60 protein-coding genes and 10 tRNA genes (2 of these 70 running past the window's edge) are annotated in these 57,671 nt (G+C 30.0%); 48 read left to right on the top strand and 22 right to left on the bottom strand.

All coding sequences use genetic code 11. The annotated features are described in order from the left end of the window. Window positions 1–1,455, top strand: the 3' portion of a protein-coding gene (locus CQA42_RS05940) for a 6-hydroxymethylpterin diphosphokinase MptE-like protein (protein ID WP_115583755.1). 447 nt of this gene lie to the left of the window's left edge; 1,455 of the gene's 1,902 nt are visible here — the last part of the coding sequence; its start codon lies beyond the left edge, outside the window; its stop codon occupies window positions 1,453–1,455. Between the two features lie 67 nt (window positions 1,456–1,522). On the opposite strand, the gene hsrA is transcribed toward CQA42_RS05940, so the two are convergent. From hsrA to CQA42_RS05905, 7 genes are all read right to left on the bottom strand, one after another. Then, window positions 1,523–2,200 carry a homeostatic response regulator transcription factor HsrA gene (gene hsrA / locus CQA42_RS05935; RefSeq protein ID WP_115583754.1) on the bottom strand — a complete coding sequence of 226 codons (678 nt, stop codon included), beginning with the start codon at window positions 2,198–2,200 and terminating at the stop codon, window positions 1,523–1,525. A 104-nt stretch (window positions 2,201–2,304) separates the two neighbouring features. Next, on the bottom strand, window positions 2,305–3,126 hold the full coding sequence (purU, locus tag CQA42_RS05930) for a formyltetrahydrofolate deformylase (RefSeq protein WP_115583922.1): 822 nt from the start codon (window positions 3,124–3,126) through the stop codon (window positions 2,305–2,307). Next, complete coding sequence (gene sppA / locus CQA42_RS05925) at window positions 3,123–3,992, bottom strand: signal peptide peptidase SppA (protein ID WP_115583753.1); 870 nt, start codon at window positions 3,990–3,992, stop codon at window positions 3,123–3,125. Before sppA ends, purU begins: the two co-directional genes overlap by 4 nt. Continuing rightward, window positions 3,976–5,214, bottom strand: coding sequence for an aminofutalosine deaminase family hydrolase (locus tag CQA42_RS05920; protein ID WP_181881508.1), 1,239 nt, complete (start codon window positions 5,212–5,214; stop codon window positions 3,976–3,978). Before CQA42_RS05920 ends, sppA begins: the two co-directional genes overlap by 17 nt. Next, entirely contained in the window at window positions 5,211–6,089 is an 879-nt protein-coding gene (locus tag CQA42_RS05915) for a mechanosensitive ion channel family protein (protein ID WP_115583751.1), read from the bottom strand. Before CQA42_RS05915 ends, CQA42_RS05920 begins: the two co-directional genes overlap by 4 nt. Window positions 6,090–6,098: 9 nt before the next feature. Beyond that, window positions 6,099–7,274: an amidohydrolase family protein gene (locus CQA42_RS05910; RefSeq protein WP_115583750.1), complete on the bottom strand. Its 1,176-nt coding sequence runs from the start codon at window positions 7,272–7,274 to the stop codon at window positions 6,099–6,101. 10 nt (window positions 7,275–7,284) lie between these two features. Continuing rightward, on the bottom strand, window positions 7,285–8,010 hold the full coding sequence (locus tag CQA42_RS05905) for a cytochrome c biogenesis CcdA family protein (protein ID WP_115583749.1): 726 nt from the start codon (window positions 8,008–8,010) through the stop codon (window positions 7,285–7,287). 153 nt (window positions 8,011–8,163) lie between these two features. On the opposite strand from CQA42_RS05905, the gene CQA42_RS05900 reads away from it, so the two are divergent. From CQA42_RS05900 to CQA42_RS05845, 12 genes are all read left to right on the top strand, one after another. Then, entirely contained in the window at window positions 8,164–9,528 is a 1,365-nt protein-coding gene (locus CQA42_RS05900; RefSeq protein ID WP_115583748.1) for a DEAD/DEAH box helicase, read from the top strand. Between the two features lie 5 nt (window positions 9,529–9,533). Next, window positions 9,534–10,649: a succinyldiaminopimelate transaminase gene (locus CQA42_RS05895; RefSeq protein WP_115583921.1), complete on the top strand. Its 1,116-nt coding sequence runs from the start codon at window positions 9,534–9,536 to the stop codon at window positions 10,647–10,649. Further along, window positions 10,640–11,965, top strand: a complete 1,326-nt coding sequence (gene murC / locus CQA42_RS05890; protein ID WP_115583747.1) for a UDP-N-acetylmuramate--L-alanine ligase — start codon at window positions 10,640–10,642, stop codon at window positions 11,963–11,965. The genes CQA42_RS05895 and murC overlap by 10 nt, the downstream gene beginning before the upstream one ends. Window positions 11,966–11,972: 7 nt before the next feature. Further along, window positions 11,973–12,308, top strand: coding sequence for a hypothetical protein (locus tag CQA42_RS05885; RefSeq protein WP_115583746.1), 336 nt, complete (start codon window positions 11,973–11,975; stop codon window positions 12,306–12,308). A gap of 7 nt (window positions 12,309–12,315) precedes the next feature. Next, complete coding sequence (locus CQA42_RS05880; protein ID WP_115583745.1) at window positions 12,316–14,535, top strand: endonuclease MutS2; 2,220 nt, start codon at window positions 12,316–12,318, stop codon at window positions 14,533–14,535. Between the two features lie 202 nt (window positions 14,536–14,737). Beyond that, window positions 14,738–16,474: a hypothetical protein gene (locus tag CQA42_RS05875; RefSeq protein ID WP_115583744.1), complete on the top strand. Its 1,737-nt coding sequence runs from the start codon at window positions 14,738–14,740 to the stop codon at window positions 16,472–16,474. Next, the gene (locus tag CQA42_RS05870) at window positions 16,471–17,112 is read left to right on the top strand and encodes a hypothetical protein (protein WP_115583743.1); all 642 of its coding nucleotides are present in this window, start codon (window positions 16,471–16,473) and stop codon (window positions 17,110–17,112) included. Before CQA42_RS05875 ends, CQA42_RS05870 begins: the two co-directional genes overlap by 4 nt. Continuing rightward, the gene (locus tag CQA42_RS05865; protein ID WP_115583742.1) at window positions 17,112–17,633 is read left to right on the top strand and encodes a hypothetical protein; all 522 of its coding nucleotides are present in this window, start codon (window positions 17,112–17,114) and stop codon (window positions 17,631–17,633) included. The genes CQA42_RS05870 and CQA42_RS05865 overlap by 1 nt, the downstream gene beginning before the upstream one ends. A gap of 17 nt (window positions 17,634–17,650) precedes the next feature. Then, window positions 17,651–19,369: a pilus (MSHA type) biogenesis protein MshL gene (gene mshL, locus CQA42_RS05860; RefSeq protein WP_115583741.1), complete on the top strand. Its 1,719-nt coding sequence runs from the start codon at window positions 17,651–17,653 to the stop codon at window positions 19,367–19,369. A 30-nt stretch (window positions 19,370–19,399) separates the two neighbouring features. Then, complete coding sequence (locus CQA42_RS05855; RefSeq protein ID WP_115583740.1) at window positions 19,400–20,431, top strand: tol-pal system YbgF family protein; 1,032 nt, start codon at window positions 19,400–19,402, stop codon at window positions 20,429–20,431. After that, window positions 20,431–22,194 carry a GspE/PulE family protein gene (locus CQA42_RS05850; protein WP_115583739.1) on the top strand — a complete coding sequence of 588 codons (1,764 nt, stop codon included), beginning with the start codon at window positions 20,431–20,433 and terminating at the stop codon, window positions 22,192–22,194. Before CQA42_RS05855 ends, CQA42_RS05850 begins: the two co-directional genes overlap by 1 nt. Continuing rightward, on the top strand, window positions 22,191–23,420 hold the full coding sequence (locus CQA42_RS05845; RefSeq protein WP_115583738.1) for a type II secretion system F family protein: 1,230 nt from the start codon (window positions 22,191–22,193) through the stop codon (window positions 23,418–23,420). The genes CQA42_RS05850 and CQA42_RS05845 overlap by 4 nt, the downstream gene beginning before the upstream one ends. Before the next feature lie 134 nt (window positions 23,421–23,554). On the opposite strand, the gene CQA42_RS05840 is transcribed toward CQA42_RS05845, so the two are convergent. After that, window positions 23,555–23,968, bottom strand: coding sequence for a Fur family transcriptional regulator (locus CQA42_RS05840; RefSeq protein ID WP_181881507.1), 414 nt, complete (start codon window positions 23,966–23,968; stop codon window positions 23,555–23,557). A 177-nt stretch (window positions 23,969–24,145) separates the two neighbouring features. On the opposite strand from CQA42_RS05840, the gene ffh reads away from it, so the two are divergent. The 6 genes from ffh to rplS are packed head-to-tail and all read left to right on the top strand — an operon-like array spanning window position 24,146 to window position 27,591. Continuing rightward, window positions 24,146–25,477, top strand: a complete 1,332-nt coding sequence (gene ffh / locus CQA42_RS05835; protein WP_115583736.1) for a signal recognition particle protein — start codon at window positions 24,146–24,148, stop codon at window positions 25,475–25,477. A 38-nt stretch (window positions 25,478–25,515) separates the two neighbouring features. Beyond that, the gene (rpsP, locus tag CQA42_RS05830; RefSeq protein ID WP_115583735.1) at window positions 25,516–25,740 is read left to right on the top strand and encodes a 30S ribosomal protein S16; all 225 of its coding nucleotides are present in this window, start codon (window positions 25,516–25,518) and stop codon (window positions 25,738–25,740) included. 10 nt (window positions 25,741–25,750) lie between these two features. After that, window positions 25,751–25,993: a KH domain-containing protein gene (locus tag CQA42_RS05825; protein WP_115583920.1), complete on the top strand. Its 243-nt coding sequence runs from the start codon at window positions 25,751–25,753 to the stop codon at window positions 25,991–25,993. Continuing rightward, on the top strand, window positions 25,993–26,511 hold the full coding sequence (gene rimM, locus CQA42_RS05820; RefSeq protein ID WP_115583734.1) for a ribosome maturation factor RimM: 519 nt from the start codon (window positions 25,993–25,995) through the stop codon (window positions 26,509–26,511). The genes CQA42_RS05825 and rimM overlap by 1 nt, the downstream gene beginning before the upstream one ends. Window positions 26,512–26,513: 2 nt before the next feature. Next, on the top strand, window positions 26,514–27,203 hold the full coding sequence (gene trmD, locus CQA42_RS05815) for a tRNA (guanosine(37)-N1)-methyltransferase TrmD (protein WP_115583733.1): 690 nt from the start codon (window positions 26,514–26,516) through the stop codon (window positions 27,201–27,203). Between the two features lie 16 nt (window positions 27,204–27,219). Continuing rightward, window positions 27,220–27,591 (top strand): 50S ribosomal protein L19, encoded by a 372-nt coding sequence (gene rplS, locus CQA42_RS05810; protein WP_115583732.1) that lies wholly within the window; start codon window positions 27,220–27,222, stop codon window positions 27,589–27,591. A gap of 327 nt (window positions 27,592–27,918) precedes the next feature. Here rplS and CQA42_RS05805 read toward each other — a convergent pair whose 3' ends face one another. Next, complete coding sequence (locus tag CQA42_RS05805; RefSeq protein ID WP_181881515.1) at window positions 27,919–29,235, bottom strand: hemolysin family protein; 1,317 nt, start codon at window positions 29,233–29,235, stop codon at window positions 27,919–27,921. 184 nt (window positions 29,236–29,419) lie between these two features. Between CQA42_RS05805 and CQA42_RS05800 the strand changes: the two genes are divergently transcribed. The 6 genes from CQA42_RS05800 (at window position 29,420) to recR (ending at window position 35,574) form a co-directional block, all read left to right on the top strand. Further along, window positions 29,420–29,956 carry a ferric reductase-like transmembrane domain-containing protein gene (locus CQA42_RS05800; RefSeq protein ID WP_115583731.1) on the top strand — a complete coding sequence of 179 codons (537 nt, stop codon included), beginning with the start codon at window positions 29,420–29,422 and terminating at the stop codon, window positions 29,954–29,956. Window positions 29,957–29,967: 11 nt separating this feature from the next. After that, window positions 29,968–30,690: a 3-deoxy-manno-octulosonate cytidylyltransferase gene (gene kdsB, locus CQA42_RS05795; protein ID WP_115583730.1), complete on the top strand. Its 723-nt coding sequence runs from the start codon at window positions 29,968–29,970 to the stop codon at window positions 30,688–30,690. Further along, window positions 30,691–31,857 (top strand): glutathionylspermidine synthase family protein, encoded by a 1,167-nt coding sequence (locus tag CQA42_RS05790; RefSeq protein ID WP_115583729.1) that lies wholly within the window; start codon window positions 30,691–30,693, stop codon window positions 31,855–31,857. It abuts the gene before it with no gap. Between the two features lie 109 nt (window positions 31,858–31,966). Continuing rightward, window positions 31,967–34,204, top strand: a complete 2,238-nt coding sequence (pflB, locus tag CQA42_RS05785; RefSeq protein ID WP_115583728.1) for a formate C-acetyltransferase — start codon at window positions 31,967–31,969, stop codon at window positions 34,202–34,204. Window positions 34,205–34,217: 13 nt separating this feature from the next. Continuing rightward, window positions 34,218–34,979: a pyruvate formate-lyase-activating protein gene (gene pflA, locus CQA42_RS05780; RefSeq protein ID WP_115583727.1), complete on the top strand. Its 762-nt coding sequence runs from the start codon at window positions 34,218–34,220 to the stop codon at window positions 34,977–34,979. 25 nt (window positions 34,980–35,004) lie between these two features. Continuing rightward, on the top strand, window positions 35,005–35,574 hold the full coding sequence (recR, locus tag CQA42_RS05775) for a recombination mediator RecR (RefSeq protein WP_115583726.1): 570 nt from the start codon (window positions 35,005–35,007) through the stop codon (window positions 35,572–35,574). Between the two features lie 70 nt (window positions 35,575–35,644). Here the strand turns inward: recR and ppk2 are convergent, their stop codons facing one another. Continuing rightward, on the bottom strand, window positions 35,645–36,517 hold the full coding sequence (gene ppk2, locus CQA42_RS05770; protein WP_115583725.1) for a polyphosphate kinase 2: 873 nt from the start codon (window positions 36,515–36,517) through the stop codon (window positions 35,645–35,647). Window positions 36,518–36,578: 61 nt separating this feature from the next. Between ppk2 and CQA42_RS05765 the strand changes: the two genes are divergently transcribed. The 7 genes from CQA42_RS05765 (at window position 36,579) to CQA42_RS05735 (ending at window position 37,880) form a co-directional block, all read left to right on the top strand. Then, entirely contained in the window at window positions 36,579–37,061 is a 483-nt protein-coding gene (locus CQA42_RS05765) for a CinA family protein (RefSeq protein WP_115583724.1), read from the top strand. 57 nt (window positions 37,062–37,118) lie between these two features. Continuing rightward, a tRNA-Lys gene (locus CQA42_RS05760) sits at window positions 37,119–37,194 on the top strand. A gap of 13 nt (window positions 37,195–37,207) precedes the next feature. After that, window positions 37,208–37,282 (top strand) — tRNA-Glu (locus tag CQA42_RS05755). A gap of 3 nt (window positions 37,283–37,285) precedes the next feature. Further along, window positions 37,286–37,361: transfer RNA gene (locus CQA42_RS05750), tRNA-Val, on the top strand. A 1-nt stretch (window position 37,362) separates the two neighbouring features. After that, a tRNA-Asp gene (locus tag CQA42_RS05745) sits at window positions 37,363–37,439 on the top strand. A gap of 8 nt (window positions 37,440–37,447) precedes the next feature. Next, window positions 37,448–37,523 (top strand) — tRNA-Glu (locus CQA42_RS05740). 60 nt (window positions 37,524–37,583) lie between these two features. Then, the gene (locus CQA42_RS05735; RefSeq protein ID WP_115583723.1) at window positions 37,584–37,880 is read left to right on the top strand and encodes a hypothetical protein; all 297 of its coding nucleotides are present in this window, start codon (window positions 37,584–37,586) and stop codon (window positions 37,878–37,880) included. Between the two features lie 7 nt (window positions 37,881–37,887). On the opposite strand, the gene flgG is transcribed toward CQA42_RS05735, so the two are convergent. Together flgG and CQA42_RS05725 are read right to left on the bottom strand one after the other, a co-directional pair. Then, window positions 37,888–38,679 carry a flagellar basal-body rod protein FlgG gene (flgG, locus tag CQA42_RS05730; RefSeq protein ID WP_115583722.1) on the bottom strand — a complete coding sequence of 264 codons (792 nt, stop codon included), beginning with the start codon at window positions 38,677–38,679 and terminating at the stop codon, window positions 37,888–37,890. A 3-nt stretch (window positions 38,680–38,682) separates the two neighbouring features. Continuing rightward, entirely contained in the window at window positions 38,683–39,519 is an 837-nt protein-coding gene (locus tag CQA42_RS05725; protein ID WP_115583918.1) for a flagellar hook-basal body protein, read from the bottom strand. Window positions 39,520–39,677: 158 nt separating this feature from the next. Between CQA42_RS05725 and CQA42_RS05720 the strand changes: the two genes are divergently transcribed. After that, window positions 39,678–40,262, top strand: a complete 585-nt coding sequence (locus CQA42_RS05720) for a DedA family protein (protein ID WP_258865580.1) — start codon at window positions 39,678–39,680, stop codon at window positions 40,260–40,262. A 7-nt stretch (window positions 40,263–40,269) separates the two neighbouring features. Here CQA42_RS05720 and fdhD read toward each other — a convergent pair whose 3' ends face one another. The 10 genes from fdhD to fliQ all read right to left on the bottom strand — a co-directional run bounded on the left by fdhD (window position 40,270) and on the right by fliQ (window position 49,714). Next, window positions 40,270–41,073: a formate dehydrogenase accessory sulfurtransferase FdhD gene (gene fdhD, locus CQA42_RS05715; RefSeq protein ID WP_115583721.1), complete on the bottom strand. Its 804-nt coding sequence runs from the start codon at window positions 41,071–41,073 to the stop codon at window positions 40,270–40,272. A gap of 1 nt (window position 41,074) precedes the next feature. Then, a complete protein-coding gene (locus CQA42_RS05710) occupies window positions 41,075–42,082 on the bottom strand; it encodes a formate dehydrogenase subunit gamma (RefSeq protein WP_258865579.1) in 1,008 nt (335 codons plus the stop codon). Window positions 42,083–42,091: 9 nt separating this feature from the next. Next, window positions 42,092–42,724, bottom strand: coding sequence for a formate dehydrogenase FDH3 subunit beta (gene fdh3B, locus CQA42_RS05705; RefSeq protein WP_115583720.1), 633 nt, complete (start codon window positions 42,722–42,724; stop codon window positions 42,092–42,094). A gap of 12 nt (window positions 42,725–42,736) precedes the next feature. Then, window positions 42,737–45,553: a molybdopterin-dependent oxidoreductase gene (locus CQA42_RS05700; protein WP_258865578.1), complete on the bottom strand. Its 2,817-nt coding sequence runs from the start codon at window positions 45,551–45,553 to the stop codon at window positions 42,737–42,739. A 28-nt stretch (window positions 45,554–45,581) separates the two neighbouring features. Further along, window positions 45,582–45,779, bottom strand: coding sequence for a twin-arginine translocation signal domain-containing protein (locus CQA42_RS05690; RefSeq protein ID WP_115583717.1), 198 nt, complete (start codon window positions 45,777–45,779; stop codon window positions 45,582–45,584). 69 nt (window positions 45,780–45,848) lie between these two features. Further along, the gene (locus tag CQA42_RS05685; RefSeq protein WP_115583716.1) at window positions 45,849–46,538 is read right to left on the bottom strand and encodes a molecular chaperone TorD family protein; all 690 of its coding nucleotides are present in this window, start codon (window positions 46,536–46,538) and stop codon (window positions 45,849–45,851) included. Window positions 46,539–46,549: 11 nt separating this feature from the next. Next, window positions 46,550–48,061: a 4Fe-4S dicluster domain-containing protein gene (locus tag CQA42_RS05680; RefSeq protein ID WP_115583715.1), complete on the bottom strand. Its 1,512-nt coding sequence runs from the start codon at window positions 48,059–48,061 to the stop codon at window positions 46,550–46,552. Between the two features lie 117 nt (window positions 48,062–48,178). Beyond that, the gene (locus CQA42_RS05675) at window positions 48,179–48,631 is read right to left on the bottom strand and encodes a low molecular weight protein-tyrosine-phosphatase (protein ID WP_115583714.1); all 453 of its coding nucleotides are present in this window, start codon (window positions 48,629–48,631) and stop codon (window positions 48,179–48,181) included. A gap of 3 nt (window positions 48,632–48,634) precedes the next feature. Beyond that, window positions 48,635–49,429 carry a UDP-N-acetylmuramate dehydrogenase gene (locus CQA42_RS05670; RefSeq protein WP_115583713.1) on the bottom strand — a complete coding sequence of 265 codons (795 nt, stop codon included), beginning with the start codon at window positions 49,427–49,429 and terminating at the stop codon, window positions 48,635–48,637. 18 nt (window positions 49,430–49,447) lie between these two features. Then, window positions 49,448–49,714, bottom strand: a complete 267-nt coding sequence (gene fliQ, locus CQA42_RS05665; protein ID WP_115583712.1) for a flagellar biosynthesis protein FliQ — start codon at window positions 49,712–49,714, stop codon at window positions 49,448–49,450. Between the two features lie 169 nt (window positions 49,715–49,883). Here fliQ and CQA42_RS05660 point away from each other — a divergent pair, with 169 nt between their 5' ends. The 15 genes from CQA42_RS05660 to CQA42_RS05590 form a co-directional block, all read left to right on the top strand. After that, a complete protein-coding gene (locus CQA42_RS05660; protein ID WP_115583915.1) occupies window positions 49,884–50,891 on the top strand; it encodes a cytochrome-c peroxidase in 1,008 nt (335 codons plus the stop codon). Between the two features lie 316 nt (window positions 50,892–51,207). Then, window positions 51,208–51,283, top strand: a tRNA-Thr gene (locus tag CQA42_RS05655). Window positions 51,284–51,333: 50 nt separating this feature from the next. Next, a tRNA-Tyr gene (locus CQA42_RS05650) sits at window positions 51,334–51,419 on the top strand. A 19-nt stretch (window positions 51,420–51,438) separates the two neighbouring features. After that, window positions 51,439–51,515 (top strand) — tRNA-Gly (locus tag CQA42_RS05645). Window positions 51,516–51,598: 83 nt separating this feature from the next. Further along, window positions 51,599–51,673 (top strand) — tRNA-Thr (locus CQA42_RS05640). A gap of 33 nt (window positions 51,674–51,706) precedes the next feature. Beyond that, a complete protein-coding gene (tuf, locus tag CQA42_RS05635; protein WP_115583711.1) occupies window positions 51,707–52,906 on the top strand; it encodes an elongation factor Tu in 1,200 nt (399 codons plus the stop codon). 12 nt (window positions 52,907–52,918) lie between these two features. Further along, window positions 52,919–53,077: a 50S ribosomal protein L33 gene (gene rpmG, locus CQA42_RS05630; protein ID WP_115583710.1), complete on the top strand. Its 159-nt coding sequence runs from the start codon at window positions 52,919–52,921 to the stop codon at window positions 53,075–53,077. A 33-nt stretch (window positions 53,078–53,110) separates the two neighbouring features. Then, window positions 53,111–53,186, top strand: a tRNA-Trp gene (locus CQA42_RS05625). Between the two features lie 76 nt (window positions 53,187–53,262). Next, window positions 53,263–53,442, top strand: coding sequence for a preprotein translocase subunit SecE (secE, locus tag CQA42_RS05620; protein WP_115583709.1), 180 nt, complete (start codon window positions 53,263–53,265; stop codon window positions 53,440–53,442). Window positions 53,443–53,454: 12 nt separating this feature from the next. Continuing rightward, a complete protein-coding gene (nusG, locus tag CQA42_RS05615) occupies window positions 53,455–53,985 on the top strand; it encodes a transcription termination/antitermination protein NusG (RefSeq protein ID WP_115583708.1) in 531 nt (176 codons plus the stop codon). Between the two features lie 11 nt (window positions 53,986–53,996). Next, on the top strand, window positions 53,997–54,422 hold the full coding sequence (rplK, locus tag CQA42_RS05610) for a 50S ribosomal protein L11 (protein ID WP_115583707.1): 426 nt from the start codon (window positions 53,997–53,999) through the stop codon (window positions 54,420–54,422). Window positions 54,423–54,436: 14 nt separating this feature from the next. Further along, window positions 54,437–55,141, top strand: a complete 705-nt coding sequence (rplA, locus tag CQA42_RS05605) for a 50S ribosomal protein L1 (RefSeq protein WP_115583914.1) — start codon at window positions 54,437–54,439, stop codon at window positions 55,139–55,141. 96 nt (window positions 55,142–55,237) lie between these two features. After that, window positions 55,238–55,714, top strand: coding sequence for a 50S ribosomal protein L10 (gene rplJ / locus CQA42_RS05600; RefSeq protein ID WP_115583706.1), 477 nt, complete (start codon window positions 55,238–55,240; stop codon window positions 55,712–55,714). 31 nt (window positions 55,715–55,745) lie between these two features. Then, window positions 55,746–56,123 carry a 50S ribosomal protein L7/L12 gene (rplL, locus tag CQA42_RS05595; protein ID WP_115583705.1) on the top strand — a complete coding sequence of 126 codons (378 nt, stop codon included), beginning with the start codon at window positions 55,746–55,748 and terminating at the stop codon, window positions 56,121–56,123. 151 nt (window positions 56,124–56,274) lie between these two features. Continuing rightward, window positions 56,275–57,671 carry the 5' end (the start) of a DNA-directed RNA polymerase subunit beta/beta' gene (locus tag CQA42_RS05590; RefSeq protein ID WP_115583704.1) on the top strand. It continues 7,264 nt past the right edge of the window, so 1,397 of the gene's 8,661 nt are visible here — the first part of the coding sequence; the start codon lies at window positions 56,275–56,277; its stop codon lies beyond the right edge, outside the window.

The following is a 57,671-nucleotide window of genomic DNA, read 5'->3' as shown; positions in this document are numbered from 1 at the left end:
ATGGGCGGAATCTTTTTGCAGATTCTCTTAGAGAGTGGATATAGGTTTCATTCATTGCTTATTTTTGAGGAAGATATAGAATTATTTAGTATTGCTTGTTATTTTGTCGATTTTAGGGCGTTATTTGATTTAGTAAATGATAAATCTTGCTATATTTTTATTGAAAATATCAAGACAAAATCATTTCTTAGCCATTATTTTTACAATAAAAGAGTCACAAATAATTTACTTCGTTTGGAATTAAGTGCTTTTATCTCTCCAAAAATTACCAAAATAAAAGAAATGGTGCTTGAATCTTACAAGGCAAATGCTAGAGGTTGGGGTAGTTTTGAAGATGAAATGATTGGTGTAAAAAATACAATAAAAAATATCAAGCAAAGTAAAATGCTAGATTCTCCAAAAAAGCTAAATATCCCAATTTGTGTTGTTGGTAGTGGTCCAAGCCTAGAATCTAATATTTCATTTTTACGCACTAATTGTAATAATATGATAATTTTTAGCTGTGGCACGGCACTTAAAGTCTTAAGAGCACATAATATTAAAGTCGATTTTCAAATAGAAATTGAAAGAATAGATTATTTAGCAGATGTGCTTTATGATGCACCACTTGGTGATACGCCACTTATTTGTGCTAGTGTGGTGGATAATAAAGTCATAAATCTTGCAAAAGAGAGCTATATTTTTAATCGTGGTGGAAGTGCTAGCTCATATATGATAAAAGATTTAAAGGCACTTGAATTTTGTTCGCCATTTGTGGGTAATGCGGGTTTTGTTTTAGCTTGTAAATTTAGTGATGAGATTATTCTTTGTGGTATTGATTGTGGATTTATAAAAGGTAAGAGTAAGCATTCTAGTGGTTCATTTTATGGTGCTGAATCTTCTACTTTGCCAAGTGATACATTTAAAGTAAGGGGAAATTTTGATGATGAAGTATATAGCAATTCTATATTTTCTTTGAGCAAGGAGATTTTAGAGCTTGCTATTACATATTATAAACCACATAAGGTTTATAATATCAATAATGGTGCATATATTAGCGGTGCATGTCCAATAAAGAATATAGAGCTAAAAAATATAAGCAATAAAAATATTGCAATAGAATCTATAAAAGATAGTTTTACGCATAATGCAGAAATAAAGGATAATTTAAGAGGTGATATTAAGGATTATATAAATAATTTAAAAAGCAAAATTTTAGATTCAAAGGTGACTACCAAGCAAGAATTATTCTGTTTTATTGATGATATTTCTAAATTTTTATTTCAAGAAAGTAGTAAAAATGGGGAGATTGGAATCTTATTTGAAGGCTCTATGCTGCATTTATTGCAGAATCTTTTACTTTGTTTGCTTTATGAAAAAACAAACGATATATCAAGTTCGTATAAAGATTTATCAAATATCATAGCAGAATGTCTAGAATCTTTTTTAATAGAATCTAAGTCTTTATTTATCTAAAAATTGTATTTATTAGAAGTTATTTTGAAGCTTCTTTATAGCGCGATATTGCACTATAAAAATTTATTTATTGATTATTTTCTTTTGGATAGCAAAATCTATATCCTCGTCTTCTTACGGTTTCAATTGTAGATATGCCAAGAGGTTTATCCATCTTTTGTCGAATTTGATTGATTGCTACTTCTATTACATTTGGTGTTACAAGCTCTGGTTCTTCCCATATCGCATCTAAAAGTTGTTCTTTTGAAACTATTTGATCTCTATATTTTGCTAAATGTGTTAGGACTTCAAAAGGTTTCCCTTTTACTTCTATTTCTTGTCCTTTGTAGATGATTTTTTCTTCATCAGGACTGATTGCTAAATCTCCTATTTCTATTAGATTTGAGCCCCAAGATCTAAGCCTTGCTTCGATTCTTGCTATAAATACTTCATTTTTGCAAGGTTGTTTTATAAAATCATCAGCCCCACTATTTAGAGCTTTTACTTCTATATCAGTAGAATCTTGTGATGAAATAATAATAATTGGAACTTTTGGAGATTTTTCTTTTATTACATTGATAATGTCAGCACCAGTTGTATCATTTAGCTCCCAATTTGCAACTACCAAATCATAATTTCTAATGCTTACAAAATATTTTCCATCTTTTAGATTCTCTGCTATATCAGTTTGATATTTTTTTACATTCAACGCATCACTTAGCTTTTTATTTAAAACTTCATTATTTTCTATAATTAAAACACGCATTAAATTGTCCTTTTAGTAACTTAACTTTACCTTAAATAAGTTTATGTAGATTATAGCATAAATTTATATTACTTTAAGTATTTTTAAATTTGATTTTAAGTCTTTTAAAAAATAATTGTTTTATTTTGGTGAATAAAGATTCTATTTTCAAATGCCAATTCCATAGCTTTTGAAAGAACAACTCTCTCTATAGTTTTTCCTACTTTTTTCATATCTTTCCAAGTGTATGTGTGATTTACTTGTATTATGTCTTGACATATAATAGGACCACAATCAAGCTCATTATTTACAAAATGTGCGGTTGCACCAATCATCTTTACACCTCTATCAAATGCTTGTTTGTATGGATTTGCACCAATAAATGCTGGTAAAAATGAATGATGAATATTTATGATTTGATTTTCAAATTCCATCACAAATTCATTTGGCAGAATCTGCATATATTTTGCAAGAATGATAAATGATGGATTTAGAATCTTGCATTGCTTTAATGTTAATTCTCTCCAGTTAGATTCTGTATGCGAAATATAAAAATACGGAATATTAAATTTTTGCGCTAGGTATTCTAAATTTGTATGATTTGAGATGATTCCTTTTATCTCTACATCAATTTCTTTTGTATCATATTTCATCAAAATATCACCAAGACAATGAGCCTCTTTGCTGCATAATATCACGATTGATTTTTTATGATTATCAAAGATTCTGATATTGCTATTTTCTGGCAATATTCCTTTTAGATTTGTATATATTTCATCTTTTGATATATTTTTATTTGCTTCTATTTGTGTTCGCATAAAAAAATGATTATTTTCTCTATCTACAAATTCATCATTTTTTTCTATATTACAATCCATTTTTAATATCACTGAAGAGATTTGATAAATCAAACCTTCTTTATCATGTGTATCAATTAGTATAGTCATTGGATTCTGCTTAAATTTAAAAATACTTGATTTATTGCTTTTGATGTAAGTTTTTCTAAATAAGATTCTAATAATCCATTTTTTACCCATACTATTTCATTTACACCACTTAGCTCTTTTAATATATTTATTGCATTTACTTGCGAGCCTACAATATCAATCAAGCCAAGATTTAGAGCATTATTTGCACTAAATATTTTTCCCTCTGCAAAATCTTTATAATTATTTGGATTTAGATTCCTTGCTTTTGCTACATCCATTATAAACATTCTATATTGTTCTTTTAAAAGCTGTTCTAAATATTCTTTTTCTTTTTTACTCCATTCTCTTGTAAATGTCCCTGCTTCTTTAAATTCACCTGCTGCTAAGCTTTGTGATTGCACCCCAATTTTATTTAGTAAATCTTTTATATTGTATCCATTAAAAATCACTCCAATAGAGCCAATCATAGATCCTCTATTTGCTACTATCGTATTTGCATACATTCCTGCATAATAGCTTCCACTTGCCATGCTCCCTTGCACATATGCAATCACTGGCATGCTTTCATTTAATTCTTTTATAATATCTGCTATTTCAACTGAAGCTGATAGCGTGCCACCTGGAGAATCTATAATAAGCAATATTCCTTTTAGATTTGGATAGTTTTTTAGATTCTCAATTTGTGATAAAAATGTCTCACTCTCAAATATTGGTCCTTTTAGGTATATCTTTGCAAGATTTGCATTCATATCTTTAGTCGATGTGCTTGAGCTAAAAATAACGATAACTATTAGTAAAAATATAAATGTTTTAAAATATTTTTGTATAAAATCAAATGGTTTGATTATAAAAATGTTAAAAATTTTTTTAATTGTTTTCAATATCTATCCTTTTTCCATTTATATATAAATCCTGCACTTCATTTGCGTGCAAAATAACATTTAATTCAATTTGTGTTGTCATCTCAATATCTTTTATATAAAAAACTGCAAAATCGCTAGCTTTGTTAGATTCTAAGATTCCATTATTAAATCCTAATACTTTTGCAGGATTTTTTGTCATCGCAAGTATGATTTCTTTTGCAAGATTATTTATTTCATAGTCTTTATATGCAAATAACGCACATCTTGCTTCATCTAGCATATTTAATGAATTATTTGAGCTTCTTCCATCTGTTGCAATGATAAAAGGAAAATTATATTCATTTGCTTTTGTTAAATCGAAATATTTATTATTTAGCAATCTATTCGAACGCGGAGCACTCACGATGCTAGCATTTAGTTTGGATATTTTATCCCAAGTATTATTATCCAGATGCAGACAATGAACAAATAGAGATTGGCATTCTTTAAATAATTCTAAAAAACTCTCTTTTGAATAGCAGGGCTTTGCATTTTGGTTTTTGAAGAAATATTTGAAAAAATCCCTAAAATAGCCATTGTTATTTTCTAACCAAGTTAATTCTTCTTTAGATTCTAGAAAATGGGTAGAAACCAACATTTTATAATCTTTTGCCAAATCTATTGCATATTTTGCAAGTTCTATATCAAGAGAATATGGCGAATGAAGCGCAATTGCAGCTCTAAATCTAGAATCTTCTAAGAGTTTTGATTTTTCCAATCTTGCTTTAAAATTATCTTTTACTATATTGAAAAAATCTTTATTTGTCCCCATAATCTCATTAAACAACACCACTTTTAATGTAGACTTGCTTAAAAAATCTATATCTAATCCATTGCTACTTATCGCACCAACACATCCTACGCCAGATTTTAAAGTCTCTTTTATTGCAGTTTTAATATAAATTTCGGCATCTTGCATGAGCATATCTCTATTTTGCATAATAGAATCTAGCCATTTGCCAAAGTTTCCATAATGTAGTGTTGAATAATTTTTGCTAAATTCAAAATGAATATGAGAGTTGATCAAAGCAGGCATGATAACGCAAGATTGGTAGAATCTAACTTCTTGCAAATCATCTTGTTTTAATTCATCAAATTTTCCAACCTTTATGATATTTTTATCACAAAATAAAACACCACCATCTTTGATGATTTTAAAGTTTTCATCACAGGTGATTATGATGCTAGCACCAATTAATTTCACTTTAATATCTTTACATCTAGTTTATTATATGGAATCTCAATATTTGCCGCATCTAGTGCTTTTTTCACATTTTCTATCATATCGCATTTAGTTTTAAAAAATTCATCATTATTAATCACCCAAGCCCTTACTGCAAACTCTATTGCGCTTGCTTGTAATTCATTTAAACCAACAAATGCAGCTTTTTGTGGGTCATTTTTACCATCATTTATATTTTGTGTCGATAAAACAGCATTTCTAATAATCTCTTTTGTTTTGTCAATATCACTATCATAGCTAACACCAATTAGCCAATCAATCCTTCTAACTACTTCTGCTGAATCTAATATATCTTGCATTTTTTTTGAACCAGCTTTTTTTGCAGTGTAGTTTATAACCTGACTATTTGCGATATTTGTATTTGGTATAACTACAAGTTTTCCATCAGGTGTTTTCATATATGTATGAAACAAAGAAATATCTTCTACAATTCCAACGCTATTTTCTACCTCTATCGTATCATTTTTTGTAAATGGTCTAAATACAACAAGCATAATGCCGCTTGCAAGGTTTGATAGAGAATCTTTAAGTGCAAGTGCGATAGCAAGTCCAGCAGCACCAAGTGCAGCGATGATTGAAGTAGTTTGCACGCCCATTGTGCCGAGCACTGCGACAACGACAAGTATAACTACTGCAACAAAAATGACTTTTGATAAAAAGCCAGATAGCATTTCATCTTTCAATGCTTTTTGTAGAATCTTTCTTGCTTTTTTACTTACAAAATATGCAAACCATATCCCAATGACTAGGATAAGCAATGCTTTTGAGCCAATGATTGTTGCATTTATTATATCATGCCATAGTAAATCTAATATTGTTGATATTTTTTCTTCCATTTAATTCCTTTAAATAAATTGTAAAACTCTACCAAATAAATTCTTATTATATGGAGTATCCTCTATTGTATTATTTGAATTTATATCTACAACCATTAGCTTAGCTTCTTTGCCTACTTTTATCTCGCCATAATCAAGATTTAATACTTTAGCTGGGTTTTTAGAACAGATTCTAGATATATTTTGTAAATCTGTGATATTGGTTTTTATTAGATATGAATAAATAAGTGAAAAATAGCCATTAATCGCATCAATCCCATATTCTGCTTGTTCAAATACCTGCTCTTTTAGCGATTTGTAACAAGCACATTGCATTGAAGTAAGTAAATCAATTTTATTATTTTTAAAAAATTCTATTAGATTGTCCTGTGTTGTTTTATCTTTTAGCGGAGGATTGATTTTGGCTAGAGTATTGTAATTATCACAAGCTGTATCATTTAATAATAAATGATGGATTGAAACCTCACAAAAGATATTTGGATTTATTTTTTTTGCTTGATTTATTAAATCAATACTTCTTATTTCTGTGATTGCTTGAAAAACTACTTTTATATTATAAAAGATAGCGACTTCTAGAATCTTTGCAACTTCTTTTATTTCGCTTAGTGGATTCCTTGCAGGAAGCCCAAGCTTTGCACTCATTTCTCCATAGTTTATAACTCCGCCTAAATTATCATCAGCATTTACAAACACAGGAATATCAAGCATTTTTGCATATTTTGCGATTTTATCTATTATGTTTGGAGATAAATTACTTTGCAAATTTACTCCAATGCCACACATCGAATGAAGTATAGATATATCTACAAGTTTATTTTCATTATTTATTGATGATATTAGCGGATGGATAACTACTTCTAGCTCTTTATTTATACTTTTTATAAATTCTAAAATCATTTCATTATCTATTTTTGGGTTTGTATTGCTATTTAGGGTAAGTATCCCAACTCCACCAGCTTTTGCTTTTTTTGCTAGAGATTCTAGATTTTTTCTTGAGAGAGATTTATTTTTTGGAAAAACATTTAAATCAATAAATTGAGGCATGATGATTTTATCTTTACAATCAATTATTTCATCATTATCATTAATATTAGAATCTATTTTTACTATTATATTGTCTTTAATTTGTATATCAGTTGTTTGTAATTTGCTTTCATCGCATATCATTGCATTTTTAAAAATCATTTATTCACCTCTAGCTTATTAATTCATTTAGCCTATCTAATCCGCCAAATGCTATTATAATACCTATTGCAATTAGTAAAATCCCGCTAAGTATTTCTATCATCCTTGAGTATTTTTTGATTTTATTAAATAGCCTAAAAAATTTTTCTATTGCAAGTGCTGTTAATAAAAATGGCACAGCAAGCCCACTTGCATAAACTATCATAAAGCTTAATCCCCCAGCTTTATTTGTGCTACTTAATACCATAATGCTACTTAATATCGGTCCAACACAAGGACTCCAGCCTAGTGCAAATACAACACCAAGTATAAATGGTGAAATATATTTTAGGAATCTAATATTTTCTAGTTTGCTAGAATCTAGCTTTTTGGTTTTGTATAAAAAACCAAATTTTATAATCCCAAGAAAATGGATTCCAAATAATACAATAATCCCGCCAGCAATATAATTTATTATATTGTTTCCTAAGATTCTGCCAAGCAATGTATTAAATGACATTCCAATTAGAATAAAAATAATAGAGAATCCAAAAACAAATAATAATGCTTTTTGAAATATCACAATCTTATTTTTTAATGATTTATTTTGCAATTCTTGGATTGAGATTCCACTTATATATGACATATATGGCGGTATAAGCGGTAGCACACATGGACTTAAAAAAGTCAAGATTCCAGCTAGAAATGAAATAGAATATGGTAGTTTTTCAAAAAGGTTAAATAATAATAATTCCAAAAATATTCCTTAAATAATTCCAAGAAGTGTAAATTTAAGAAATATAAATTATAGCTAAACTAATTAACATTTGGTTATAATCCACAGACTTAAATATTACTATCAAATAGGATTTATAAGCATAATCATTTTAAACTTTAAGGTAAATAATTTATGAAACATAATCGTAATGGCTTTTTAGAATTTGAATTAAAAGACAAGATTTTAAAAGGTATCGTTGAACTAGGATTTAATAATCCAAGCCCCGTGCAAAAGGATTCTATTCCACTTATTTTAAATGGACATGATTTGATAGCACAAGCTCAAACTGGGACAGGAAAAACTGCTGCATTTTCAATTCCGATTTTGAATATGTTAAAAAATAATAGTGAAATTGAGGCATTAATCATTACACCGACAAGAGAACTTGCAATTCAAATTAGTGATGAGATTTTTAAACTTGGTAAATTTTTGCACACAAAAACTATATGTGTTTATGGTGGTCAATCAATAAAAAGACAAATTGAGTTATTGAATAAAAAACCTCAAGTTATGGTTGCAACACCAGGCAGATTGCTAGATCACTTAAAAAATAATAGGATAAAAAGATTTAATCCAAAAATCGTAGTTTTAGATGAAAGCGATGAAATGCTTGATATGGGATTTTTAGATAGCATTGAAGAGATTTTTAGATTTATTCCACGCGATAGGCAGACCTTGTTATTTTCAGCTACGATGCCTTCTCCAATCAAGAATCTTGCAAATAAGATTCTAAATAATCCAAAAAGTGTAAAGATTGCAGCTACAAGTGTTGCAAACGCAGATATAGAACAAAAATACTATATCATTAATGAAAGTGAAAGAGATAGTGCCATTACTCGTTTGATAGATGTGATAGCACCGCAAAAAAGTATCATTTTTACAAGAATGAAAAAAGAAGCTGATAAATTATCAAGCTTTCTTATAAGCAAAGGCTATAAGTCTGTTTGTTTGCATGGAGATATGGAACAAAGAGAAAGACAAGTTGCAATAAAATCTTTTAGGGAAAATAAAGCAAATATATTAGTAGCCACTGATGTAGCAAGTAGAGGGCTAGATATAAGCAATGTTAGTCATGTATTTAATTATCATATGCCATTAAATCCAGAAAGTTATGTCCATAGAATCGGCAGGACAGGTAGAGCAGGAAAAAAAGGCATGGCAATTACACTTGTAACTCCGCTTGAATTTAGAGATTTAAAAAGGATAAAAGAGCGGATAAATACGACATTAGAATTATTTGAATTGCCAAATAATTATAATACAGATGATTTTATATCAAAGATTCTAGATTACAAAATATCATCAGATTCTCTTGATTTGTATCCAGTTTTAAGCTCTAAAATAGATAATGCACAACTTGTTTGTAAGCTTTTATCATATTTGTGTGATAGTCTAAGTGGAATCTCAAAAAATAAAATAAAAGAATTACAAGATAGCCTAGATGAAGCACCACAAGTAAAGCAAAAAACAAGAACTAGAAGGGCAAGAAGAAAATAGTTATGATAGATTTTGCACCATATCCTTTTACGCGACTAAATGAACTAATAAAAGATATAAAACCTAAAAAAGATACAATAAAGCTAACAATAGGCGAACCACAATTTGATACACCAAAAAATATTCAAGATGAATTAGTAAATAATGTAAATTTATTAAATAAATATCCATCTAGTAGCGGAGAATCTTATCTTATAGATTCACAGATTGGTTTTATGAAAAGGCGATTTAATGTTAGTCTAACAAAAGAACAAATTATTCCTACATTTGGCACTAGAGAGTGTTTGTTTAATTTTCCTTCTTTTGTTTTTGGGACTTTAAAAGACAAAGAAAATAAAACCATGGCTTTTCCAAATCCATTTTATCAAATATATGAGGGAAGTGCTATTGCAAGCGGTGCAAATATCATTTATATGAATATAGATTCTGCTTATAAACCATATTTAGATGAAAAAGATTTAAAAAAAGTTGATTTAGTTATTTTGAATTCACCAAATAACCCAACAGGTAAAACATTGGGTAAAAGTGATTTAGAATCTTGGGTAAAACTTGCATTGCAATATGATTTTATTTTATTAAATGATGAATGTTATAGCGAAGTTTATGAAGATTCTAAGCCACATTCAATACTAGAGGCTTGCATTAGTGTGGATAATATTGCTTTTAAAAATGTTTTGTGTGTAAATTCCATATCCAAACGTTCTAGTGCCCCTGGATTGCGAAGTGGTTTTATTGCAGGAGATTTAGAGATATTGCGTCCATATAGGTTGTATCGCACTTATATTGGGGCTGCTTGTCCTATTCCATTGCAAAAGGCTGCAGCTATTGCTTGGATTGATGATGAAAGTCCTGAAATTTTTAGAAAAAAATATGCTAAGAATCTAGCTCATGCAAGGGAGATTCTAGGAGTTGATGTAAGTCCATATACATTTTATGTATGGTTAAAAGTAGATGATGATTTAGAATTTACTAAAAAATTATATGAAAATGAGGGAATCTTAGTGCTTCCAGGTAGATTTCTAGGTAGAAATGGTGTAGGAAGTGGTTATGTAAGACTTGCTCTTGTATATGAAGAAAATATCATTATTGATGCATTAAAAAGGCTTAAAAAGTGGATATAAAATATATACATTTTGTTGGCATTGGTGGTATTGGGATTTCGGGTTTAGCACGATATATACAAGCACAAGGTGTGAAAATAAGTGGCTCTGATGTTGCTTGTAGTTGTTCTACAAAATATTTACAATCTCTTGGAGTAAATATAAACATTCCGCATAATAAGGCTTTTATAACAAATCCTTCTTTGGTTATACACTCTGCAATTATTAAAAAAGATAATGAAGAATTAGAATATGCAAGAAGTAAAGGTATAAGTGTGCTTTCACGCGCAGAGGCACTTAAGATTATATTATCTAAAAAGAGGGTATTTTCTGTATGTGGCGCACATGGCAAAAGCACTACAACCGCTATGCTTAGTGCTATTTTGAATAAATATGGAGCAATTATTGGGGCGCAATCAAAAGAATATGATTCAAATGTCCGTGCTGCAAAAAGTGATAGTGTTGTATTTGAAGCTGATGAAAGCGATGGCAGTTTTTTAAATTCTAATCCATATTGTGCCATCGTAACAAATGCAGAGCCTGAACATATGGAATATTATGATTATGATTTAAATCGTTTTTATAAAGCTTATAGTGATTTTTTAGATTTAGCAAAAATTCGTGTGATTAATGCGGAGGATAAATTTTTATCTACTCTAAATATTGATGCAATTAGGCTTTATCCAAGCAAAGATATTAGAAATCTTAGATTCTTTTTAAAAGATGATGAGCCATATAGTTCTTTTAGTTTGTTTAATGATAATAAATTTATTGGAGATTTTGAGGTTTGGGGATTTGGAGAGCATACAGCATTGAATGCTTCTCTTGCAATTCTTGCATCTTTAAATGAGCTTAGCATAGATTTAATAAAAGAAAATCTCAAAAATTATATAGGTATTAAAAAAAGATTTGATATTTTATGCAATGATAATTGTGTGATTATAGATGATTATGGACATCACCCAACAGAGATAAAAAGCACTCTAGATTCTATAAAACAATATGCAAAGCTAAAAAATATCGATACTATTACTGCGATTTGGCAACCACATAAATATTCTAGGACTATTCATAATATTGATGGATTTATAAACTGCTTTGAAAATATAGACAAGCTTGTGATTTTGCCTGTTTGGCGTGCATATGAAGAGCCAGTTGATATTAATTTTAGAGATTATTTTGCTAGGTATAATCCAATTTTTGCCGATGAAATAAAAAGAAATGGCTCAAGTATCGAGCTAATAAAGGATAATAGAATCTTAGAAGTGCTAGATTCTGGGATTATTGTAGGATTTGGTGCAGGCGATATTACATATCAAATAAGAGGAAGTATATAGGTATAAAATGAAAATCTTTATATATTTTTTAGTTGCAATTATCATTGGTGTGGCATTGTATTTTATTATAAAAGATAATTTTACAAAACGAAATAAAGTTATTGTTAGCATTTTGATAGTAATTTTGCTAATTACAATAGGCATATACACCACTATCCAAGATAATAATAATAAAAAAGATATTGAGCTAATTAGTGCATTTATGCGTGGTGAGACAATAAAATGTGGTGATATTGATATAAATAGTGATAAATTCAATTTCACTAATCCTACTTTAAGTTTTATTGGCAAAAAAGATACTGAGTTTTATGGAAAAATTATCTTTATAAAACAATGTTATTAAAAAATCAATGTTACAAAAAGATATAGAAGGGCTATGCAATAAACTTGATTTAGCCGAGTTTGTTAATAAATTTAGTGATTTTTTTGCTCGTATTACTCCATTTTATATTGCAGGTGATATTACTATTTTAAAGCAATTTATCGATGAGCTTGAAGTAGTGCAATTTATACCCCCAAAGCAAGTATCAAATCTAGATTCTGCATTGGTTCATATAAAAAAACTTGGAATCTTAAAACTGGATTCTATATTTGAATTTATTAAAATTATCAAATATTTTTTGTATTTAAAAAGAATAAATTTTTCTCACTCAAAGCATATATCAAGCTGGTTATCAAATATCAATATTCCAAATGATATTATAAATATCACAAAGAGTTTTGATGATGATGGAAAAATAAATAATGGCATATATCCCAAGCTAGATTCTCTAAATTCAAATATCACTTCACTAAAAGCCGAGATAAAAAAATCTATCAATAAAATATTGCAAAAAGATAGAATCTTGCCATATTTAGTCGATAAACAGACTCATTTGATAGATTCTAAAGAATGTCTTTTGCTTAAAGCTGGATTTAATAAATATTTAGATGGCAGAATCTTAGAACGTTCAAATGCTGGGTATTTTTATGTATTTCCTGCTACGCTTCAAAGTCTATATGATAGGCTCGATAAGCTTTATGTAGAAATTGAGATTCTAATTTATGAAATTGAAACTAATATTTCTAAAGTATTTTTAAAAAACCATGCATTTTTAAAATACATAAATGGAGAGTTTGATAAGTTTGATAGTATTCAAGCCAGGGTTATGTTTGCAAAAGCATTTGATTATAGTTTTATATTGCCAAACAATAAAGGTGATATTGTATTGTGTGATTTTGCACATCCTGCACTAACAAATCCAATATTTAGCAATATTGATTTTTCAAAGCAAATATTGATTATCACAGGTGTAAATGCAGGTGGTAAAACAATGCTACTAAAATCTATACTTAGTGCTGTATTGCTTGCAAAATATCTCATTCCATTTAAAATAAATGCGCTCAAGTCAAAAATTGCAAATTTTAAAAATATATATGCAGTTATAAATGATCCACAAAATTCTAAAAATGATATATCAACATTTGCAGGTAGAATGATAGAATTTAAAAATATTTTATCACAAGAACGATTATTGCTTGGTATTGATGAAATAGAGCTAGGAACTGATGCAAATGAAGCAAGTGCGCTGTATTTTTCTATACTAAAATATTTACAAAATAAAGGTGCAAAAGTAGTCATCACAACACATCACAAACAACTTGCCTCAATGATGGCTAAAAATCCAAATGTCGAACTTATATCGGCTTTGTATGATGAGAATGCCAGAATCCCAACATATAAATTTTTGCAAGGTTGTATTGGTAAATCTTATGCATTTGAGAGTGCTATGCGATATGGGATTCCAATAAATATAATAAATGATGCAAAAGCATTATATGGTGATAATTTGGAGAATCTAAATGAGCTAATAGAACAAACCTCGCTTTTACAAGCAAAACTAAGGCAAAAAGAAGATAGATTAGATAAATTAATAAAATCAAATGAAAATAAAAATAATGAATTAAATGAACTTATCTCAAAGCAGAATCTAGAATTAAATAATAAAAAAATAGAACTAGAAAATATTTATAATATTGCATTAAAAGACTTAAAAACAGCAATTAAGACAAATAATACAAAAACAATGCAGCAAACACTAAACAGGCAAAATGAATTATTAAAATCACTACCAAAACCAGAAATCAATAAAAATATCAAATTTGAAGTTGGAAATAGAGTGCAGAGTGGAAAAAGTAGTGGAGTTATTGCAAATATTAGTAATGATATGGCTTTGGTTGATTTGGATAATGGTAGAAAAATGAAGATTCATATCTCAAAGCTAAGGCTTGGCGCAGTAATAAAAGATAGAAAAAAGCAAAATATTAGCTTTAACTTGGATGCTCTACATTGTTTGCCATCCCTTGATTTGCATGGTAAAAGGGTAGATGAGGCTCTTATATTGCTAGATGATTATATTTCTAAATGTCTCATGGCTGGATATGATGAAGTAATAATCAAACATGGCATAGGTAGTGGCGTGCTATCAAAAGTTGTAAAAGAATTTTTAGAAAATCACAAAAAAGTAAAAAGTTTTAGTGATGCCCCATTTAAAAATGGTGGTTTTGGGGCAAAACTTGTAAGATTTTAAGTATAAAATATATGTTATATTTACACTTTTTAGTTTATTAAGTGTTGTTTTATATTATAATTTTAATTATAATTATAGTCTTAAATTAATATTAATATTTTTTGAATATATTCAAATTATTGGTTTAAATGTTTGAGTTATTGTTTGTAGCAATTTACTATTTTTAGTTGTTAAAATTTATAATTTTTAGGGATGTTATAATATGAAGCTTAATGTAAAAAAGAAAAGCAAAAGATTGAATGATATGATCTACTATGACTCTAATACTAGACTTGCATATGTAAGTAGTGGTAATAGTATTACACCTTATGTAAAAAAGTTTAGCAATAAATCAAGGATTGTTAGCACATTTTCATTTGATGCTTTGATGAAAACTATAATCGAAGTTCCTAAGACTATCGATGAGGGTGATGTTGATACATTTCTAACAGAAAGTATATATAAACAGCTCAATATGCCGACAGATTCTAATTTTGAGATGTATTATTGCAAAGTAGATTCTGGGTTTGATGCTGATAATTGGAGCTATGATGTTTATTTAGTCGATGATAACTACTTAGAAAACGCATATAGTGATTTAAAAGAAAAAACTCAATTTATAGATATTGTTACATCTATTCCATTCTTGCCGTTAGTTTTATATAGAACTAATAGATTAGATACCATATCAAATCATATCTTTATTTTTATTGGTGATAGTAGCGGGACATTTACTTTCTATAGCAAAGGAGAATTGGTATATACAAAGATACTAAGTTCTAATATACATAAATTAAGAGTTGAATTCAACCAAGAATCTTCATTAGAATTAAATAGTATAGAGTTTGAAAATCTTGTAGCTGGCAAATCACCTCATGTAGCTGATTATAAATCATATTTAGATTCTATGCTAAATAAGATTAGTAGGGATATTGAAGAAAATATCATGTATGTAAAGCGGGTTTACCAAGATTTAGACCCAACAGCTATATATTATGGTATGAGTATAGAGTATAATGAGGAATTTTTATCATTCTTTAGAGATACTTTTTTAATTGAAACCAAGCCATATAATTCTCTTTCATCAATACCTGTTAATAAAGGATTGTTAGCTATAGCTGATATATCAATGACTTATGCTAGCTATTTAATATCGAATGTAAATAACGATATTCCAAACTTCTCACATGCAAAACGACCAAAACCACTTAGCCAAAGAGATTCTTCTCAATTTGTTGCAATTGCAGCCGGCTTATTTGTTTTATCGCTAATTTATCCTATATATAATTTTGTAATGATGAATTTTTATTCTATCAGAAGTGATATACTGCAATCATCATATGATAGTGAAATATTGCCTAAAGCAGAGCAATATAGAGAAGATGAAAATAGATTGAATGCTCAAATTGAAGATTTGAAAAAGCAAAAAGATGAAGTTGGCATGGAAATTAGCAATATGCGAAATGATATGGGGACAATAAGATCTTGGCAAGTTGAATATATCCAAAAATCTAAGGTCTTAAATGACATTTTACAAGTTGCAGAAAATAGCAATGTAAGGGTGATTAAAGCCACAGCTAATTCATCTGGTGATAATAGAAGTTTGGTAGTAGAACTAAATCTATTTTCAAAAACACAACAAGATATATCTGATTTCATAAAAGCATTAAATGATAAAGGTGTATATAAAAATGTCATTACAGATAGAGTTATCAAAATAGGGCTTGAGGAGGAAACAAATTCTAATAGTAATGCAGCAGGTGTTGCAAGAACTATCGCAAATGCAGCTGCAAATATTGGACAAGCAGTAAGTGATGCGATTACAACACAAGATAATAACTCTACTATACCACACGAAGTAGAACCAATACCAGCAAATATTGATCTAAGTGGAAATGAAGAGCTAGATAGTTTTGTAAAAGGATATTTAAATTCTATTGTTAGGGTGGTTGTTAGATGAATCAATTTCAAGTGCAAGTTTATGAACAATTAGATAAGTTAGATGAGTATTTATCAAGCAAGAATCAGTCAGAAAGATTATTGCTTGGAACTCTTGTAGGTATTGCATTAGCAGGTATTGTTTATTTTATTTTATTTGATTTGAGCACAAATATTAAGTTAAATAAAAATGATATATATAATGAAATACTTACTAAAGTAACAGAAGAACAAGGTTATATTGATAGTATGGAAAATGGTGGTTTTTATGCATTGGAGCAAAGGATAAGAACCTCTCAAGAAGAAATTGCTCAAGCAAATAGTGAATTAGAGTTATTAAAAAAATTAAGAGAAGAGATTTTTGTATATAGTAAAGATTGGTTTTTGACATTTGATGATGCATCAAAGGCTGCTACTGCTATGGGATTAATTGTTAATGGCACAGATATTGCTATGAGTGGTGAAAATGAAACACTTGGTGGTATGCGATATTCATCATTTAATCTATTTGGACATGGTAGATTTTCTTCTATATTAAAATATATGGATTGGCTAGAAACTTATGGTAAATTTATATCTATTGATAGTGTTATTATAGAAAGCAAAGATAATAGATTAAACTTTAGTATAGCTATAAGAAATTTTAGAGGAGGGGCTTAATGAGGATTCTGCTTTTATCTTTATTGATTATAAATATTTCTTTTGCAAATGATAATGTAACGATAGAGCTGAATACATCAGCAAATAATATTGTTGATAATAATGCAACTGCACCAGTTAATAATAGTGCATCATTAAACAATCAAACTTCATCTGATAAGACAGAGATTCAAGATGATGTTGCAATAAGTGCTGATGAAAAATTAAAAAATGATATTATTACATTTGATAGAATTGATTATATAAAAGAAGGCTCAAGAATTGATGATCCATTTATATATGTATATCCGCAATCAAAAGATGATTTAGAAAGCATACTAAAAGCAGAACAAGCTATTCTTGTTTTGAATGGTATTTTTGAAAATAAGGCTAGTATAAATAATACTTGGGTTGGAGAAGATGATATTATTGAGGGCTGGACTGTGTCAAATATACAACAGGATAGAGTAGAGTTAAAATTTAGAACTCAAACAAGAGTTTTATATGTATATGCAAATCATAATAATATTGAAATTAAATAATAACAGGTGTAATTAGAATGAGAAAGAATATTTTTACTTTAGTATTTGGTTTATTAGTGAGTGCACATTTTTTGCATGCAAACGAATTATGTGGAGATAGATTATTCACTATTTCTACTTCAAGTCAAGATGGTGTAGCAGTTGGCGATTTACTTAGTCAATTGGCTGCAGAATGTGGTTATAGCATGCTTGTTCAAGATAGAGCTGCTAAAGATAAGCTATCAAAAAGTATTGCTTCAGTAAATGTTAGACAATTGCCAATAGAAAAAATATTTGATTTGATACTTACTGAGAATGAATTAAATTATGAATTTAATGGTAATTTATTAAAAGTATCTTTTTTGATTACTGAAACATTCCAAATCAATTATATTGGTACTTCTAGAATCGGCGCAAGTAATACAGATATAGTATTATCTCAAAATGCTATGACTTCTGATAGTTCTACAACAAGCAATACAGGTGGCACAGGCACTACAGGTGGTGGTTTAAACTCTGCATCTACAACAACAGATATTCAAAATAGCGTCCATTCTTCTCTTACTTCAAATGGATTACAAAGCGGAAAAGTAGATAGTATATCTGGAACAAAAATACTATCTATGGATCAATTTGATTTTTGGGGTAGATTAGAAAAAGAAATTTTTGAAATTGCCTTTAGACCAGGTGATGCACATCAACCAAAAAGAATCTTTTCTAACTCTCAAGACCAGCAAGATGCTCAAGATTCTAATCAAGCACAGGGTTATGACATTGGTGATGGACAGAGTGTTGTTGTAAATAAAATTGCAGGATTGGTAACTGTAACAGGAACAGTAAAACAGCTTGATAGAGTAAGAAAATACATCAAAAATCTTGAAGACCAAATTCAAAATCAAGTTATGATAGATGTAAATATTTTGACAGTAACTCATACAAATTCAAATACTGTTGGTGTTGATTGGAATCAATTTTGGAATTTTGGTAATCTTTTAGTTCCTGCTTATGCTTCTGGAAATGAAGATAATACTAGAATTGATATTGGCGGTGGTGGCACTAGTATCAATATTTTTTCATCTGGTGTTCAAATGACTAGAATAGTTGAATTTTTAAATGCATATGGAAAAGTAAGATCTGTATCAAATCCAAAAGTATTAACCCTTAGCAATCAACCTGCTTTAATAAGCGTTGGTAGTATTTTAAGATATGCACAAAGTTCAGTATTTCAAAATTCATCTTCTGGTGGAACAACTCAAAATACATCTACTAGCTTCCCATCAGTATTCTCTGGTGTATTATTAGATGTTACTCCATCTGTGCAAGGTGAATATATTATGCTAAAGATTAATCCTTCTATTACACAAACAAAGGATAGAAATACAGAAAACGCAGCTACAGCATTATCTGAGCCACCAAACCTATCATCAAATCAGCTTTCTTCTTTAGTAAGAGCAAAAGATGGCGATAGAGTTGTATTAGGTGGATTAATAAGCAAAAGTGTTTCAAATAACACAAATAGAGTTCCAATACTTGGTTATATTCCATTATTAAAATATTTATTCTCATATGATGGCACATCAGAGCAAACAACTGAAATGATTATTATCATCACACCACATATTATTAAAAGATCTGATGATAATCCAAGTCTGCAAGATTTAGGATATTCTGAAGTAGTAAATCGTATAGTAGAAACTAACGATGCTACGGCTGGATTAGAGGAATCAAAGGAATTAGATAGAAAGAAAGATTTTTAATTCTTTCTATACAATTGAAAACTATATATTATGAAGAAAATCATTGAATTAGAAGAAAGATGGAAGTCCTATAAATATAGGTCTTTTGTCTTTTATATATTTATATTTGTTTTTATAGTATTTATTGCACTTGTTGCTCTTTTTGTAAAAAATCAATATAGCAAGTATTCTAATATTGATAATAAACAGATTGCTAGTAACAATTTAGCATCTAAAGGCAATACTGCTATAAACGAAAATAATGTAGATAATAGTGTAAATAATGATAAAACAAATACATCTACAGCTATTAATAATAATCAAAGTATGAATAATTACCCAAGTATTAACTTTGTTTGTAGAAAGGTTATAGCAGATAAATTAATGGTTAGAAAACAGCCAAGTTTTAAATCACAAGCTGTTGGATATTATTCTAAAAATGGTATATTTTGTGCAGATAGTAGAGCAGTAAATGGGTTATTGCAAACCAATAATGGCTGGATTAGCTCTAATGATAATTATAGTGAAGTTATAGAAGTGAATATGTTTGTTGATTCTGGTTTTAATGAATATCAAGATAGTTCAAGAGTATTAGCACAAAATTCTCAAGCTCCTATAGAAGAGATAAATGTATTAAATGATAAATCGACTCAGACACAACCAACACGATATTCATCTTCAAATAATACAGCAGTTTCTAACGCTCAGAATAATACGGCTATTCAACCAACTAATGCAAAACCACTTATTAATATAAGTTCAGAAAAAATTACAAAAGAAAGAGAAATTCAATTAAAAATTGCTGATTTCAAAAATAATAATAATTATGCTACAGCAATTGCAATTGCGGAGTATTATTTTGATATTAAGAATTATTCAAGTTCTCTTAAATGGGCGTTAAATGCTTCAGAAGCAGATTCTAATGGTAAAGCTAAATCTCAGAGCTTTATTATATATGCTAAATCATTATATGCAATAGGCAAAACAGAAGAAGCTATTGAAGTATTAAATAGATATATCGCAAAAACAAACTCAAGAGATGCCATCGAGGCATTAGAACATATAAGGCAAGGTACTATTTAGTGGCTAAAGTTAGAATAGGTGATAGGCTTATTTCTGCTGGTTTAATTACTAATGCTCAGCTAGAAAAGGCTCTTGAAGAACAAAGAAAACAGGTAAGACGCAAGAAGATAGTGCGCATTCTTGTTGATTTGGGTTATTTGGAAGAATCTAAATTATTAGGTTTTTTTGTTGAATTATGCAAAAGAGGAGAATTAAATCTATTATCAATTTTAGAAGATTTTCCAAATAGTGAAGAAAATATTCTTATGCTTTTATCTAAAATGATAAATATGGAATATGTTGATTTAGATACATATGAATTTAATCCAACTATCGCTGATAATGTTCCATTTTCAATTATTGAGAGATACACATCTTTTCCTTTTGCTCAAGAAGGCGATACTATCAAGGTTGTATTAGCAGATCCATTTGATATTCAGGCAAAAGAGGCATTAAGTAGATCTATTCGTGGAAAAAAAATTGCTTTTTGTATAGCTAAAAAAGAACAAATAGTAGCAATTGTTATTAGATTGTCTCTAAATGATAGCATTAAATTAATTGTGCAAAATATTAGAGAGGAGATGAGTGGTAGCACAGGTATCATTATGGCAGATGATAGCGGTGCTAATCAATCTGCTATTACAAAACTTATCAATGTTATTTTTGAAACTGCGGTAAAACAGAAAGCAAGTGATATTCATATAGAGGCTACAGAGATATCTACTCTTGTTAGAAATCGTGTAGATGGCGTGCTAAGAGAGGCATTTAAGTTTGATAAAGATATATTCGCACCTCTTAGCTCAAGAATGAAATTGATGGCCAATTTAGATATTGCAGAGCGTAGAAAACCACAAGATGGTAGGTATAGTGATATTATTATTGGTAAGCCATATGATTTTCGTATTTCTACACTTCCTATTATTACTGGTGAGAGTATAGTTATAAGGATTCTAGATAAAAGCAAAGTCCTCGTCAAGCTAGAAGATTTAGGTATATCAGAGCTAAATTATAGTAGATTTAATGAAGCTATTAAACAGCCAAATGGTATTGTCTTGGTTACTGGACCAACAGGTAGTGGTAAAACTACAACTCTTTATGCAGCATTAAATGCTATAAAAAATGTTACTCATAAAATTATTACTGTTGAAGATCCTGTAGAATATCAAATGGATCTTATACAACAAGTTATGGTTAATGAACGTGCAGGTATGACATTTGCAGCTGGTCTTAGATCTATACTTAGACAGGATCCAGATATCATAATGATAGGTGAGATTCGTGATAAAGAGACATTACAAATTGCTCTTCAAGCAGCTCTTACAGGACATCTTGTGCTTGCCACACTTCACACCAATGATGCTATTAGTGGTGTTGCAAGACTTCTTGATATGGGTGTTGAGAGTTTCTTTATTGGTTCTACTATTTGTGGATTCCAAGCTCAAAGGTTGGTAAGAAAACTTTGTCCTAATTGTATGTATGAAGTAGAACCACCAGAAAAGATGTTAGCACAGATTAGAAATCTAATACCAGAAGATTATCACTTTTATAAATCTCATGGTTGTGTTAATTGTGGCATGCAAGGTTATATAGGTCGTGAGGTCATATCTGAAGTTATACTTGGGACAGAAGGTATGAGGAGGTTGATTTCTGCAAATGCTACAAAAGATGAATTATTAGCAGAAGCAAGAAAAGATGGGTTTGTTACTATGTTTGAAGACGCATTATTAAAAGCATTGGAAGGTAGAACAAGTTTAGATGAAGTTTATAGGGTGGCAAAATTATGAAGTTTTATAAAGTATCCTCACGGAAAAATGGTAGAAAAGTTGATATTGTTGTTAGGGCAACAACTCCAGAGATGGCTTTTGATGTTGCTAGAACAAAATATAAAATTAAACCGGTATCAGCGGTAGAAGCTGAACCACCATTTTATTTAAAATTATATAATGATTTAACAAAAGATAAAAAGATTAAATATGATGATTTGATCGCTGCATTTAAGCAAATGTCTTTTATGTTAAATTCAGGTATATCAATTCACACTACATTAGAAGATCTAGTAAAATATACATCAAATGAAAGACTTGTGATTGTTTTTGATACTGTGTTAAATGGTGTAAATAGTGGTAGGACACTTACAGAATCCTTTATGGATCATAAAAAAGTAGTTGGCGGACTTACAATTTCTATGATTTCTTTGGGTGAAAAAACAGGTAACTTAGCAGAATCTTTAGCAATGCTTGTTAAAAGCTTAGAAGAATTAAGAGATAATAGAGCAAAGTTTAAAAAAGCTATGCGTTATCCAATTATAGTAATATCTGCTATGGCCATAGCATTTGTTGCACTTATTTTGCTTGTTATTCCACAATTTAAAAGCATATTTGCCGAACTTGGTGCAAATTTACCATTACCAACAAGGATACTAATAGGAATAGAAGAGGTAATGACTAATTATGGCTTATTAGTTGGTATAGGTATATTTGTAGCAATTATGGTAATAAAAAATCGATATAGAAATAGCGCATCATTTAAGCTGAAATTTGACCAATATATATTAAAAGTAAAATTGATAGGTAATATTATATTTTTGGCTAATATGAACCAATATGTAACAACATTATCACTTCTTTTAAAAGCTGGTATATCATTAGAAGAAGGATTAGAATCTTCTGCATCGTTGCTTGATAATGATTATATGAAAAATAAGTTTATAGTCGTTGATTCAAGTATTAAACGCGGTATAACACTTACAGAAGCTTTTATTGAGACTGGATATTTTGAGCCTATGACTTTGCAGATGGTAAATACAGGTGAGCAATCTGGTGAATTGGATAAGATGCTTGCTTCTGTGGCTGAATATTATAAAATCAAATATGATTATATTATTGATAACTTATCTGCATATATAGAGCCTATTATGACTTTCTTTATTGCATGTTTGGTATTATTGCTTGCACTTGGGATCTTCTTGCCTATGTGGGGATTAGGAGCTGCTGCAAAAGGTGGTGCTTAATTTTATTATTAGCAGGAATGCTAATAATAAATATTTATCATAAGATTCTAAGCTAAGTTTTTAAAGAGTAACAAAGTCTATAATAATAAAGAATTTTTTATTGTAAAAATTTCTACAATGTTTTTCTGCTTAAATCATTTTGCACATTTTTTGCATATTCCTGTTAATAGCACTGATACTTCTTCTATGCAATGATAACTACTCTGTTTTCTACAATATTCTTGAAACTCTTTCGTATCTATTGCAAAATCTTCCAGATTCTCGCATATTTTACAAAATAAATGCACATGAGGTTTTATATTGATTTCATATTTTTGTTTATGTGTTGGTGTTTTAACACTCTTTAGTATATTCACACTCTGTAGAGTTAAAATATTTTTATACACTGTAGCAAGTGAAACAGATGGCACTTTAGGTTTAATCCTATTAAAAATATCATCAACACTTGAGTGTCCATTTTTCTCCAACTCTTCTAGAATAGCTATTCTTTGTGGAGTTATTTTTAATTTTTTTTCTTTTAGTATTTCCGTGAAAACAGCTTTACTCACTACCCATCTCCTAATAATAATTTAATAAATATAAAATTTTACTACGCAATAATAATAATTTTTATTACATAATAATAAACTTAATTTGTATTTTTAAATGTTGTTTATTTTAGAAAATAATTGTAAAATACAAACTTTACTATAATTTTTGCTTTACTGTATTTTTGGAGTAGTATTTTGTTTGATACATTGACTAATTCTTTTAAAGGCATTGTGAATAAGATTAGATTCTTAGATGATGAAAAAGCCCTTACTCGTAGTTTAGATGAATTAAAAAAAACATTATTGAAAAATGATGTATATCATAAAGTCACAAAAGAAATAGTCTCTCAAGTAGAGAGTGAGTGCAAAAAAAATGGAATAGGAAAAGATTCTTTTTCAAAAGCTCTTGCTACTTCTTTAGATAGTGTATTTAGTGGTAATTATGGATTCTCATATGCACAAAAACCTCCAACTATTGTGCTTATGGTTGGTTTGCAAGGTAGTGGAAAAACTACAAGCAGTGCAAAGCTAGCAAATTATTTAAAATTAAGAGGAAAAAAAGTTTTACTTGTTGCTTGTGATTTACAAAGACTAGCTGCAATAGAGCAATTAAAACAGCTTGCAGATGAAATTGAGGTTGATATTTTTACACAAGAAAATAGTAACCCTACGCTTGTTGCAAAAGATTCTATTAAATATGCTAAAGATTCTACATATGATGTCGTCATCATTGATACAGCAGGGAGATTATCTATCAATGAAGAGCTTATGAATGAGCTCAAAGATATTAAAAATAGCATTAAAGTAGATGAAGTATTTTATGTATTAGATAGCTTAAGCGGTCAAGATGCTATAAGAAGTGCTGATAATTTTAATAAAGAAATTGGTCTTAGTGGTATTATCCTTAGCAAATTTGATAGTGATGCAAAAGGTGGTATAGCACTATCTGTAACAAAACAGATTGGGATTCCTATTAGATTTATTGGTAGTGGTGAAAAAACTGCCGATTTGGATATTTTTATACCAGATAGAATTGTTAGTAGGTTAATGGGAGCTGGAGATGTAGCTGGATTTATAGAAAAAACTACAGCAGTTGTAGATGAAAAAGAAGCAAAAAGATTAACAAAAAAAATAAGAAAAGGTGAATTTACTTTTAGTGATTTTTTATCACAATTAGAAAGTATCAAGAAAATGGGTTCTATGAAATCATTGATCTCAATGATGCCAGGACTTGGTGCCATGGGTGATGCATTAAAAAATGTAGATATTGATAATTCTGTTGAGATTAAAAATATTAAAGCCATGGTTTCATCTATGACACAAAAAGAAAGAGATAATCCTTCTATTTTAAATGGTAGTAGAAAAAAACGTATAGCAAAGGGTTGCGGTCTTGATGTAAGCGATATTAATAGATCTCTAAAACAATTCGAGACAGCAGCAAAAATGGCAAAGCAAATGTCATCGCCAAATGGTGTAAAAAATATAATGAATATGATTAAAAGTGCAAATCTTAACAAAATGCAATAATTAAGATAACATTTCAAATTTAATACAAAAGGAGCATTATGGCAACAGTTATAAGACTTACTAGAGTTGGAAGAAAGAAAAAACCATTTTATAGAATCGTAGTAACTGATAGTAGAAAAAGAAGAGATGGTGGTTGGATAGAATCTATTGGCTATTACAATCCTTTAAATCCTGATTTTAAAAATATTAATAAAGAAAGATTGGATTATTGGATTGGTGTTGGTGCAAAAATGAGTGATAGAGTAAAAGAAATTACAAAATAGTTTGATTCCTATGGTAGATGATTTTATTAAATCATATGTAAAGAAAATAGCATCACATGCTGAACACATTAGTGTTACAAAGAGCATTAATAGCCAAGATAGTAGTTGTGATATAGTAATTTATGCAAATAGCAATGATATTGGTAGAATTGTTGGTAGAAATGGAAAAATGATTAGCTCCATCAAGACACTTATATCTGGTTGCAAAGCAAAAGATGGGATAAGCTATAAAATAGTAGTAGAATCTATATAATGGATTTTGATATTCTTGTGGCTAAATGTGGCAAAAGCATAGGATTGAAAGGTCATTTAAAGCTTATTATTTATACTGATTTTATTGATATATTTAAGCCAAATAATATTTTTTTGTGCAAAAATACATTTCTTACAATAGAGCATTTTAATCCTCACCAAAATAGTATAAAATTTTTAGAGATTAACACAATAGATGAGGCTAAAGCTCTTACTTCTTATGAATTATACACTACTAAAGATACAACATTAAAAATATGTAAATTAGATAGTGATGAATTTTTTTGGTTTGATATTGTAGGATTAAATATTATTGATAATGGTATATTGCTTGGTATTGTTGAAAATATAGAGCGTGTAGGAAATATGGACTATCTAATCATTAAAACAAATATGGATAAGTTTAGTAAGCCACATAGCTTTATGATTCCATATATTGATAGATATATAATCAATGTGGATTTAGATAAAAAGATTATATATACTAGAGATGCTATTTTGATTTTAGAGACATCGTAGAAATGAAATTTACATTTCTTACTCTTTTCCCAAATCTTATTTCTGGATATTTTGAAGATTCTATATTAAAACGTGCTATATCAAATAAAATCATTGAAATCGAGATTATAAATGTTAGAGATTTTAGTTTAAATAAATACAAAAAAGTCGATGATTTTCAAGTTGGTGGTGGTGCGGGTTTGGTTTTGTGTGCAGATGTTTTATCACGTGCATTAGAATCTGTTATTACCAAGGATTCTCATGTAATATACCTTACACCTGTTGCAAAGCATTTTATTCAAAATGATGCAAAACGATTAGCTTTGTCGTATTTACATATTATTTTTATTTGTGGTAGGTATGAGGGTATTGATGAACGCATTATTGAAGAATTTGTAGATGAAGTGTTTTGCATTGGTGATTTTATTTTGACTGGTGGAGAGATTCCAGCTTTGTGTTTGTGTGATTCTATCGCTAGGAATATTAATTTTGTATTAGGCAATGCAGAGTCTTTATGTGGGGAGAGTTTTGAAGGTGGAATCTTAGAGCCTCCAATTTTTACAAAACAGATAAATGAAACAAAAAAAATATCAAATTTAAAATTGCCTTCAGAGTATTCAAAGGGAAATCATAATAAAATCAAAGTTTTGAAATATGAATTGTCTTTATGTAAGACTAAATATTTTCGTCCTGATATTTATCAGGGATATTAATCCAAAAGAGGAAACAATGCAAAATAGATATATAGACATGTTTGAGCAATCTCAAATAAAAGACAAGCAGATTCCGCAATTTAAAGCTGGAGATACTATAAAAATAGGGATTACAATCAAAGAAGGTGATAAAATAAGAATCCAATATTTTGAAGGTATTTGTATATCAATTAGAGGACATGGGCTAAATAGAAGCTTTACGATACGAAAAATTGGTGCAAACAATGTCGGTGTTGAAAAGATTTTTCCAATTTATAGCGAAAGTCTAGCTAGCATAGAAGTTGTTAGAATTGGTAGAGTAAGAAGAGCAAAATTATATTATCTAAGAGACAAAAAAGGTAAATCTGCAAGAATTAAAGAATTAAGAAAACAAGATATAAAGAAATAGTTTATCAAATTTAGGCAATTCTTGCTTTAATGCGATGGATTGCCATCCTGCTAATAAATAATAATCTAATAACTTTAGAAAATAAGAAAAAATATTATTAATCTTTTGTTTGTATATCACAAAGGCAATAATTATAAGCCTAAATATTACAAAGAATCTATAAGGAGAAAAGAGGTTTCCTTAAGTGGAGCTACCCTCTTTTAATTTTTCCTTTTTAAGTGTAGCTATTTGTTTTATCTATATTAAATATGCTTAAAGATGGGAATTTTAAACTTTTTTCTAACTTGCCATAATTGAATTATTAGAATCTTTAATATTATTTTAGATTTATTGGCTATCCTCATCTTCTGTATTATTATTATTATCTTGTAGTTTAGTTGCCTTTATCGTTTTAATCCTCATTCCATCAACTTCTAAAACTTCAAAGATAAAATTTTCATCTACTACGCTATCGCCTACAACAGGTTCTTTTCCTAGTAGGTTAAATACATATCCGCCAATTGTTACTTGTTCTACATCTTCTGGTATATTTAATTTTTCAGCTACGCTATCGATATCAAGCATTCCATCAATTGTGTAATTATTCTCATCAATTTTTTCTATACCTTCAATCTCTTTGTCATGTTCATCTCTTATATCACCCATTATTTCTTCTATAATATCTTCCATAGTAAGAAGTCCTGCAGTGCCACCATATTCATCAACTACCAATGCTGTATGAATTTGCTTTTTATTCATTTTTGTTAGTATATTTGATATGGATGCATTTTCAGGGACAATAATAAGCTCTCTTACTATGCTTGAGAGGTTTTCTTTTGGTGCTGTTTGTTGCAGTGTATTTTGCAATAAATCACGAATGTGTATCATACCTATTATATTATCTTTTCCTTCTTTGCAGTATGGATATCGTGTATGATTTGTTTGTTTTATTATTTCTATATTTTCTTCATATGTATTATCTTCAAATAAACATACTATATCTTTTCTTGGAGTCATTATCTCTTTTGCGGTTGTATCGCTAAAATCAACAGCATTTTTTAGAATCTCACTTTCAATAGAATCCAAATACCCACCTTTTAGGCTCTCACCAATAATGATTTTTATCTCTTCATCAGAATGTGCGTGCTCGCTATCTTTTGTCGGCTCAATTCCTATTCTCCTTAGAGAAAAACCTGCTAATGAATCAAATATTGTAATTAATGGAAAAAATAAGATTCTAAACATATATAAAGGTCTTGCTACAAATAGTGTAGCTTGTTCTGCTTTTGCTATAGCTATTGATTTTGGTATTAATTCTCCACACACTACATGAAGCAATGTAATAATTGTAAAAGCAATGATAAAACTAATAGAATGAAGCAATATTTGATTATTTACAAAAAATGAAGCAAACAGCCTTTCTAAGAGTCTAGCAATAGCTGGCTCTCCAATCCAACCTAAAGCTAGTGATGAGAGTGTTATACCAAGTTGTGTAGCACTTAAATATGTATCAAGGTTTTTTGTTATTTTTAATGCGAGTTTTGCATTGGTTTTATTTTTTTTTACTAGCTCTTCTAACTTTGAGCGTCTTACTTTTACTATTGCGAATTCTGATAATACGAAAAATCCATTTAATCCAACAAGGATTATTGCTGAGATAACCATAAATAACTGACTAATCGAACTCGAACTATCCAAAGTGAAAAATCCTTTGCGCTATAAAATAGCATTTATGAAATTTGATAAAATAGACATTATATCTTAGCTAAAATAAAATTTAATATTATGCTTTAATGATATAAATATTTATTATAATATTATTTGATATTTGTCTAGGTTAATATTTGTCATGTTTAATAAAAAAGTGTTTCCATATATTATTTTTTTTGTATCTCCATTAGTTCTTGTAATAATTGGCGTATTTATCGGTTATTTTGGAGTTGAATTTAGCACAGAAGTGCTACATATTTTTGGGAGAATATCTATTTGGCTATTAGTATTGATGCTCTTATCCAAATATTTTATCAAGATTCCATTATTATCTATCATTAGTAAATATAAAAAAGAAATAGGTATTAGCTCATTTTTGTTTGCATTATTACATATCCTTTTATATGCCTTTAGCACTAATAATCTTGTTTATGAAATACTTCAAAGACGTTATATTTTGCTTGGATTTTTATTATTTGCATTAATGTTTTTTATGTTTATTAGTAGTTTTTTTTATAAAAAAATATTTTTTAAGATTTCACCTTTAATTCTTCCATTTAGTTTGCTTGGGGCTATTCATTATTTATTTTCAACAAAAATAGTATCTCTTTATGCACTTATTGTATTTGGTATTTTATTTATTTTATTGTGTATGAAAATCTACAAAAATGCTTAAAGGAAATATAAATGATAATCATTCCTGCAAGGCTTCATTCAACAAGATTGCCAAATAAACTTTTATTACCACTTGGTGGAATCCCTATCATCGTTCGCACTGCAAATATTGCAAAAGAAATAGATTCTACTATTGTAGCTTGTGATAGTGAAGAGATATTAGATGTTTGTAAAAAATATAATATAGATTGCATTTTGACATCAAAAGAGCATACAAGCGGGACAGATAGATGTGCTGAAGTCGCAAAAAAAATGAAATTAGATGATGATGAAGTAGTGATTAATTTGCAAGGTGATGAGCCATTTATAGAATCTAATATTATAGAAAATCTAAAACAATCAATGAAAAATGCAATAAGTAATAAATTTGCTTTCATGGCGAGTTGTTATAAACAAATAGATTCTGCTAGTGCAGATGATCCAAATATTGTTAAAGTCGTCCTTGATAGCAATAGCTTTGCATTGTATTTTTCAAGAAGCAAGATCCCATACAATAGAGACAATGTAGAATCTACATATTTTGGACACATTGGAATCTACGCATTTAGCGCTAAAAGTCTGATTGAATTTTGTAATTTTTCTAAATCGCAGATAGAAGATATAGAAAAATTAGAACAGCTTAGGGCGCTTTGGTATAGTAAAAAAATATTAATGATAAAGGTTGAGACAAATTCTATAGGAATTGATACAAAAAGTGATTATGAAAATGCATTAAAATTGATAGGAGATAAATAAATGGATATTATAGAAGTAAAACCTCTAACAAATGAGATTCTAGAAGAAATTGGGCTAGATTGGCATACAGATTTAGATAAAACTAATTATATATCAAATGAAGTGATAGAAATCACACAAGATGAAGCAGAAGCATTTTATGATGCTGGAAATGAGCTTTATGATATGTTTATTGAAGCTGGTGAATATGTGATAAAAAATAATTTATTTTTTGAATTAGATATTCCTACAACCTTGATTGATACTATAAAACAAAGCTGGGAAAATGAAGTGCATTGGCATATTTATGGTAGATTTGATTTTGCAGGCGGACTTGATGGAAAGCAAATAAAATTATTAGAATTTAATGCCGATACGCCTACATTGCTATATGAGAGCGCACTTATTCAATGGGCATTATTAAAACACAATGGATTAAATGAAGAAAAACAATTTAATAATATATTTGATGCAATTAGAGATAATTTTAAGCGAATGATTACTCTTGGGGATGATGTAAGTAGATTTGATGAATTATATGAGGATTGGGGAGTTTTATTTTCTAGTATTAGAGGAAATATTGAGGAAGAAAGAACTACAAGATTCTTGATGCAGTGTGCAAGAGAAGCAGGTTTTGTAAGTGAGTTTTGCTATATTGATGAAGTGAATTTTAATGAGCTAGATGGTGTTTCATTTGATGGTGCTAAATATGAATTTTTATTTAAATTATTGCCTTGGGAGATTATTAGTATAGATGAGCCAGAATTGGCATTAATCATCAATAATATGATAAAAAATAAAAATACTATATTTTTAAATCCAGCTTATACTCTTTTATTTCAAAGTAAAAGAATGTTAAAGATTCTATGGGATTTATTTCCAAATCATCCATTATTGCTTGAGAGTTCGTTTGAACCACTAAATAAAAAGCAAGTTAAAAAAGTTTCATTTGGTAGAGAAGGTGCAAATATTGATATTTTAGATTCTAATAGAATCTTGGAGCAAAGAGGCGGTGAATATGGCAACTATAAAAGCGTATATCAAGAATTTTATGAATTAAATTCACATAATGGCATATATTATCAACCAAATGTATTTTTTGCATATGAAAGTTGCGGATTAGGATTTCGCAAAGGTGGTGATATAATGGATAATTATGCAAAATTTGTATCACATATGATTAAATAATTTATTTAATAAATTTTGATTTTTATCAAACCTATATATACATAGTTTCCTTACAATGAAAACGTAAGTTTTTAATAACTTTGCTATTACATATTATAAGGATTTTACGATGAGTAATGCAGGTAAATTTTATAGCTATTTTGAAAGTGGCTTATGGGAAGACGAAATAAATGTAAGAGACTTTATTGTAAAAAATTACACTCCTTATGATGGCGATAGTAGTTTTTTAGTATCTCCTACTAAAAAAACTATTAAACTATGGGAAAAAGTCTGTGATTTGATGAAAATAGAGCGTCAAAGAGGCGGTGTATATGATGTAAGCACAGATATTATTTCTACTATCACATCACATAAACCAGGATATATAGATAAAGATTTAGAATCTATAGTTGGTGTTCAAACAGATGAACCACTAAAACGTTCAATAATGCCATTTGGTGGATATAGAATGGTATTAAGCTCACTAGATGCTTATGGCAAAAAAGAAGACCCAAATGTAGCAAATGTATTTAAATATCGCAAAACCCATAATGATGGTGTTTTTGATGCCTACACTGATGAAATGCTTTTAGCAAGAAAAGCAGCAATTATTACAGGACTTCCAGATGCCTATGGAAGAGGTAGAATCATAGGAGATTATAGACGCGTTCCTTTATATGGTGTCGATAAACTAATAGAGGAAAAAATCAAGGCAAAGAAGAAAATGGTTCCAGATGTAATGGATTCTGATACCATTAGAGCAAGAGAAGAAATATCAGAGCAAATTCGATCTTTAAATGAATTGAAAGTGATGGCTAAATCTTATGGATTTGATATATCACAGCCTGCGACTGATGTAAAAGAAGCGATACAATGGCTTTATTTTGCTTATCTTGCTGCTACAAAAGAGCAAAATGGTGCGGCAATGAGTATTGGTAGAATCTCTACATTTTTAGATATTTATGCTCAAAGAGATTTAGAGAGTGGAAAATATAGTGAGGAAGAGATTCAAGAAATGGTTGATCATTTTGTAATGAAACTTAGAATGATTAGATTCCTTAGAACTCCAGAATATGACGAGCTTTTCTCTGGTGATCCTACATGGGTGACTGAATGTATCGGTGGTATGTGCTTAGATGGTAGGCATTTAGTTACAAAAATGTCATTTAGATTTTTACATACTTTAAGAAATCTAGGACCAGCTCCAGAGCCAAATATGACAATACTTTGGAATCACCGCTTGCCTAATAACTTTAAAGAATTTTGTGCAGAAATTAGCATACAAACATCATCAATACAATATGAAAGTGATGAAATTATGCTTGAGGAATTTGGAGATGATTATGGTATAGCATGTTGTGTATCTCCAATGAGACTTGGCAAACAAATGCAGTTTTTTGGTGCTAGATGTAATCTAGCAAAAGCATTATTATATGCAATAAATGAAGGTAAAGATGAAAAATTAGGGCTTCAAGTTGGACCAAATATCGCACCTACACAAGGTGAATATCTAGATTATGATGAAGTAAGATCAAAACTTGATATTATTTTTGATTGGCTTGCAAGATTGTATATAAATACTCTAAATGTAATTCACTATATGCATGATAAATATTGCTATGAGAGAATACAAATGGCATTGCATGATGAAAATATAACTCGAACTATGGCAGGCGGTATAGCAGGTTTATCTGTAATAGCAGATTCTCTATCAGCCATCAAATATGCAAAAGTAAAACCAATTAGAAATAAAGATGGATTGATTGTTGATTTTGATATTGAAGGTGATTATCCAAAATATGGAAATAATGATGATAGAGTTGATGAAATTGCAGTTGATATAGTAAAGATCTTTTCTCAAAGATTAGCATTGCACGATACATATAGAGATTCTATTTCTACAATGAGTGTCTTAACTATCACTTCAAATGTTGTATATGGAAAGAAAACAGGAACTACACCTGATGGTAGAAAAGCTGGAGAGCCATTTGCTCCGGGGGCTAATCCTATGCATGGAAGAGATAGCAGTGGTTGTGTAGCTAGTTTTTGCTCTGTTGCAAAGATACCATTTAAATATTCTCAAGATGGAATCTCAAATACATTTTCTATTATCCCAAGTGCAATAGGCAGTGATGATAAATCTCAAAGGCAGAATCTAGTCCAGCTAATGGATGGATATTTTAGTGATGGTGGATATCATCTAAATGTAAATGTATTGCAAAAAGATGTATTAAAAGATGCGATGATTTATCCAGAAAAATATCCACAGCTTACTATTCGTGTAAGTGGGTATGCTGTTAATTTTATTAAATTAACAAGAGAGCAGCAAGAAGATGTTATATCTCGAACGTTTCATCAAAGAATGTAGAATTTAGGTTTAAATGTCAAAAATAAATAAAGAAGAGATACTAAATAATTATAAAAAAATAAAAGGCAGGGTTCATTCAATTGAGACTTTTGGTGCAGTTGATGGACCTGGGATAAGATTTGTATTATTTTTACAAGGTTGTTATTTAAGATGTCTTTATTGCCATAATCCAGATTCTTGGAATCCACAAGGTGGCACAGAAATAAGTGCAAAAAATATATTAAAAAATATACTTGCCTACAAGAAATTCTACAAAAATGGTGGTGTAACCATATCAGGTGGAGAGCCTTTGTTTCAACATGAATTTTTATATTCATTGCTTGAAGCACTTGAGATTCTAGGATTTCACACTGCTATTGATACAAATGGTTTTATTGATTTAAAGTATTCAAAAAAGTGCATAGATAAAGCAAATATGTTGCTTCTTGATATAAAAGAAGTTGATGAAAATGACTGCATTGTTTTAACCGAGCATAGCAATCAAAATACACTAAAGACATTAGAATATGCACAAAGCATCAATAAATGTGTATGGATAAGGTATGTTTGTGTTCCTGGATATACTTTAAGCATAGATAAGATACATAAATTAGGGGAATTATTAAATAAATATTCTTGTATTCAAAAAGTTCAGTTAATACCATTTCACCAATTAGGCAGTTATAAATATAAAGAATTGCAGATTCAATATAAATTAGAAAATACAAGAGTGCCGACAAATGATGAAATGATTGAGGCACAAAATATATTAAGACAATACAATATTCCATTGTAATTTTTATTTATGCTACAATTTATCAATGAAAAAAGATAAATTTGAATTATTAATAGAGCAATTAGAGCAGATCCCAAGTATTGGTAGAAAATCTGCTCTAAAGATTGCATACACGCTTGCAATAGAAAATAAAGTTCTTGCACTAAATCTAGCACATTGTTTAGAAGATGCTGTGAATAATATCCAAAGATGTGATATTTGTGGTGGCATCAGTCAAAGCAGTCTTTGTCATATTTGTAGTGATGAAAGTCGTCTTTATCGTGGGATATTGTGTATAGTTGGAAATCCAAAAGATATATTAGTAATTGAAGAGGCAAATGTATTTGATGGATTCTATCTAGTCATAGAGGAACTAGATAGCATAGATTTTAAAAATATTATTGCAAATATAAAGTCTTATGATGTCAAAGAGATTATATTTGCTTTTAGTCCATCTCTTGCTAGTGATGCTATGATTTTATATATAGAAGAGTATTTAAAAGGTGAGAATCTTAAATTTTCTAAAATTGCACAAGGTGTGCCAACAGGTGTTGGTTTGGATAATATCGATAAACTCTCTTTATCTCGAGCACTAGAATCTAGGACTAAAATATAGATTTTATTATTTTTTCTAAAGAATCTTGCATAATATGCAAAAATTATTAGAATCTATAAATCTTACTTTTTTATTTATTTTGAGTTTTATTTTTTAAATCCTGTTTTTTCTTATCATTATTTTTTATAAAATTTGCTTGAGAATATTGGCTTACTATGTTTGGGTCTGCAAGAAGGCATACTTTGCTTTGGTCTTTGCCATCATAATCTATTTTTGATAATAAATCTCTAGCGATATTTATTCTTGCTCTTTTTTTATCTGTAGAATCTACCATAATCCATGGGGATTCTGCATTGTGTGTACGTGAAAACATTTTTTGAAAAGCATCTGTATATTCATCCCATAGATTTAATGATTTGTTATCAATAGAGCTTAGCTTCCACATTCTAAGTGGGTCTGTTTTTCGTCTTTCAATCCTTCTTTTTTGCTCATTTCGCGATACATTTAAAAAATATTTAAATATATGCAATCCACTTGTAATTAGCATTTGCTCAAGATTTAATACTTGATATATAAATTCTTTATATTCTTCTTGCGTGCAAAATCCCATCACTCTCTCCACCCCAGCACGATTATACCAACTTCTATCAAATAACACGATTTCTCCGGGCTTTGGAAGCTCTGAAATATATCTTTTAAAATACCAATCTTTTTTTTCAGAATCTGTTGGCTTTTGTAATGCAACAATTCTAAATCCTCTAGGGTTTAATTTCTCTGTAAGCGCTTTTATAGTTCCACCTTTTCCTGCACCATCTCTACCTTCCATTATTATTAGAATTCTTTTATTATTTGTTATCACCCATTTTTGCAATTTTAAAAGTTCAATTTCGAGTTTGTATAATTCTTGCTCATAAAATTTTCTTTTAAAAACCATTTTATGATTACGATCTTTATATACATTTTCTTTATTATCCTCTGGTCGCATTGTTATTTGTTTTTTCATGTAGCCCTCCATAAATATTTTTGTATAATTATAATACTAAACTGCCAGATAAAAGTGTATTATGAGAGAAGATTTATCCAAAATTGTAATAGAAATTTTTAAAAAAAGTAATCAAACTTTATCGATTGCAGAATCTTGCACAGGTGGTCTGCTTAGCTATCAATTTACAAAAATAAGCGGTGCTTCAAATGTATTTGTAGGAAGTGTTGTAAGCTATCAAAATCTAGCAAAAATGAAGATTCTAGGTGTAAAAAAAGAACTTTTGGATTTATATTCACCATATAGCAATGAGGTTATAGAAGCAATGTTGCAAGGCATTATGAATCTTACAGATTCTACTTTTGGGCTTGCTACAAGTGGTCTTGCAAGTGGTAGTAATTTTAGAGATATTAAAGTGGGAGATGTATTTATTGGATTTAAAGAGAGAAACAAAGATTCTATTATTATAAAAAAGGAATTTAAAGGCAGCAGGGAAGAAGTCCAATTAAGTGCTTCAAATGTAGCAATTGAATTATTATATAACAATATTGACAAAAAGTATTAAAGCCATTATAATTACTACTTTTAAAATCAAACCCTAATAAGATACAAATCTTTAAATGACCCGTTAGCTCAGCAGGTAGAGCAATTCCCTTTTAAGGAATGGGCCGTTGGTTCGAATCCAACACGGGTCACCATTAATCATTTTTAGGCCTCTTCATCTAGCGGTTAGGATACCACCCTTTCACGGTGGTTACAGGGGTTCAAATCCCCTAGAGGTCACCATTTGGTCGCTTAGCTCAGTTGGTAGAGCGCTACCCTTACAAGGTAGATGTCACAAGTTCGAGTCTTGTAGCGACCACCATGGAGCGGTAGTTCAGCTGGTTAGAATACCTGCCTGTCACGCAGGGGGTCGCGAGTTCGAGCCTCGTCCGTTCCGCCATTATCATTGACCCCTTCATCTAGCGGTCAAGGATACTACTCTTTCACAGTAGAGACAGAAGTTCAAATCTTCTAGGGGTCGCCACTTCTTTATTTCTTTCTTATTTGTGTTATAATCATTAATACTTTTATTGATTGGATTTTTATGAAAAAAATTGTTTTTATTATTACTATTGCTTTGTTAATAGCTGGTTGTGATAATAGAGAGCAGTTTGGTTTTACATCTAGTAACTGCAATGAAGTTTATAATAATTGTCTAAATAAATGCCTGCAAAGTGGTAAAACTAGAGTAGAGTGTTTGGGAAATTGTGATAAAAGCAGGGGAATGTGTAGAGCTGTAAAAATGAAAGGTTGCATGCAAAATTGCAATACAACATATGGAAAAAATACTACAAGTAGCGAATCTTGCAAGAGAAGCTGTGCTAATAATGTGAGCAATTAACTATATCTTATGCTCGCTTTAGCCCATTTATAGTTTGCAACATAGAATCTGCTGTTTGTATAGTTTTTGAATTTGCCTCATAAGCTCTTTGTCCAGTAATTAAATCTGTCATTTCTTCTACTAATTTTACATTACTCATCTCAATAAATCCTTGCCTTAACATACCAAATCCTTCATTTCCTGGAATCCCATTTATTGGCTCACCAGAAGCATTTGTATTGATATATAGATTATCACCTAGCGAGTGAAGCCCTGCAGGATTTATAAAGATTGTTGTTTCTATTTGTCCAATCGTATTTAATTCTGTTGAGTTAGCTTGCAAAACACTTATTGTTCCATCTGTGCCGATGTTTATTTGTGTTGCATCTTCTGGTATTGTGATATTTGGTATTAGCATATAGCCTTCGCTTGTTACTATATTACCTTCATTATCAAGCTTAAAACTTCCACTTCTTGTATAAGCTGTTGTTCCATCTGGCATTTCAATTTGAAAAAAACCTCTCCCCATTATGGCTAAATCTAGATTGTTTTCTGTTTCTTTTGGATTGCCTTGTGAAAAATGTTTAGCAATAGCTAGCGGTCTTACTCCAAGCCCGATTTCAATTCCTGTTGGTGCTATAGTGGTTTGTGAAGTTGAAGTTCCGGCATATTGCATAGTTTGATAAAATAAATCAGCAAATTCAGCCCTTTGTTTTTTATATCCTATAGTATTAACATTTGCTATATTATTTGATGTTGTATCAACTTGTGTTTGCATGCCTATCATTCCAGTTGCGGCTGTGTGTAATGCTCTAATCATCTTTTATCCTTTTTGTGCTAGTTTTGTTATTGCTTCAGTGTTAAGGTCATCTTGATATGTTTTCATTACTTTGGAATACATATCTACCAATCTATTTGTGCTAATTAATGCAGTCATCTCTTCTACGGGATTGATATTGCTTTTTTCAATAAACCCACTCAAAACTACATTGTTATTATTTATACTTTGTCTTTCATTTAGTCTCTCAGCTGGCAATTCATATAGATTATTGCCTACTTTTTTTAGATATTTTGGATTAGTAAAATTTACAATTGCTATTTCACCAATAGGCTCTGCTTCACCTATATCAGCTCTATTTAGTTCTCTTACATATATACTTCCATCTTTACTAATTTCTATATTATTGCTTGATAGATTGATATTTATTGTGCCACCTTCATTAATTCCAGCATTTGATAATACCGGATATCCTTGCTTTGTTACTAAGATTCCATTATCATTTAGGCTAAAAGACCCATCTCTAGTGTAACGCACGCCATTTGGTGTTTGGATGGCAAAGAATGCATTTTGATTACTAAGTGCTAAATCAAGTGGATTCTCAGTCCTATTAAAACTGCCTATACTCATATCGTTATATTCCATAACTACAATAGGAACTCTATTTAAAGTGCGATTTAAAAACTTTGAAGATTCTCTTGTGTGGTTTTCTAGTGGAAGCTCGTGTTTTGCTTCTTCATACAATCTCATAAAATCACCAATAACTACATCATCTCTTTTAAATGCATTTGTATTTGCATTAGCTAGATTATTTGAAATAACATCAAGCCTGTTAAATTGTGTAACCATACCGCCTGTGGCATTGTAAAATCCATTTTGCATAACAATCCTTAAAGTGATATAAGCACTATAAAGCAAATTACATTCCAAATAATCTATATGAAATATTTTATTAATATTTTGATATTTAAATAAACATATTTCTTTCAGCCTCTAAATGTTAGATAGAATCTATTTTATTTTTATTTAGGATTAAAAACTTGGAATCTATTTTAGAAACATTAAGTCAATCAATAGGAATATGGGGCTATGCAGTGTTATTTTTTTATTCATTTGGTGGTGGGCTTGTAGCTCTTATTGCTGCTTCTATCTTATCAAGCGGAGTAATAGAATCTATAAATTCTCTAAATATTTATGTTTGCATATTCATCGCCTCTATTGCTAATTTTATTGGTTCTAGCTTGTTGTTTTATATGGCTAGGTATCAAAAAAAAGAAGTGATGAAGTATTTTTCTGCTCATAGAAGAAAAATTGCTTTAAGCCATATTTGGATAAAAAAATATAGCTATTTGATTATTTTTATTCATAAATATTTATATGGTATTAAGACTATCATTCCTCTTGTGATTGGATTTAGTAAATTTGATAGTAAGAAATTTTTGATATATAACTTTTTTGCTTCATTTGTATGGGGTATTCTTATTGGTGGATTTAGCTATGCAATGGGTGATATTATTAGAAATCTATATGATAAATATTCAAACCCTTATATTTTTCCAATTGTTGGAATTATAATTATTGTTTTATTTTTTATACTTGCAAATAAAATTACAAAAAAAGTATAACCAGAATCTAGCCTAATTTTTTAGGCAATATGATTCTATTACTATGAGTGTAGATATTCATATTATTATTTCTTGCAAATCCAATTAGTGTGATGCCTAGATTCTGTGCAGATTTGATTCCAAGTGCTGTTGTGGCTGCATTTGATATCACTATTGGCACATTATGCATAGCACATTTTATCACCATTTCCATAGATAATCTTCCACTAACAATAAGGATAGATTCGCTTATATTGGCTTTTAGCATTCTTGCTTTTCCTAATACTTTATCAATTGCATTATGCCTACCTATATCTTCGCTGCTAAGCTTTTTGTTATCATAAAATAACATAGCTTTATGAGTGCAACCAGTTTTAGAAAATAAATCTGTATTATTTTGAAACTCACTTAAATATAATCTTATTTGTTCTAGGCTAAATTCTGCTTTTTGAGATAAAAATTTTTCTATAATTTTACCTTCAAAATTTGCACTCACTCCTACACAGCAACCAGAAGTAAGTGTCTTTTCATGAAATAGATTAGATATATTATCATCATTAATTTTTGCATTGATATATACATTTAATCCATCTTTAGATACTTGTATGTCTTTTATATCATCTATATTTTCAATCACACCTTCACTCATCAAAAATCCAACAGCATGGTAATCTTGATCTTTTAAGATACACATTGTAGAGATTATTTTTGAACCATTGAGGTATAGATTTACGCGGTCTTCTTTTATTATTGTATCATTTGTATTTGCTATGCCATTATCATCGATTTTGATAATTGGCACGCAAATTGTGTGTTTTTGCACAGCAGTCATTTCAATGTGCAACTCTCATTGAATTCAATCTATTAGAATCTACCAATTCTTTATAATAAATGCTGTGTAGAATTGATAGTTCTTCTTCACCCATTTTCCCATTGATAATTGATTCAATCGCGCCTTCTATCGCAAATAAGCTCATGTAAATATGAGTTATTAACATTGCTATGACTAAAAAACCAACTACATTATGGATGATAGCTACTAATCTTAGAGTATTGATATCTGTGTATTGAAAATACATAATTCCACCACTTAGCACCATAATACCCCCGCCAATTGTGGCTATCCAAAACCACATTTTTTGTCCAGCATTAAATTTTCCAGCAGGAATAGGCTTATTTTCTTGACTTAGATATCCACCCATAATCTTAAACCAATCAATATCATATTTTTTAAATAGACATTCTTTAAACCACATAGAAAACATCATGATTCCAAAGACAGCAAATATTGGTGTAGCAATACCATGCACATCTCTTGCAAATCTAACAAATGCTCCACCGCCAAGATTTGCTCCAAATACCATAATCAAACCTGTAATGCATATTAGCACAAATGGCACAGCAGCACCCCAATGGACAATAATATTAAATTTTGAGAATACTTGTAATTTTTGATGATGATTAAACTTTCTTTGTCCAACTATCATAAAATGTCCAAAAAATGCTAGCGGAGTTAATATAATAATGGCAAAAAATATTATCTTAAAATACTTGTTTTGTAGTATTGTAAATAATTCACCAAGTCCGCTTATTCCTCTAATTCCACCTATTTTTTCTCCACTTGTAAATGGATCTATACTGCCACCTACAAAATCAAGGGTATTACCTAGTGATACACCTGCACTAGATGTATCAAGCCCCCAGTTTTTTATAGCTTCTAATTGATTTTTGCCATAAATATGTTTGTTGTATTCTAAATCTATTGCACCTTTAAATCCCTCTTCAGCGGCTTGTGAGATAGTCATAATAATACACAATAATAATAATTTCACTAATCTCATTTTTATCCCTTATTCTTTATAAGGTGCACTCCACATATATGATGATGTATGTGAATTTTGACCTTTTTTAGTAACTCTTGTTCTAATGATATGATTTACTTCATCACTATTTCCAGCAAGTAACGCTTTTGTTGAACACATTGAAGCACACATTGGCACTTTTCCTTCTGCGATTCTATTTTGTCCATATAATTTATATTCTTCTTGGCTAAATGTCTCTTCTGGACCACCAGCACAAAATGTACATTTATCCATCGTTCCTCTGCTACCAAATACATCTGATTTTGGGAATTGAGGTGCCCCAAAAGGACAAGCATATAAGCAATATCCACAGCCTATACAAGTTTTTTTATCATGCAATACGATTCCATCTGCTCTAATATAAAAGCAATCTACAGGACAAACTTGTGCGCATGGTGCATCAGAGCAATGCATACAAGCAATAGAGATTGATTTTTCTTTGCCAACGATTCCGTCATTTATTGATATTACACGTCTTCTATTTACACCAACAGGTAAGTGATGAGCTTCTTTGCAGGCTACATCACAACCATGGCAGTCAATACATCGTAATTCATCACAATAAAATTTTATTCTTGCATGATTTGTAGCATTAAATCCACCGCTAGTTAATTCACTCATTTATTACCTCCCTTATGCTTTCTCAATTCTACATAATCCACATTTTGTTTCAGGACATGCAGTATTATAATCAAATCCATAGCTAGTTATAAGGCTTACAGCTTCACCTATAGCATAAGGTTCTGTCCCTTGTGGATATTTATCAAGTAGGCTTTTACCTGAATATACACCAGAGAAATTTTGTGGCAAGAAAACGCTACTTTCATCAACTCTATATGAATGTCTAGCTTTTACTAGAATCTTTGTTCCAGAAGTACCATGTACCCATACCATATCACCATCTCTAACACCTAGATTTAGTGCTGTATCTGGGTGAATTTCTACAAACATTTCATGTTGGATTTCAGCTAGATATTTTGCACTTCTAGTTTCAGTTCCAGTTCCCATATGCGCGACTAATCTTCCTGTTAGCATATTTAGCGGATATTCACTCTTCCAATCTTTTTGTGTTTGTCTTGAGATATATTTTATATTTGCTCTAAATAAATCTTTTTTATCTGGGAATGTTGGATATTGTTTTATTAAATCATTCCTAAAGCTATGCAAAGGCTCTCTATGTAGTGGAATCTTATCATACCAATTCCAAACAACCATCCTAGCTTTTCCATTTCCATATGGACAAACTCCTGCTTCTAGTGCTTTTTCAACTAATATGTTTGAATTATCAGTTGCAAATGTAGTGCCTTTTACTTTTTCTTTCTCTTCTTTTGTAAGTTTTATACCAAGGACACTTTCTATATTATCCGCAGTGATAGCAGGATGTCCTTTAATTTTGGAATCTGGTAAGCCTCTTAAGCTCATCATATTTGTTCCATCAGGTGCAGTTATGCCCCAATTTACCCTAAAGCCCATACCACCTTTCATAACAGGTAAATCATCAGCATACATTATTGGAGTTCCTGGGTGTTTTTCACTCCAGCAAGGCCAAGGTAGTGCGTAATATTGTCCTTTCATAGGTCCTTTTCCTTCTAATGTTACGCTATCAAACATATGCCAATTATCACAATGCTCTTTTAATCTTTTTGCACTAAGTCCTTGCAATCCTATGCTTCTAATGCTTTGTGCCATTTCTGTTGTTGCATCATCAGGCCAAATAAATTCGCTTCTACCATCTTTTTTAGCATTTTCATATAGAGCTCTTTGATATTGTTCTTTAAATCCAAGTCTCTCTGCTAAATCAAATAGAATCTCATGGTCTTCTCTGCATTCAAACATAGGTTTGATTACTTGATATCTCCATTGATATCCACGATTTGTAGCAGCGACACAACCACTTGTTTCCATTTGTGAAGCAGCAGGTAATAAGAAAAGATTATCTTTTCTATCAGTTACTACAGCTACATCATTTACATAAGGATCGATAAATACTAATAATTCTAGTTTATCAAGTGCTTCTTTTGTTTTATCGAGTAAGGTTGTAGTTGAGATTCCATTACCAATAACAATAAGTGCTTTGATTTGTGTATCTGCATTGTTTGCATAATTTTCCTCATCAAGCACACCAAATCGCCAAGTAGATAGTGCATAGCCGGTTTTCTCCATCATCTCTTTACTTTTGAAGCGACTTTTCATCCATTCATAATCTACATACCAATGTTTGCAAAAATGTCTCCAAGGACCTTCGCCAAGTCCATAATATCCAGGAAGTGAATCTGCAAGGTTGTTCATATCGCTAGCACCTTGAACATTATCATGTCCTCTTAAGATATTTACACCACCACCTTTTTTACCTATGTTTCCTAATATCATTTGTAAAATAGGCATAACTCTTGTATTGTTTGTGCCAACTGTATGTTGTGTTAGACCTTGATTCCACACTAAGCTTGCTGGTTTTGCTTTAGCCATTTCTTTTGCAATTCTAATAATTGTCTCACTTGGAATCCCTGTAATATCTGCTACTACTTCAGGAGTATATTTTTTTGCTTCTTTAAATATTTCTTCATAGCCATATACACGATCTTTTAGGTATTGTTTATCGTGTAGGTTATTTTCTACTATTACATTAATCATTCCATAAACTAGTGCTACATCAGTTCCACTTCTTATTCTAATAAATTCATCAGCTTTTGCTGCAGTTTTACTATAATATGGATCTACGCATACTATTTTTGCGCCCGCTTCTTTTGCACGTAAAAAATGCACCATACTAACAGGGTGATTTACTGCCGGATTTGCACCAATGATAAAGATAAATTTAGAATTCATCATATCAGCTATATGGTTTGTCATTCCACCATATCCAAATGTATTCGCCACACCAGCGACTGTTGGAGAGTGTCAGATTCTAGCTTGATGATCTATATTATTTGTTCCTAAAAATGCTGCAAACTTTCTAACATAATAGCTTTGTTCATTACTAACTTTAGCACTTCCAATAAGCATAAGGCTATCTGGACCATACTTTTCTCTAATTTCAGTAATTTTTTTAGCAATTTTATCCATAGAGTTGTCCCATGATGTTTTTTGCCATACACCATTTACTTTTTCTATAGGATATCTAAGTCTAGTTGTGCTTCTAACTCTATCAATCATATCTGCACCTTTGCAGCAATGACCACCTTGTGATACTGGATGATCTTGTGCTACTTCTTGACGCACCCAGATTCCATCAACAACTTCAGCAATGATTCCACAGCCAACCGAACAATGTGTGCATATTGTCTTTATTCTCTTAGAATTTGGAAAATTTTCTTTTAATTCTTGATGAGTTGCCTGTCTTAAAACTCTATTTTCTTCACTACCTAATACTTGAGATACTCCTATTGCAGAGCCAAGTAAAGAAAGTTTTAGAAATGCTCGTCTATTTTGCATATTTCTATTATCACTCATTTTCACTCCCTTCTTTCATTTTAAACCTTTAATATGCTACCTTGTAATAAGAATCCCAGTATTTACTTTTTTGATAAAGTACTTCTTGTTTTCTTGACTTACCCTTTGCTACTTCTTTTTGTTCTACTTTTGTGTTTGAACAAGCAGTTATTGCAATGCCAGCAACTGCTGTTATCGCCCCTGCTTTAGCAGTAGCTTTGAGAAAGTTTCGTCTCTCTTTTGACATATTTCTCCTTTTATGTGAATTAGCGGGTTAAACCCAGTAGAATCTTCTTTTAAAAAAACTCTACTTGATTTAACTTTTCACATTAAAAGCCATCTCAAAATCTAAAAAACTCTTCATTAGATTTGCTATATTGTAATACATAGAATCTAGATATTTATTGTTTATATTTTCTATAATTTTATCTTTCATTGGTATTATGCAATCTTTAAAAACTTCATTTTGCAAAGAGTTTTCATTGTTTTGTAACAGATATTTACTAAATACAAAAAGAAAACCTATATGTTCTTCATTTTCTTTAAATTCTTTTTCATTCAATCTAACTTTACTTTTTCTTACTTTTTCTTTTGCTATTGACAAGCCATTGCCTGCTATCGTGCCATCTAAATAATATGACAAATATAGAATTATTTGGGAGGCGCTTTTTTCTTTTTTTTCGTTTTTATCTCTTTTTTTTGCCAATCTATTTATTGATACATTTTCATTTACATCAAATGGAAGCATAAAAAATCTAGTATATTCAAATAAAATATTTTTTATTCCATTAGTTTGAATTTCATTTTCTAATGCTTCAAAAAATACTAAATCACCATCATTTAAAGGTTGTGTTTTTAGAATCTTTACTTGCTCTAATAGTAAATCTTTTCTATTTATCAATAAGTCATACAAAAATAATCCAGCAAAAAAATCATAATATAAGATTCTGGCACGTTCTATTGCTTCATTTTGATTGTTTTGTGAATCTTGTTTTTTCTTTAACATAAAATATACCTTCAATTTGTTCTAAACATTATTTTTACTTTGCAATCACCGCAACAAAGAATTGATTTTTGTTTGATTTCATCATTTTTAAAGACTGGAAACATCAAATTTTGCACTTTTTTGATGGATTTTGTACTTGCAAAGATTTTACCGCATTCTACGCATTTAAATGGTTCATCTTTTGCTTTTGTATTATAGGTGAAAAATGTATTATTTAACCTTATTCCATCAAGTGGCATTTTTATTATAGATTCTGGGCAAATATCTACACATAGTCTGCAAGCAGTGCAAAGCGAAGGATTTAATAATAATTCAAAATTATCTTTTGAGTTAATGAGTGCTTTTGTATTGCAAGATTCTACGCAAGACATGCAAAGCGTGCAATTATCTGAATCAATCTTTAAATCTGTATATTTTATACTTGCTCTATTTGCAAGATTACCATAATCATTATCTTTTATGAGAAATTTTACCCTTTCTTTAAAAATTTCTCTATTAAATTCATTAGATTCTGCAATGTAGTGGTATTTTGGAAGATTCTCTATTTCTAGGTTTTTATAAGATTTGATTTCATTGTGCAAATATATTGCTTTTTTGTTGCATATTCTTTCATACAAGTCATTTATAAAATCAATAGAATCTTTTAAATTAGATTCTATATTTCCATATAAAATACATTGTGTGCTAGTTGTTTGCAAAATAGATATAAAATACACTTCATTTAGCATATTTATATTTGGAAGGACAAATGGTGTCACACTAGAATCTTTTATATCAATATTAGAATCTATGAAAGATTCTATATCTTGTTTGCTAAGAATAAGCGGAATCTTATCTTGATAATTCTGTGCTGCTTTTGTTATCTCAATCAATGGAGCATTTGCCTTTTGCATAGCACCACTTGGACATATTCCAACGCATTTTCCGCAAAATATACAATCTATATTTGAAAATCTCAATTCTTTTGCTTTGTCATCTTTTGTTATAGCAAATGTTGGACATACACTTTCACACTCGCTACAATATGAATTTGCAGTTTTATCTCTATGATGGTATTGGCATTTATTTTCATCAAATAAAATCGTATTTTCGTATGTAAAATCACCGATTAGATTTTCTATTTCTTTAGCCATAGAATCTATATTTTCATAGCTATTTACAAAGTGGATTCCAAGCTGTGTTGTTTTATCTAAGATTCTAGAATCTAATTCTATCTTGATAAAAAATACAATTTGTGCAGTATGTATTTCTTCATCTTCTACTATAGATATAAAATCACCAATTATTCCGCCATATTGTTCGATATATGGTTTTTGCGTGATATTAAATTTATCTTTTGTTTTATTTATAAAGTCATTTGCTAGTTCATTTTCACCAACAACTAATATTGTATTATCTACGCTAATATCGCTTTGGTAATCTAGCTTGATATTTGACAATAAAATATCATATCCATTTTTCAATACTTCAATTTGAGTTTCATTTAGCATTGTAAATAATGGACTTAAATCATCATAATTCATACATTATAAACCTTAAATAAATTTATTTTGCGAGTAATTGTAACTGATACTTGTATTTAATGAATATGTGTATTGTTTGTAAATAATATCAATTTTACATTTTGTAACAAATAATAATTAAATGATTTTTGTTTTCGAATCAAACATATTATTTATACAAGAATTAATCATATTAAACACATTTTCAAATCCTTGCATATCTTTGTAGTTATACGGGTCAGGCACATCCGCATTATTTGCTCCAAACTCTCCTAACTTTTTGATTTTTTCTTTTTGAAATCCCATATTAATTAAATCTCTTTTATTACTTTCATCCATCACAATATAATAATCCCAATTTGCATCACTATAAACACTAATTTGTCTTCCTTTTAGTTTGCTTATATCAATACCATATTTTTTTGCAATATCAATAGATCTTCTATCTGGTGGTTCATCTATATGCCATCCGCTAGTCCCACAAGAATCTACTTCAATATTTAGATTCTTGTTTTTTATATATTCTCTTGCGATACCTTCAGCAAGAGGTGAGCGGCATATATTGCCTAAACATACAAATAAGATTTTCAAAATTTATTCTCCCTTGATGATAATAATTTCAGTTTTTAATGCTATTTTGTGTTTTTCATAGATTTCATTTTGTGCAAGATTGATTAATTTTATCGCATCATCAAAGTTTCCATTTCCGAGATTTACCATAAAATTTGCATGTTTTTTACTAAAAGCCATGTCGCCTATTTTAAATCCCTTTAGATTTGATATATCAAGAAGTTTTCCTGCATGCATTTCTTTTGGATTTTTAAAGCAACTCCCAAGGCTAGGTTCTTTTGGCTGATTTTTTCTCATATCTTTAAATAAATCTTCTAATTCAAATCTAAAACCTTTTTCTTTTTTGAATCTTGTTGCAATAATTACACCATCAATATTACTATGCCTATAAGAAAAATCTATATTATTAGATTCTATCCATTCTCCATTTATATTCACAGAAACAATAGAATCTTTTATTTCATATTCTTTTATGCCTGCATTCATTTTTATTACACCGCCAATGCTTCCAGGTATTGAGCCTAACAATTCTGCACCTTTTAGATTCTGCTCCCTAAAATACAAAAAGGCTTTTCTTGCACTACTTTTTGCACCAATTTCTATAAAATCATCATTTTCTTTTATATAGTCAAATTCATCACCAAGACAAAAAAGATTCTTAGCATCAGGTGATATTAGTGTATTGCTTGCTTTACCAAGTAAGACATGTGTTTTTGATAGGATCAGTGCTTCATTGATAGTTTGTGCTATTTTTAACTTTTTTATTCCACCAATTTTGATACTTGAATATTTTTTAAAATCTACTATTTTTTCTATCATTATTAAAATGTCTGATATTTAAAATGGAAAATCCGGAATCATATTAAATAAGATTCTAGTGTAATCAGTTATCATATTTAACATCCAAGGCATTGTAAAAATCAATACAGCAATGATTGCTAAAATTTTTGGTATGAAAGATAGTGTAGCGTCATTTATTTGTGTAGTTGCTTGAAATATACTTACTATTAGTCCTACAATCAGCCCAGTAAGCAATAATGGTAGTGATACAATCAGTGTTATTTTGTACGTTTCAATTGCTAGAGAGATAAATTTTGCTTCCACTTTTTATGAATCTTTGATTTAAATTTTGTAAATATTTGGAATCTTAACAAAATAATATTTCTACTTTCTTAAAAAAATAATTTATTTTATTTAATTATTTTAAGTAATAAAAAAATATATAATATAAATTATTTTTTTAAAGTAGGAGGTTAGTATGAAAATTGCTATCATGGTTAGTTCAATGTTATTTGGGGCAACAATTGCATTTGGTGCCAGTGGAGGAGATTTAGTAAAAAAAGCATTAGATTCAGGGTTAAAACCTATGCCAACTGGTGCTGAACTTGACAAAATTACAGGTAATACTAAACAAAATCAATTAAAAATTGAATTAGGAAAAAAATTATATTTTGACCCTAGAATCTCAAGTTCTAATTTAATTTCTTGTAATACTTGTCATAATTTGGGCTTAGGTGGAACAGATGTTGTTCCTGCTGCTATTGGGCATAAATGGACTATGAATCTACAACATTTAAATTCACCAACGGTTTATAACTCAGTATTTAATTCATCACAATTTTGGGATGGAAGAAGTGCTCACCTTCAAGATCAAGCAAAAGGTCCTATGCAGGCTGCACCAGAGATGAATGCAAAGCCAGAAGTCATAATTGCAAAAATTACTTCCATACCAGAATATGTAATAGCATTTAAAAAAGCTTATGGTAATAATGTAAAAATCGATTTTGATATTATTGCAGACACTATTGCTATATTTGAAAAAACTTTAGTTACACCATCTAGATATGATGATTTTTTACGCGGTAATACTAAGGCTTTAAGCACACAAGAACAAGAGGGACTAGAATTGTTTATAGATAAAGGTTGTGTTGCTTGTCATAATGATATAAACTTAGGTGGAACACTGCAACCACTTGGAGTTGCAAAAGAATATAAATTTGCAAATGTTGGTGGATTTAGTGGCAATAAAGATGGCATGGTAAAAACACCTACATTAAGGAATATACTAGAAACTATGCCATATTTCCATAATGGTCAATATTGGGATGTAAAAGATGCTATAAAAGAAATGGCAAGCATTCAATTAGGGGTTGAAATAAGCGATGGAGAAGCAAAAAAGATAGAAACATTTTTCAATTCTCTAACAGGAACAAAGCCAGAGATAATCTATCCTATGCTTCCAGCACAAACTCTAGATACACCAAAGCCAGAGTTTCAATAGAATTAAAGACACCAATAAGGTGTCTTTAGGAAAAAGTTAAAATTCGTATCACAATATATGCAATAAATAAAACAATAAAATCAACCATAACCACCAAAATTTTACCGATAAAACAATGAACAGCATAATCCCAACTGCACTCCATATAGGGTTATGCATCAGAATCTCCTTTTATATATGTAATTAAAACAGTAATCTACTTTTTTTAAAAGTTTCTGCTTAAAAGCAATAAAAGATGATACATATTTCATTAAAGATATTTTGTTATTGACATTTATAAAACTATTTTGATAGAATACAGACTTTTAGATTCTATGCTGGTTTAGCTCAGTTGGTAGAGCAGCTGCCTTGTAAGCAGCAGGCCGGGGGTTCAAGTCCCTTAACCAGCTCCATACACTTTAATTTATATTTTATCAGTGTGTTACCAGTTTTAATATTTTTGGGTGAGTTACTCAAGTGGCCAACGAGGGCAGACTGTAAATCTGCTGGTTTTTACCTTCCGTGGTTCGAATCCACGACTCACCACCATTGTTTAAATATGAGTGATGCGGGAGTAGCTCAGTTGGCTAGAGCATCAGCCTTCCAAGCTGAGGGTCGCGGGTTCGAGCCCCGTCTCCCGCTCCAAAAAGATTAGTATATATTCTGGGAGCTGAAATGTTGAACGCTTCGTTATAATATTTTCAAAGTTTCCAAATATTTTTTAGTATGCCCATATAGCTCAGGGGTAGAGCACTTCCTTGGTAAGGAAGAGGTCGGCGGTTCAATCCCGCTTGTGGGCTCCAGTTTTTTATGTAAATTTAATAAGGAGAAAAAACATGGCAAAAGAAAAATTTGTTAAAAATAAACCACATGTTAATGTTGGAACAATTGGGCATGTCGATCATGGTAAAACAACACTAAGTGCAGCTATTTCTGCTGTTTTGTCATTAAAAGGTCTTGCTGAATTAAAAGATTATGACAATATAGATAATGCCCCTGAAGAAAAAGAAAGAGGTATTACAATCGCAACTTCTCACATTGAGTATGAAACAGAAAATCGTCACTATGCGCATGTGGATTGTCCAGGACATGCTGACTATGTAAAAAATATGATTACTGGTGCAGCTCAAATGGATGGTGCTATTCTTGTTGTATCTGCTGCTGATGGTCCTATGCCACAAACTAGAGAGCATATTCTACTTTCAAGACAAGTTGGTGTTCCATATATCGTTGTTTTCTTAAATAAACAAGATATGGTTGATGATGCTGAATTATTAGAGCTTGTTGAAATGGAAGTTAGAGAATTATTAAGCAAATATGAATTTCCAGGTGATGATACACCAATAGTAGCTGGTTCTGCACTAAAAGCTTTAGAAGAAGCAAAAACAGGACAAGTTGGTGAGTGGGGTGAAAAGATTCTAAAATTAATGGCTGAAGTTGATGCTTATATCCCAACTCCACAAAGAGATACTGAAAAAACTTTCTTAATGCCTGTTGAAGATGTATTTTCTATTGCTGGGCGTGGAACTGTTGTAACAGGAAGAATCGAAAGAGGTGTTGTAAAAGTAGGTGATGAAGTAGAGATTGTTGGTGTTAGAGATACTCAAAAAACTACAGTTACTGGCGTTGAAATGTTTAGAAAAGAACTAGATAAGGGTGAAGCTGGTGATAATGTAGGTGTTCTTCTAAGAGGAACTAAGAAAGAAGAAGTTGAAAGAGGTATGGTTCTTTGTAAGCCAGGTTCAATCACTCCACATACTAAGTTTGAAGGTGAAGTGTATGTTTTATCAAAAGATGAAGGCGGACGACATACACCATTTTTTAATGGGTATAGGCCACAATTCTATGTTAGAACTACAGATGTAACTGGTTCTATTGCTTTACCTGATAATGTAGAAATGGTTATGCCAGGTGATAATATTAAAATCACAGTTGAGCTTATAAATCCAATTGCTCTTGAGGAAGGAACTAGATTTGCTATTCGTGAGGGTGGTAGAACAGTTGGTGCTGGTGTTGTAACTAAAATACTTCAATAAGGAAAGTGCTTTATGAAGATAAAAGTTGGATTGAAATGTGTTGAGTGTGGTGATATAAATTATAGCACTACAAAAAATGCTAAAACAAATGTAGAAAAACTGGAGCTCAAGAAATTTTGTCCTAGATTGAATAAACATACTATTCATAAAGAGGTAAAGCTTAAGAGTTAAAAATGTATAAGGAAATATTCCCTTATACATTTTAGGTCAGTAGCTCCAATGGTAGAGCAGCGGTCTCCAAAACCGCCTGTTGGGGGTTCGAGTCCCTCCTGGCCTGCCATTTGATTTTTATATATTTATTATATAGATATTGTGGATACAACTATATGTTTTCAATAGATTGATTTGGAGAGTTAATGAAAAGGCTATTTGTATTTTATAGAATGGCAAGAGAAGAATTAGATAAGGTGATTTTTCCAACTAAAGAGCAGATTCGAAATGCTTCTATATCTGTCCTTGTTGTTGTTAGTGTTATTGCTTTATTTTTATCGTTAATTGGTGTTATTTTTGGCACTATTGCTTCTAGCATTTTATAGAAAAGGCTTATTATGGCGTTAGAATGGTATGCAATTCAAACATATTCTGGTAGTGAAAAGTCAGTAAAACTAGCAATTGAGAATCTACTTCGTGAAACTAAAATGCTAGATAAGATGGAACAGATAGTTGTGCCCACAGAAGATATAGTAGAGTTTAAAAATAATAAGCGAAAAATAACTGCAAGAAGTCTATATCCAGGCTATGTATTTATAAAAATAGATTTAAATACAGAGTTATGGCATATGATACAATCATTGCCTAGAGTAGGACGTTTTATTGGTGAGTCAAAGAAGCCAACGCCACTTAGTGAAAAAGATATAGAACTAATTTTAGAAAAGATTACTAATCGTGCTGCTCCAAAGCCAAAAGTATCTTTTTCTCCTGGTGAATTTGTTCGTATTATTGATGGAGCATTTTTAAATTTTACTGCAACAGTTGAAGAATATGATATGGAGCATAGAAAATTAAAGTTAAATATTTCTATTTTTGGTAGGAATACACCAATTGAGATTTCAGATTCTCAAGTAGAAAAAATAGTTTAAGGAGAGTAATAATGGCAAAAAAAGTGGTAGGCGAATTAAAACTTCAGATTCCAGCAGGTAAGGCTAATCCATCACCACCAGTTGGTCCAGCTCTTGGACAAAGAGGTGTAAATATTATGGAATTTTGTAAAGCTTTTAATGAAAAAACAAAAGATATGGGAGATTTTAATATCCCTGTTATTATCACTGTTTATCAAGATAAAAGTTTTAGCTTTGTTACAAAGAAGCCACCGGTTACAGATTTAATAAAAAAAGAGGCTAATATTAAAAAGGGATCTGATAATCCTTTGAAAAATAAGATAGGAAAGCTTACTAAAAGTCAAGTTGAATCTATTGCAAAGTTAAAAATGGAAGATTTAAATGCTAATGATTTAGAGGCTGCTAAGAAAATTGTTTCTGGTAGTGCTAGAAGCATGGGCATAGAAATAGTTGATTAATATTTTTGGGAGTTATTATGAAAAAAATTGCTAAAAGATTGCAAAACCTTCAAACAAAAATAGAGAAGGGTAAAATTTATGATTTAGATAGTGCTACTACTTTAGTTAAGTCATTAGCTTCTGCAAAATTTGATGAGACTGTTGAGATTGCTATGAAACTTGGTGTTGATCCAAGACATGCTGATCAAATGATTAGAGGTGCTGTTGTTTTACCTCATGGAACAGGTAAGGCAGTGAGAGTTGCTGTTTTTGCTAAAGGTATAAAAGCTGATGAAGCAAAAAATGCTGGTGCTGATATCGTAGGTGATGATGATCTTGTTGAAGAAATTAAAAATGGTAATTTAAACTTTGATATGATTATTGCTACTCCAGATATGATGGCTATGGTTGGTAAAGTTGGTAAGATTCTAGGTCCAAAGGGATTAATGCCAAATCCAAAAACTGGAACTGTAACATTAGATGTCGCTAAAGCTGTTAGTAATGCAAAAAGTGGTCAAGTTAATTTCAGAGTTGATAAAAAAGGCAATATTCATGCTCCACTTGGTAAAGCTAGCTTTGAAGCAAATAAAATCAAAGATAATCTAGTTGAGTTAGTAAAAACTATCAATAAATTAAAACCTGCTAGTACAAAAGGTAAATACATTAGAAAAACATTTATATCTTTGACAATGAGTCCATCTTTAGAGATAGATTCTCAAGAATTGATTGATATTAAATAAGATAGTCTTTATCTTAGACTGAAGACTACAAGGGATTCTTCTTAATTCTTTATATTTTATAAAGTCCTTGTATAGGTTAGTCTGAAAGGAGGAAATATGACAAAGCAAGATAAGGCAAAACTTATTGAGCAACTTAGTTCTAGCTTTTTGGATTCTAATATTATTATTTGTGATTATAAAGGGCTTAGTGTAAGAGAATTGCAAGTATTAAGAAAAAATGCTTTGCAATGTAGTGCTAAAGTTCAAGTTATCAAAAATAAATTAGCAAGTATTGCATTTAAAAATGCTAATATAGAAGGTATTGCATTAAAAGATACAAATATCTTTTTATGGGGTAAAGATCAAATAGCTCTATCTAAAAGTGCTCAAAAATTTGCAGATGCAAATAAAGAAAAATTTGTTATTAAAGCTGGTTTTTTTGATGGTAAAGTAGTAGATTCTAAACATATAGAATCAATTTCTAAATTACCAAGTAAAGAAGAATTAATAGGTATGTTATTATCTGTATGGACTGCTCCAGCAAGATATTTTGTAACAGGATTGGATAATTTAAGAAAAAGCAAAGAAGCTTAATTTTTTATAAAATAATATTTAGGAGACAAAAATGGCTATAACAAAAGAAGATGTTTTAGAATTTATTTCTAATTTATCAGTATTAGAATTATCAGAATTAGTAAAAGAATTTGAAGAAAAATTTGGTGTTAGTGCAGCTCCAACTGTTGTTGCTGGTGCTGGTGCGGCAGTTGGTGCTGGTGCGGCAGCTGAAGAAAAAACTGAATTTAGTGTTGTTATCACAGATAGTGGTGATAAGAAAATCAATGTAATTAAAGTCGTAAGAGAAGTTACAGGTCTTGGATTAAAAGAAGCGAAAGATGCAACAGAGCAAGTTCCTCATACATTGAAAGAAGGTGTAAGTAAAGAGGAAGCAGAAAATATCAAGAAAAAACTTGAAGAAGCTGGAGCAAAAGTAGAGATTAAATAAATCTACTATATATGCTTGTTATATTAGAAGCTTTTGCTTCTAATGATTTTTAATACTAGATATTTAAATATTCTAAATATTTTGTTCTAGATATTTCAATTAAATTTTAGAATATTTAAGAAATCTAAACTACTTATTATGAGGTTATAATATGCCAACAACAATTAAATCAGGAAATAGAATACGATTAAATTTTGCTAAGACTCAAGAAGAACTACCAATTCCAGATTTATTGCAACTACAACGCAATAGTTATGATTCATTTATATCTACTGATAATCCTGAGGATAGTGGGATAAATAAAGTCTTTAAATCTGTATTTCCTATTCATGATACACAAAATAGATTAAGTCTTGAATATGCTGGCTGTGAATATGGAAAGCCAAAATATACAGTTAGAGAAGCTATGGAGCGAGGTATTACCTATTCTATACCATTAAAAATAAAAGTTAGACTTATATTGCATGAAAGAGATGAAGCTACTGGTAATAAAATAGGTGTGCAAGATGTAAAAGAGCAAAGTATTTATGTAAGAGAAATACCATTAATGACAGATAAAACTTCATTTATTATAAATGGTGTTGAGAGAGTTGTTGTTAATCAGCTATATAGAAGTCCGGGGGTTATTTTCAAAGAAGAAGAATCTGCCACTTCATCAAATAAGCTTATATATACAGGACAAATTATACCAGATAGAGGTTCTTGGCTGCATTTTGAATATGACACAAAAGATGTGCTATTTGTAAGAATTAATAAAAGAAGAAAAGTACTTGTGACGATTTTATTACGTGCCTTAGGCTACAATAAGCAAGATATCATTAGAATCTTTTATCCACTTCTTGATGTGCAATATGAAAAAGGCTCATATTTGATTCCATTTAACCCTAATGATTTTACAAGTGGAAAAGTTAGTTTTGATATTAAAGATAAAAATGGTGCAGTTATTGTTCAAGCTGGTAAAAAATTAAGTGTAAAAAAAGCAAATGAGTTAAAAGAAAAAGGATTAGATTGGATTATATATCCTATCGAAACACTTCAGGATAGATATTTTGCAGAACCAGTAGTTGATAAAAATAGTGGAGAAATTATATTTGATACATTAACTCAAATAGATGATACAAAATTAAAACATCTAGCAGAATTGAAAATTAACAAATTTAAGGTTATTAATGATGCAGCATCAGGGTATGACTTATCTATAATCAATTCATTTATGGCAGATGTAGAATCTCTAAAGTTATTAAAACAAACAGAGAAAATTGATGATGAAAACGATCTTGCTGCTATTAGAATCTATAAAGTTATGAAGCCAGGAGATCCTGTAACAAAAGATGTTGCTAAGAATTTTGTTCAGCAGTTATTCTTTGATCCAGAGCGATATGATTTAACAAAAGTTGGTAGAATGAAGATGAATCATAAGCTAGGATTAGATATACCTAGTTATGTTACAACTCTAACAAGAGAGGATATTTTAGAGACCATTAAATATTTAATTAAAGTAAAAAATGGTTTTGGAAGAATCGATGATAGAGATCATTTAGGTAATAG

The sequence above is a fragment of the Helicobacter sp. MIT 99-5507 genome (assembly GCF_003364295.1).
In the GTDB taxonomy this organism is placed as follows: Bacteria; Campylobacterota; Campylobacteria; order Campylobacterales; family Helicobacteraceae; genus NHYM01.
The sequence above is the reverse complement of the archived record's forward strand: the minus strand, read 5'-3'. Positions and strand labels throughout refer to the sequence as shown.

Bases quoted from the DNA above. Each gene is read 5' to 3' on its own strand.
- mshL (WP_115583741.1), top strand. From the start codon at position 17,651: ATGAGAAAGAATATTTTTACTTTAGTATTTGGTTTATTAGTGAGTGCA.
- kdsB (WP_115583730.1), top strand. From the start codon at position 29,968: ATGATAATCATTCCTGCAAGGCTTCATTCAACAAGATTGCCAAATAAA.
- CQA42_RS05735 (WP_115583723.1), top strand. From the start codon at position 37,584: ATGAAAAAAATTGTTTTTATTATTACTATTGCTTTGTTAATAGCTGGT.
- flgG (WP_115583722.1), bottom strand. From the start codon at position 38,679: ATGATTAGAGCATTACACACAGCCGCAACTGGAATGATAGGCATGCAA.
- ppk2 (WP_115583725.1), bottom strand. From the start codon at position 36,517: ATGAAAAAACAAATAACAATGCGACCAGAGGATAATAAAGAAAATGTA.
- rplS (WP_115583732.1), top strand. From the start codon at position 27,220: ATGCAAAATAGATATATAGACATGTTTGAGCAATCTCAAATAAAAGAC.
- CQA42_RS05725 (WP_115583918.1), bottom strand. From the start codon at position 39,519: ATGCAAAATGGATTTTACAATGCCACAGGCGGTATGGTTACACAATTT.
- CQA42_RS05900 (WP_115583748.1), top strand. From the start codon at position 8,164: ATGAAACATAATCGTAATGGCTTTTTAGAATTTGAATTAAAAGACAAG.
- CQA42_RS05660 (WP_115583915.1), top strand. From the start codon at position 49,884: ATGGTTAGTTCAATGTTATTTGGGGCAACAATTGCATTTGGTGCCAGT.
- rimM (WP_115583734.1), top strand. From the start codon at position 25,993: ATGGATTTTGATATTCTTGTGGCTAAATGTGGCAAAAGCATAGGATTG.
- rpmG (WP_115583710.1), top strand. From the start codon at position 52,919: ATGAAGATAAAAGTTGGATTGAAATGTGTTGAGTGTGGTGATATAAAT.
- rpsP (WP_115583735.1), top strand. From the start codon at position 25,516: ATGGCAACAGTTATAAGACTTACTAGAGTTGGAAGAAAGAAAAAACCA.
- hsrA (WP_115583754.1), bottom strand. From the start codon at position 2,200: ATGCGTGTTTTAATTATAGAAAATAATGAAGTTTTAAATAAAAAGCTA.
- rplK (WP_115583707.1), top strand. From the start codon at position 53,997: ATGGCAAAAAAAGTGGTAGGCGAATTAAAACTTCAGATTCCAGCAGGT.
- CQA42_RS05865 (WP_115583742.1), top strand. From the start codon at position 17,112: ATGAGGATTCTGCTTTTATCTTTATTGATTATAAATATTTCTTTTGCA.
- CQA42_RS05680 (WP_115583715.1), bottom strand. From the start codon at position 48,061: ATGAATTATGATGATTTAAGTCCATTATTTACAATGCTAAATGAAACT.
- CQA42_RS05690 (WP_115583717.1), bottom strand. From the start codon at position 45,779: ATGTCAAAAGAGAGACGAAACTTTCTCAAAGCTACTGCTAAAGCAGGG.
- CQA42_RS05685 (WP_115583716.1), bottom strand. From the start codon at position 46,538: ATGTTAAAGAAAAAACAAGATTCACAAAACAATCAAAATGAAGCAATA.
- CQA42_RS05915 (WP_115583751.1), bottom strand. From the start codon at position 6,089: ATGGAAGAAAAAATATCAACAATATTAGATTTACTATGGCATGATATA.
- CQA42_RS05885 (WP_115583746.1), top strand. From the start codon at position 11,973: ATGAAAATCTTTATATATTTTTTAGTTGCAATTATCATTGGTGTGGCA.
- rplJ (WP_115583706.1), top strand. From the start codon at position 55,238: ATGACAAAGCAAGATAAGGCAAAACTTATTGAGCAACTTAGTTCTAGC.
- CQA42_RS05710 (WP_258865579.1), bottom strand. From the start codon at position 42,082: ATGAGATTAGTGAAATTATTATTATTGTGTATTATTATGACTATCTCA.
- CQA42_RS05805 (WP_181881515.1), bottom strand. From the start codon at position 29,235: ATGGTTATCTCAGCAATAATCCTTGTTGGATTAAATGGATTTTTCGTA.
- CQA42_RS05800 (WP_115583731.1), top strand. From the start codon at position 29,420: ATGTTTAATAAAAAAGTGTTTCCATATATTATTTTTTTTGTATCTCCA.
- CQA42_RS05825 (WP_115583920.1), top strand. From the start codon at position 25,751: ATGGTAGATGATTTTATTAAATCATATGTAAAGAAAATAGCATCACAT.
- pflB (WP_115583728.1), top strand. From the start codon at position 31,967: ATGAGTAATGCAGGTAAATTTTATAGCTATTTTGAAAGTGGCTTATGG.
- CQA42_RS05790 (WP_115583729.1), top strand. From the start codon at position 30,691: ATGGATATTATAGAAGTAAAACCTCTAACAAATGAGATTCTAGAAGAA.
- recR (WP_115583726.1), top strand. From the start codon at position 35,005: ATGAAAAAAGATAAATTTGAATTATTAATAGAGCAATTAGAGCAGATC.
- fdh3B (WP_115583720.1), bottom strand. From the start codon at position 42,724: ATGAGTGAATTAACTAGCGGTGGATTTAATGCTACAAATCATGCAAGA.
- tuf (WP_115583711.1), top strand. From the start codon at position 51,707: ATGGCAAAAGAAAAATTTGTTAAAAATAAACCACATGTTAATGTTGGA.
- CQA42_RS05855 (WP_115583740.1), top strand. From the start codon at position 19,400: ATGAAGAAAATCATTGAATTAGAAGAAAGATGGAAGTCCTATAAATAT.
- CQA42_RS05845 (WP_115583738.1), top strand. From the start codon at position 22,191: ATGAAGTTTTATAAAGTATCCTCACGGAAAAATGGTAGAAAAGTTGAT.
- CQA42_RS05870 (WP_115583743.1), top strand. From the start codon at position 16,471: ATGAATCAATTTCAAGTGCAAGTTTATGAACAATTAGATAAGTTAGAT.
- secE (WP_115583709.1), top strand. From the start codon at position 53,263: ATGAAAAGGCTATTTGTATTTTATAGAATGGCAAGAGAAGAATTAGAT.
- trmD (WP_115583733.1), top strand. From the start codon at position 26,514: ATGAAATTTACATTTCTTACTCTTTTCCCAAATCTTATTTCTGGATAT.
- fdhD (WP_115583721.1), bottom strand. From the start codon at position 41,073: ATGACTGCTGTGCAAAAACACACAATTTGCGTGCCAATTATCAAAATC.
- CQA42_RS05670 (WP_115583713.1), bottom strand. From the start codon at position 49,429: ATGATAGAAAAAATAGTAGATTTTAAAAAATATTCAAGTATCAAAATT.
- CQA42_RS05765 (WP_115583724.1), top strand. From the start codon at position 36,579: ATGAGAGAAGATTTATCCAAAATTGTAATAGAAATTTTTAAAAAAAGT.
- nusG (WP_115583708.1), top strand. From the start codon at position 53,455: ATGGCGTTAGAATGGTATGCAATTCAAACATATTCTGGTAGTGAAAAG.
- pflA (WP_115583727.1), top strand. From the start codon at position 34,218: ATGTCAAAAATAAATAAAGAAGAGATACTAAATAATTATAAAAAAATA.
- CQA42_RS05880 (WP_115583745.1), top strand. From the start codon at position 12,316: ATGTTACAAAAAGATATAGAAGGGCTATGCAATAAACTTGATTTAGCC.
- purU (WP_115583922.1), bottom strand. From the start codon at position 3,126: ATGACTATACTAATTGATACACATGATAAAGAAGGTTTGATTTATCAA.
- CQA42_RS05910 (WP_115583750.1), bottom strand. From the start codon at position 7,274: ATGATTTTTAAAAATGCAATGATATGCGATGAAAGCAAATTACAAACA.
- rplL (WP_115583705.1), top strand. From the start codon at position 55,746: ATGGCTATAACAAAAGAAGATGTTTTAGAATTTATTTCTAATTTATCA.
- CQA42_RS05875 (WP_115583744.1), top strand. From the start codon at position 14,738: ATGAAGCTTAATGTAAAAAAGAAAAGCAAAAGATTGAATGATATGATC.